The sequence below is a fragment of the Hydrogenimonas cancrithermarum genome (assembly GCF_030296055.1).
Classification (GTDB): domain Bacteria; phylum Campylobacterota; class Campylobacteria; order Campylobacterales; family Hydrogenimonadaceae; genus Hydrogenimonas; species Hydrogenimonas cancrithermarum.
On sequence record NZ_AP027370.1, the window covers coordinates 1,978,829 to 2,036,499 of the forward strand.

Annotated in this window: 49 protein-coding genes (2 of these 49 running past the window's edge); 33 read left to right on the plus strand and 16 right to left on the minus strand. The window is 53.1% G+C overall.

The features are described 5' to 3' along the window. Positions 1 to 402, plus strand: the 3' end of a protein-coding gene (locus QUD54_RS10200) for a hypothetical protein (protein ID WP_286336628.1). The gene continues 795 nt to the left of window position 1, outside the view; the window shows 402 of its 1,197 coding nt (coding positions 796-1,197); its start codon lies beyond the left edge, outside the window; the stop codon is at positions 400 to 402. Here the strand turns inward: QUD54_RS10200 and sfsA are convergent, their stop codons facing one another. Genes sfsA through QUD54_RS10220 form a run of 4 tightly spaced genes read right to left on the minus strand, consistent with a single transcriptional unit; the run spans position 403 to position 3,733 of the window. Continuing rightward, the gene (gene sfsA / locus QUD54_RS10205; RefSeq protein WP_286336629.1) at positions 403 to 1,119 is read right to left on the minus strand and encodes a DNA/RNA nuclease SfsA; all 717 of its coding nucleotides are present in this window, start codon (positions 1,117 to 1,119) and stop codon (positions 403 to 405) included. A gap of 7 nt (positions 1,120 to 1,126) precedes the next feature. Next, entirely contained in the window at positions 1,127 to 1,546 is a 420-nt protein-coding gene (locus tag QUD54_RS10210; protein WP_286336630.1) for a hypothetical protein, read from the minus strand. A gap of 59 nt (positions 1,547 to 1,605) precedes the next feature. Then, positions 1,606 to 3,051 carry an FAD-dependent oxidoreductase gene (locus QUD54_RS10215; RefSeq protein WP_286336631.1) on the minus strand — a complete coding sequence of 482 codons (1,446 nt, stop codon included), beginning with the start codon at positions 3,049 to 3,051 and terminating at the stop codon, positions 1,606 to 1,608. Continuing rightward, positions 3,041 to 3,733, minus strand: coding sequence for a phosphoglycolate phosphatase (locus QUD54_RS10220; protein WP_286336632.1), 693 nt, complete (start codon positions 3,731 to 3,733; stop codon positions 3,041 to 3,043). The genes QUD54_RS10215 and QUD54_RS10220 overlap by 11 nt, the downstream gene beginning before the upstream one ends. A gap of 60 nt (positions 3,734 to 3,793) precedes the next feature. Here QUD54_RS10220 and QUD54_RS10225 point away from each other — a divergent pair, with 60 nt between their 5' ends. Together QUD54_RS10225 and QUD54_RS10230 are read left to right on the plus strand one after the other, a co-directional pair. Continuing rightward, positions 3,794 to 4,030 carry a hypothetical protein gene (locus QUD54_RS10225; protein WP_286336633.1) on the plus strand — a complete coding sequence of 79 codons (237 nt, stop codon included), beginning with the start codon at positions 3,794 to 3,796 and terminating at the stop codon, positions 4,028 to 4,030. A 154-nt stretch (positions 4,031 to 4,184) separates the two neighbouring features. After that, the gene (locus QUD54_RS10230; RefSeq protein WP_286336634.1) at positions 4,185 to 4,670 is read left to right on the plus strand and encodes a coiled-coil domain-containing protein; all 486 of its coding nucleotides are present in this window, start codon (positions 4,185 to 4,187) and stop codon (positions 4,668 to 4,670) included. A 36-nt stretch (positions 4,671 to 4,706) separates the two neighbouring features. Here QUD54_RS10230 and QUD54_RS10235 read toward each other — a convergent pair whose 3' ends face one another. Together QUD54_RS10235 and QUD54_RS10240 are read right to left on the minus strand one after the other, a co-directional pair. Then, positions 4,707 to 5,609, minus strand: a complete 903-nt coding sequence (locus QUD54_RS10235) for a DMT family transporter (RefSeq protein WP_286336635.1) — start codon at positions 5,607 to 5,609, stop codon at positions 4,707 to 4,709. A gap of 31 nt (positions 5,610 to 5,640) precedes the next feature. Beyond that, a complete protein-coding gene (locus QUD54_RS10240; RefSeq protein ID WP_286336636.1) occupies positions 5,641 to 7,938 on the minus strand; it encodes a bifunctional diguanylate cyclase/phosphodiesterase in 2,298 nt (765 codons plus the stop codon). A gap of 174 nt (positions 7,939 to 8,112) precedes the next feature. Between QUD54_RS10240 and QUD54_RS10245 the strand changes: the two genes are divergently transcribed. From QUD54_RS10245 to QUD54_RS10265, 5 genes are read left to right on the plus strand one after another with little or no spacing between them, the layout of a single operon-like run. Continuing rightward, positions 8,113 to 8,463, plus strand: coding sequence for a NifU family protein (locus QUD54_RS10245; RefSeq protein WP_286336637.1), 351 nt, complete (start codon positions 8,113 to 8,115; stop codon positions 8,461 to 8,463). Between the two features lie 25 nt (positions 8,464 to 8,488). Beyond that, positions 8,489 to 9,346: a hypothetical protein gene (locus QUD54_RS10250; protein ID WP_286336638.1), complete on the plus strand. Its 858-nt coding sequence runs from the start codon at positions 8,489 to 8,491 to the stop codon at positions 9,344 to 9,346. A gap of 48 nt (positions 9,347 to 9,394) precedes the next feature. Further along, positions 9,395 to 10,903 (plus strand): DUF1538 domain-containing protein, encoded by a 1,509-nt coding sequence (locus tag QUD54_RS10255; protein ID WP_454771250.1) that lies wholly within the window; start codon positions 9,395 to 9,397, stop codon positions 10,901 to 10,903. Then, positions 10,900 to 11,250, plus strand: a complete 351-nt coding sequence (locus QUD54_RS10260) for a transcriptional regulator (protein ID WP_286336640.1) — start codon at positions 10,900 to 10,902, stop codon at positions 11,248 to 11,250. Before QUD54_RS10255 ends, QUD54_RS10260 begins: the two co-directional genes overlap by 4 nt. A gap of 11 nt (positions 11,251 to 11,261) precedes the next feature. Further along, on the plus strand, positions 11,262 to 11,660 hold the full coding sequence (locus QUD54_RS10265) for a CBS domain-containing protein (RefSeq protein ID WP_286336641.1): 399 nt from the start codon (positions 11,262 to 11,264) through the stop codon (positions 11,658 to 11,660). A 5-nt stretch (positions 11,661 to 11,665) separates the two neighbouring features. Here QUD54_RS10265 and QUD54_RS10270 read toward each other — a convergent pair whose 3' ends face one another. Then, positions 11,666 to 12,115: a hypothetical protein gene (locus tag QUD54_RS10270; protein ID WP_286336642.1), complete on the minus strand. Its 450-nt coding sequence runs from the start codon at positions 12,113 to 12,115 to the stop codon at positions 11,666 to 11,668. Positions 12,116 to 12,212: 97 nt separating this feature from the next. On the opposite strand from QUD54_RS10270, the gene QUD54_RS10275 reads away from it, so the two are divergent. The 6 genes from QUD54_RS10275 (at position 12,213) to QUD54_RS10300 (ending at position 21,520) form a co-directional block, all read left to right on the plus strand. After that, the gene (locus QUD54_RS10275; RefSeq protein WP_286336643.1) at positions 12,213 to 12,971 is read left to right on the plus strand and encodes a TIGR01458 family HAD-type hydrolase; all 759 of its coding nucleotides are present in this window, start codon (positions 12,213 to 12,215) and stop codon (positions 12,969 to 12,971) included. Between the two features lie 48 nt (positions 12,972 to 13,019). Further along, positions 13,020 to 13,523, plus strand: coding sequence for an asparaginase domain-containing protein (locus QUD54_RS10280; protein WP_286336644.1), 504 nt, complete (start codon positions 13,020 to 13,022; stop codon positions 13,521 to 13,523). After that, positions 13,520 to 15,802: a PD-(D/E)XK nuclease family protein gene (locus tag QUD54_RS10285; RefSeq protein WP_286336645.1), complete on the plus strand. Its 2,283-nt coding sequence runs from the start codon at positions 13,520 to 13,522 to the stop codon at positions 15,800 to 15,802. Before QUD54_RS10280 ends, QUD54_RS10285 begins: the two co-directional genes overlap by 4 nt. Next, positions 15,802 to 18,447 carry a RecB-like helicase gene (locus tag QUD54_RS10290; protein WP_286336646.1) on the plus strand — a complete coding sequence of 882 codons (2,646 nt, stop codon included), beginning with the start codon at positions 15,802 to 15,804 and terminating at the stop codon, positions 18,445 to 18,447. Before QUD54_RS10285 ends, QUD54_RS10290 begins: the two co-directional genes overlap by 1 nt. 145 nt (positions 18,448 to 18,592) lie before the next feature. Beyond that, positions 18,593 to 19,618: an AmmeMemoRadiSam system radical SAM enzyme gene (gene amrS / locus QUD54_RS10295; protein ID WP_286336647.1), complete on the plus strand. Its 1,026-nt coding sequence runs from the start codon at positions 18,593 to 18,595 to the stop codon at positions 19,616 to 19,618. Between the two features lie 102 nt (positions 19,619 to 19,720). Further along, the gene (locus QUD54_RS10300; RefSeq protein ID WP_286336648.1) at positions 19,721 to 21,520 is read left to right on the plus strand and encodes a response regulator; all 1,800 of its coding nucleotides are present in this window, start codon (positions 19,721 to 19,723) and stop codon (positions 21,518 to 21,520) included. Positions 21,521 to 21,528: 8 nt separating this feature from the next. Here the strand turns inward: QUD54_RS10300 and QUD54_RS10305 are convergent, their stop codons facing one another. Further along, the gene (locus QUD54_RS10305; RefSeq protein WP_286336649.1) at positions 21,529 to 23,307 is read right to left on the minus strand and encodes a diguanylate cyclase; all 1,779 of its coding nucleotides are present in this window, start codon (positions 23,305 to 23,307) and stop codon (positions 21,529 to 21,531) included. Between the two features lie 183 nt (positions 23,308 to 23,490). Between QUD54_RS10305 and QUD54_RS10310 the strand changes: the two genes are divergently transcribed. From QUD54_RS10310 to fumC, 6 genes are all read left to right on the plus strand, one after another. Continuing rightward, the gene (locus QUD54_RS10310; protein ID WP_286336650.1) at positions 23,491 to 24,618 is read left to right on the plus strand and encodes an SO_0444 family Cu/Zn efflux transporter; all 1,128 of its coding nucleotides are present in this window, start codon (positions 23,491 to 23,493) and stop codon (positions 24,616 to 24,618) included. 110 nt (positions 24,619 to 24,728) lie between these two features. Next, positions 24,729 to 26,552 carry a DNA helicase RecQ gene (gene recQ / locus QUD54_RS10315; RefSeq protein WP_286336651.1) on the plus strand — a complete coding sequence of 608 codons (1,824 nt, stop codon included), beginning with the start codon at positions 24,729 to 24,731 and terminating at the stop codon, positions 26,550 to 26,552. Between the two features lie 38 nt (positions 26,553 to 26,590). Further along, on the plus strand, positions 26,591 to 26,866 hold the full coding sequence (locus QUD54_RS10320) for a hypothetical protein (protein WP_286336652.1): 276 nt from the start codon (positions 26,591 to 26,593) through the stop codon (positions 26,864 to 26,866). After that, positions 26,859 to 27,104, plus strand: coding sequence for a hypothetical protein (locus QUD54_RS10325; protein WP_286336653.1), 246 nt, complete (start codon positions 26,859 to 26,861; stop codon positions 27,102 to 27,104). The genes QUD54_RS10320 and QUD54_RS10325 overlap by 8 nt, the downstream gene beginning before the upstream one ends. Positions 27,105 to 27,128: 24 nt before the next feature. Then, the gene (locus QUD54_RS10330; RefSeq protein ID WP_286336654.1) at positions 27,129 to 27,428 is read left to right on the plus strand and encodes a chorismate mutase; all 300 of its coding nucleotides are present in this window, start codon (positions 27,129 to 27,131) and stop codon (positions 27,426 to 27,428) included. A gap of 120 nt (positions 27,429 to 27,548) precedes the next feature. Further along, the gene (gene fumC, locus QUD54_RS10335; protein ID WP_286336655.1) at positions 27,549 to 28,946 is read left to right on the plus strand and encodes a class II fumarate hydratase; all 1,398 of its coding nucleotides are present in this window, start codon (positions 27,549 to 27,551) and stop codon (positions 28,944 to 28,946) included. 9 nt (positions 28,947 to 28,955) lie between these two features. Here the strand turns inward: fumC and QUD54_RS10340 are convergent, their stop codons facing one another. Together QUD54_RS10340 and QUD54_RS10345 are read right to left on the minus strand one after the other, a co-directional pair. Continuing rightward, positions 28,956 to 30,116 carry a sensor histidine kinase gene (locus QUD54_RS10340; protein ID WP_286336656.1) on the minus strand — a complete coding sequence of 387 codons (1,161 nt, stop codon included), beginning with the start codon at positions 30,114 to 30,116 and terminating at the stop codon, positions 28,956 to 28,958. Beyond that, positions 30,097 to 30,753: a response regulator transcription factor gene (locus QUD54_RS10345; protein WP_286336657.1), complete on the minus strand. Its 657-nt coding sequence runs from the start codon at positions 30,751 to 30,753 to the stop codon at positions 30,097 to 30,099. Before QUD54_RS10345 ends, QUD54_RS10340 begins: the two co-directional genes overlap by 20 nt. A 97-nt stretch (positions 30,754 to 30,850) precedes the next feature. Here QUD54_RS10345 and QUD54_RS10350 point away from each other — a divergent pair, with 97 nt between their 5' ends. Both QUD54_RS10350 and QUD54_RS10355 read left to right on the plus strand, forming a co-directional pair. Further along, complete coding sequence (locus QUD54_RS10350; RefSeq protein ID WP_286336658.1) at positions 30,851 to 32,185, plus strand: hypothetical protein; 1,335 nt, start codon at positions 30,851 to 30,853, stop codon at positions 32,183 to 32,185. Next, positions 32,182 to 34,050 (plus strand): RND transporter family protein, encoded by a 1,869-nt coding sequence (locus QUD54_RS10355; protein ID WP_286336659.1) that lies wholly within the window; start codon positions 32,182 to 32,184, stop codon positions 34,048 to 34,050. The genes QUD54_RS10350 and QUD54_RS10355 overlap by 4 nt, the downstream gene beginning before the upstream one ends. Here QUD54_RS10355 and QUD54_RS10360 read toward each other — a convergent pair. Together QUD54_RS10360 and QUD54_RS10365 are read right to left on the minus strand one after the other, a co-directional pair. Beyond that, on the minus strand, positions 34,031 to 34,753 hold the full coding sequence (locus QUD54_RS10360) for an outer membrane lipoprotein-sorting protein (RefSeq protein WP_286336660.1): 723 nt from the start codon (positions 34,751 to 34,753) through the stop codon (positions 34,031 to 34,033). The genes QUD54_RS10355 and QUD54_RS10360 overlap by 20 nt on opposite strands. Then, on the minus strand, positions 34,750 to 36,795 hold the full coding sequence (locus QUD54_RS10365; protein WP_286336661.1) for a hypothetical protein: 2,046 nt from the start codon (positions 36,793 to 36,795) through the stop codon (positions 34,750 to 34,752). Before QUD54_RS10365 ends, QUD54_RS10360 begins: the two co-directional genes overlap by 4 nt. Before the next feature lie 208 nt (positions 36,796 to 37,003). Here QUD54_RS10365 and QUD54_RS10370 point away from each other — a divergent pair, with 208 nt between their 5' ends. The 10 genes from QUD54_RS10370 (at position 37,004) to polX (ending at position 52,441) form a co-directional block, all read left to right on the plus strand. Next, positions 37,004 to 37,387: a FixH family protein gene (locus QUD54_RS10370; protein WP_286336662.1), complete on the plus strand. Its 384-nt coding sequence runs from the start codon at positions 37,004 to 37,006 to the stop codon at positions 37,385 to 37,387. A gap of 9 nt (positions 37,388 to 37,396) precedes the next feature. Next, complete coding sequence (locus tag QUD54_RS10375) at positions 37,397 to 38,596, plus strand: TolC family protein (RefSeq protein ID WP_286336663.1); 1,200 nt, start codon at positions 37,397 to 37,399, stop codon at positions 38,594 to 38,596. Further along, entirely contained in the window at positions 38,597 to 39,589 is a 993-nt protein-coding gene (locus QUD54_RS10380; RefSeq protein ID WP_286336664.1) for an efflux RND transporter periplasmic adaptor subunit, read from the plus strand. Positions 39,590 to 39,597: 8 nt separating this feature from the next. Further along, on the plus strand, positions 39,598 to 42,705 hold the full coding sequence (locus tag QUD54_RS10385; protein WP_286336665.1) for an efflux RND transporter permease subunit: 3,108 nt from the start codon (positions 39,598 to 39,600) through the stop codon (positions 42,703 to 42,705). Between the two features lie 93 nt (positions 42,706 to 42,798). Next, the gene (locus QUD54_RS10390; RefSeq protein ID WP_286336666.1) at positions 42,799 to 43,104 is read left to right on the plus strand and encodes a hypothetical protein; all 306 of its coding nucleotides are present in this window, start codon (positions 42,799 to 42,801) and stop codon (positions 43,102 to 43,104) included. A 73-nt stretch (positions 43,105 to 43,177) separates the two neighbouring features. Then, on the plus strand, positions 43,178 to 44,350 hold the full coding sequence (locus tag QUD54_RS10395) for a TolC family protein (protein WP_286336667.1): 1,173 nt from the start codon (positions 43,178 to 43,180) through the stop codon (positions 44,348 to 44,350). Continuing rightward, the gene (locus QUD54_RS10400) at positions 44,347 to 45,471 is read left to right on the plus strand and encodes an efflux RND transporter periplasmic adaptor subunit (RefSeq protein WP_286336668.1); all 1,125 of its coding nucleotides are present in this window, start codon (positions 44,347 to 44,349) and stop codon (positions 45,469 to 45,471) included. Before QUD54_RS10395 ends, QUD54_RS10400 begins: the two co-directional genes overlap by 4 nt. Positions 45,472 to 45,481: 10 nt before the next feature. Next, positions 45,482 to 48,550 (plus strand): efflux RND transporter permease subunit, encoded by a 3,069-nt coding sequence (locus QUD54_RS10405; RefSeq protein WP_286336669.1) that lies wholly within the window; start codon positions 45,482 to 45,484, stop codon positions 48,548 to 48,550. A gap of 68 nt (positions 48,551 to 48,618) precedes the next feature. Further along, the gene (locus tag QUD54_RS10410; RefSeq protein WP_286336670.1) at positions 48,619 to 50,739 is read left to right on the plus strand and encodes a sensor domain-containing protein; all 2,121 of its coding nucleotides are present in this window, start codon (positions 48,619 to 48,621) and stop codon (positions 50,737 to 50,739) included. Next, entirely contained in the window at positions 50,699 to 52,441 is a 1,743-nt protein-coding gene (polX, locus tag QUD54_RS10415) for a DNA polymerase/3'-5' exonuclease PolX (protein WP_286336671.1), read from the plus strand. Before QUD54_RS10410 ends, polX begins: the two co-directional genes overlap by 41 nt. On the opposite strand, the gene QUD54_RS10420 is transcribed toward polX, so the two are convergent. Beyond that, on the minus strand, positions 52,438 to 52,914 hold the full coding sequence (locus QUD54_RS10420) for a DsrE family protein (protein ID WP_286336672.1): 477 nt from the start codon (positions 52,912 to 52,914) through the stop codon (positions 52,438 to 52,440). The two genes, polX and QUD54_RS10420, sit on opposite strands and share 4 nt — an antisense overlap. Before the next feature lie 95 nt (positions 52,915 to 53,009). Here QUD54_RS10420 and QUD54_RS10425 point away from each other — a divergent pair, with 95 nt between their 5' ends. Beyond that, positions 53,010 to 55,010: a copper-translocating P-type ATPase gene (locus tag QUD54_RS10425; RefSeq protein ID WP_286336673.1), complete on the plus strand. Its 2,001-nt coding sequence runs from the start codon at positions 53,010 to 53,012 to the stop codon at positions 55,008 to 55,010. A 33-nt stretch (positions 55,011 to 55,043) separates the two neighbouring features. Here QUD54_RS10425 and QUD54_RS10430 read toward each other — a convergent pair whose 3' ends face one another. The 3 genes from QUD54_RS10430 to QUD54_RS10440 all read right to left on the minus strand — a co-directional run. After that, positions 55,044 to 55,724: a copper resistance protein B gene (locus tag QUD54_RS10430; protein WP_286336674.1), complete on the minus strand. Its 681-nt coding sequence runs from the start codon at positions 55,722 to 55,724 to the stop codon at positions 55,044 to 55,046. Further along, entirely contained in the window at positions 55,724 to 57,454 is a 1,731-nt protein-coding gene (locus tag QUD54_RS10435; protein ID WP_286336675.1) for a copper resistance system multicopper oxidase, read from the minus strand. Before QUD54_RS10435 ends, QUD54_RS10430 begins: the two co-directional genes overlap by 1 nt. Before the next feature lie 68 nt (positions 57,455 to 57,522). After that, positions 57,523 to 57,671, minus strand: partial view of a sensor domain-containing diguanylate cyclase gene (locus QUD54_RS10440; protein WP_286336676.1) — the 3' portion only. The gene runs 1,879 nt beyond the window's last position; 149 of the gene's 2,028 nt are visible here — the last part of the coding sequence; the start codon falls outside the window, past its right edge; it ends in the stop codon at positions 57,523 to 57,525.

Here is a 57,671-nt window from a genome sequence, read left to right on the forward strand (position 1 = left end):
CGAAAAATGATCAATGTCACCCTCGGAGAAAAAGAGGTGGCCCTCTTCTCCCAATGTAGAAAGCAGAACCGGTATGTGAGAATTTGCGATACGATGGAAATCAAAAAGAGCCTCTACCAGCCCAATGGTTTGAAAAACTTCAACCACTACTATTGGAACATTCACTGGTTCAAAGGAAAGAAAAACATTTTCTCGATTACCAAGGAGAGCAACAACAGGGTGGTGCTTGTGAGCGACCTGGAGCATAATCGTTCGGTGGAAGTGGCTTCCCGCGTCACCGGATTTCCCGAATATGTTGCAAAACAGAGTAGAGATGGTGTGGTCAAGGTGCATGTAGAAGGGGGATTGTTGCCTTCTGTAGATATCGACGATGCCGAAGCGGTTTTGGACGAAAGTATCTGATTAAACAGGGATAGGGCGATCCGTTTCGCATTGCCTCAGTTCACCGTCGTAAAGCAGTTGCCTGTTTTCGATCCGAACGAAAAATCCACGAAACTCCACGCCGTTTTCGAGCGCTTCGTAAAAGGTGTGCCGAAATGCTTCGTCCCGCTCGGGATGGGGCTCGAAGCAGTCGCAGGGGCGCAGCGCCATGATGAGCAGTATCGCGCCGTGGCCCGCCGCTTTGGCGGCCATGAGCTCTCGCAGATGCCTGACGCCCCGGGTGGTAGGGGCGTTGGGGAAGCGGCAGTGGCTTCGCTGCACCAAAGAGCACCCTTTGAGCTCCACGAAGGTATCGTCGGCCAGGTAGTCGAAGCGGCTGTCGCCGAAGCGCACCTCGTTGCGCACCGTATGGGGGACGAACCCCAATACCCCCAGTTCGATGGCCCGACGGGCGACAGGTGCGTGCAGGCGCGTGTTTACGAGTACCCATCCCTCTTCCATCCGCGCCGCCAGCAGGGTGTAGGCGGTCTTCATGCCGGGACGGTTCTTCAGCAGCCACAACGTTCTGCCGGGGGTAAGGATCTCTTCGAGCCGGCCCGTGTCGGCCACGTGGACCCGTACTTTTTCACCCGCCACCTCCGCCAGGGCGACGAAGCGGTTGAGTCTGTGCGAAAATTGTCCCGTTACCGGTTCGCCCAGGGTCGAAAGGTCGTATAAAATGTCGCCGATTTCGGGCATGGCCGGATCAGAACGCCCACATGATCTGGGATAGGATGATGATGAGCACCACTACCCCGAAGGGGAAGTAGTGGCTTTTGAAGAGCCAGGGGTTGATTTTGAAGATCTTCTGGTTGAAGCCGCGGATGCCGAGCCAGAGGCCGAAAAATGCCTTGACGAGCAAAATGGTCTGCATCGTCGTCAGCCCATCGGGCCCCACCTTGCCGAAGACGGTGGGAAACATGACGATGCCGGTACCCACGACGACGAAGAGGGCGTAGGGCACCACCTTGCGTACGTGGACCATGATCGCTTCGCGGCAGGCGGCCCCTTCCTCGGCGGGGAGGCCCTTTTGCATTTTCTGAATGAAGAGGATGTCGGTGAAAAGGAAGCCCCCGTAGACGAAGGCGGCGAGCAGATGGATCGTGTGGATCAGGGTGAAGAACATGGGACCCCTTTTTTGCACGCGATTATACTCAACCGTATCTCAAAAAAGGTTGTCCGAAGTCAATTGCCGGCCGGATGGGAGGAGACGGTACGTTTTGCGAGGTCGGCCGGGTAGCCTCTGTCGATTCCGAAGCGTTGGGCAAGGGAGGCGATTTGCGTTTCTGGCGGAGGTGCGGTCTCTTCCACTGCCCGGTTCCGGTGGTATGAGCGTTCCAAAAGCCTCTCTTCCCACATCTTCTTTACGATCGTTTCAGCCATATCCAATGCCGAAGAGACCTTGACGATTTCGCAACGGGCGTAGCGCGGCAGCGGAAAGTCGACCTCGGCGACGCGCCGCGTGATATCGGTGCCGGGGATCTGCTGGGCGCCGAAGAGCGGCACGGGTGTGGGTTCGGCGGCGGTGAAGCCGGGAATGAAACGTGCCAGGTGGGCGATGGCGGCGCGGGTGCGGGAGAGCGCCACATCCTCGGGCCAGCCTCTGTCGATCTTTTCGATGAAACGGCTGTCGAGCCTTGGCTGGGCGTAGCCCGATGGGGCGACGGCGAGGCCGCCCTCGAAGAGGGTGATGGTTTTGGTCATGCCGTGAAGCTGGAAGTGGCCGCCGGGGTAGGGGGTGAACTGCCCCATGCCCCGGGGGGTGCCCCGCTCGCCGTGGAAGATGATTTCGGGCCACGTTTCGCCGGTCTCCCACTTCGTGACGTAAGCTGCCTTGAACTCCACCATCCGGGGGCTCGTCACGCCGACCATCTCGTCGATCTCGCCTGTTTTGAAGCCCGCGGCATTGACGAGGTAGTCGAACCGTTCGCTTCGCGTCCCCGTTTCGTCGGTGTACGTGACGCGCCACCCCTCTTTCTCCTTTTCGATCCGCGCCACCGCGGTTCGGGTGCGCAGGCGGACGTAGGGCATCGCCTGCAATCTCAAGGTCGCTCCCGCTCCCAGCCTGAAGAGGTTCAGGCCGTACTCCTGTACCAGGATCAGGGGAAATTTGACGCGCGAAAAATCGAGATGCTTCGCCACAGGTACCATCCACTCGTCGACCGTTCTCGGCTTTTTTGGGGAAGGGCGTGCTTTCAGCGCTTCGAGCGTTTTACGGCCGTAGATCTTGAAGTACTCTTCGGGCGCACCCAGCAAGGCGTTTTCGGGATCTTTCGCGACAAGTTCTCCGTACACTTTTTGTAACATCTCCAGGCGCGACAGCAGGTCGGCGGGCTCGCCCGGGTCTTCGAGGGGGATGGCGATGACGGTGGGGCGGTAGTCGACGCTGCAGGGGTAGAAGCGCGCGAAGTCGATCGACTGTTTCAGGAGCGCCACGCACTGCGCGTCGGAAATTTCACGGTAGAGGTTGCCTCCGGCATGGAGGTGGCAGAAGGGCGGGCCGCTGACGAGACTCTCGCGTTTTTCCAGAAGCGTCACATCGGCTCCTGCGCCGCCCAGCTTCAGCGCCGCCGTCACCCCCGCCACGCCGCCGCCGATGACGGCGACTCTCACCGCGTTCTCATGCGCCATCGTTTCCCCCTTTTTCGAGGTAGCCGAGGATCTCTTCGAACCGCTCCGCGACGGCGTCGGGGGCGTGCAGGGCGATATCTTCGCCGTAGTTGTAGCCGTAGGTCACTCCCACGACCTCGATGCCCGCCGCTTTGGCGGCGAGGATGTCGTTTTTGGAGTCGCCCACCATCAGGGTGTGCGCAGGCGGTACGTCAAGAAGCCCGCACAGATGCAGCAGCGGCATCGGGTCGGGCTTCTTTTTCGGCAGGGAGTCGCCTCCCAGGATCGCATCGAAAAACGTTTCCAGCGCCAGCGTTTCCAGAATCGGTGAAACGAAGACGTGGGGTTTGTTGGTGGCGATGGCCAGTCGATGGCCGCGCGTATGGAGTCTTTCCAGCGTTTCTCGCACACCGGGGTAGAGGCGGGTGCGGCGGCAGAGATTTTGGGCGTAGCGGCCCAGGAAAATCTCCAGCGCTTCCTCGAACAGGGCGTCGTCGAGCTTTTCGTCGATCGCGGTGGAGCCGCTGAGGGCCCGCTTGACGAGCGTCCGGGCACCGTTGCCGACCCAGCCGCGGATCGTCGTTTCGTCGAAGGGTGCGTGGCCGAGCGTTTCGAGCGTACGGTTCACCGCGTCGGCCAGGTCGGGCGCGCTGTCGATCAGCGTGCCGTCGAGGTCGAAGATGATCAGTTCTTTTTTTCTCATAAGCATCGTGGATTTTCCGCTTTTTTTGGCGGATTATAGCGAGCACGATATAATACCGCCATGAATGAAGAGCGAACGATCAAGCCTTTAAGGCTCAGACCCGAAACCGTAGAAAACCTGCACCTCTTTTCCGAAATTCTGAAAAAGCCGCCCGAGCGGATCGTCGAAGAGGCACTGGAGGCATACTTCGATATCGTCCAGAAAGAGCTGATGGAGAAGAACCTGATGGACGAGAACGCCCAGACCAACCTCAGTTACGACGAATTCTGGGAAGGAGTGGAGCTGGACGAGTCATAGCCTCATCGATACGAAGTAGCGCATTGGAGATGATCGAATCGATCGAGAGCGAAGAGTCAAATATCGGACTCCAATCGGACGTTTTGATACTTCGGTCGCAGAGGTTCGCGGCGCTTTACGCTACAATGGCGGCAAAAACCAAAAAGGAAAAAAAATGAAAAAAGAGCTCAAACGGACCAAAAAGGCTATCGAAGAACTGTTGAAGGTGCTGGGAGATACCGAAGAGAGTCTCGACGACATCAACCAGGCGATCGTCAAAACCCATGAAAAGGTGACGAAACTGGAAGAGGAGGTGATGCAGCTGGTCACAAAAATGCAGCGCCTCGAACGCAAGATCCACAAGAAGCTCAACAAAATCGCCAAAGTGAAGCGGCTCATTCTCAAAGCCGATACCGACCGGAAGCTCAAGATGTACGAGAAAGATTACGATCGGCTCGTCGAAGAGCTCCAGACGCTGGAGAAGAAGTATAAGAGATTCCATGAAAAGTACGAAACGCTGGTGCTCAAAGAGGAGAAGGCGGTGGAGAAGGAGATGGCCCTCGAAGAGGAAGCGGCCCGCATTTCCGAAGAGCGGTACCATGCCATCGCGGCGGTTCAGGAGTCGATGGGCCGTCTTTCCGGCAAACTCAACCGCTACTAAACCCCTTCCGGGCTCTCGGGCCCGCCCCCTTCAAACTCAACTCTTTTTCAGCAGCACCCCCGCCGAGACGATCAGCCCGATGCCGAGCCAGACCCATATGTCGGGAAATGGATCGCCAAGCATCCAGCCGAAGCCGATGGCGAATGGGATGTTGGTGTAGCTGACGACACCGACGATGCCGGCGCGGCCGAGACTGTATGCTTTGGTGAGTAGCCACTGCGAGAGGGTGGAGATGATTGCCATAAAGGCGATGAGCGCCCAGGTCGTGTTCGATGCGGGCAGGGTAAACTCCGGAAAGAGAAATGCCAGTGTCTCGGGGGCGTCGACGAATGGGGCAACAAGAAAGAGCAGCAGCGGCAACACGGTACCGAGTCCGACGAATGAAAGGACGATGACGCGGGCGTCGTAAATGTCGCGGATGCGCTTGATCGTGGCGTAGGCACAGGCAGCGAAAAAGCCGCCGAGAAGCCCAAGAAAATGGTCGTAGCTCATCGAAAAACCGGCCGGTTTCGTAATGAAGAGCACACCCGAAAAGCCGACGACGAGTGCGAGGATGGCGTAGGTGTTCAGCCGCTCTTTCATTAGAAAAAAGGCGAGGATCGCGACGAAGAGTGGGGAGGTTTTGTTGAGCGTGATCGCTTCACCAAGCGGAATCGTGGTGATCGTATAGAAAAAGAGGATCATCGCACTGAAACCGAAGAACCCGCGCATCAGGAGCAGATGGAGCCTGCCTCCGGGCAGAGCAGCCGGTGTATGACGAAGCGTAGCTAGGATGATGAGCACGCCGATCATATTGCGGAAAAAGACGATCTCCATGGCGCTCATCCCATCTCCAAGAACTTTGGCTACGGCACCGTTCATGGCGGATATGAGGGCGCTCGCGAGCATAAAGAGGATGCCCCTGTCGATTGTATTGAGTCTGTGGACTGTCTCTCTCATCTTCATTGCACTCCAGAAATTTGAAGCGGCATTATAGCAGGTTGGATGTGGTGGAAGTGCTCTTTTCGATAAATTTCATCAATTTGTCTATGCGCATCGGTTTTGCGAAAAGGTACCCCTGGTAGAGATCGCACCCTTTTTCAACGAGCCAGGTGTATTGTCGACGCTCTTCGACACCTTCCGCGACGATGTCGAATCCGAGATTTTTACCGAGTGTGATAATCGCGTTGACCATCGCTTCCGACTCTTTTTCGGTAAGAAGCGTGTCGATAAAACTTTTATCGATTTTCAGTTCATCGATCGGGAGTTTTTTGAGCAGACTCAAGGATGAGTAACCGGTACCGAAATCATCGAGTGCAATACGCACCCCTTTTGTCTTGATCTCCTGAAGCAGTCGGACAATCTGTTCCAGCTCCTCGATAAAGAGCGATTCTGTGATCTCAATGACGATGCGGGATGGATCGAAACCGGTTTCTTGAATCTCTTCGAGGAGCTTTCCAGTGAAATCGTTCTCATGGAATTGACGAATCGATACATTGATCGAAACGAAGAAGTTTATATCACACTGTTTTTGAAGGTTTCCGATCTCTTCCAATGATTTTTTCAGAACGAAATGGCCGATTTTCGGCATCAGGCCGCTCTCTTCCGCGATTTGAACAAACCGGTCCGGCGGAACGTTTCCAAGTTTTTTACTTTCCCAACGGATCAGTGCTTCCACGCCGTGCAGATCTCCGTTTCGATCGATTTGAGGTTGGTAGACCACATAAAATTCCTCTTTTTCGAGAGCGCTTCGGAGCTCTTGTTCGATGATGCTGTTTCTGTCACGAAGTGCTTTGAATTCCGTGCTAAAGAAGGCGAAACTGTTTTTTCTCTTTTTTGCCGTGTACATTGCGATATCGGCGGCACTGAGCAGTTCGAAAAGCTCTTCTCCATTATCCGGATAGCAACTGATGCCGATGCTGACACCGAGAGTGAAAACCGTCTTGCCGATCTGCATCGGTTTTGAAACCGACTCGATGATTTCGCCGGCTATTTTCGCGAGGGATTCCTGCCGACATTCCGGGAGGAGCAAAATGAATTCATCCCCTCCATGGCGGATGAGCAGCGTATTTTTCGAGAGTGTCGATTTCAACCGTTTTGCCACCTCGACCAGGATGAGGTCACCGTAGTGATGGCCCATCCTGTCATTGATGTTTTTGAAATTGTCGAGATCGATAAAGCAGATGGCGAAAGGTGGCGCATCGGGATAGATCCAGTTGCGTATGGCACGCTGTAGGAAGATACGGTTGGGCAGATCTGTCAGTCTGTCGTGAAGCGCCTGATGCAGAAGCTCTCTTGTGCGTTTTTTTTCGATGGTATCGATTGTTCTGAAAAGATAGAAGACGATAGCCAAAACAATAAAATAGAGTATGAGAATATTGCGCCAGGCGGGGAGCAGTTCGCTGACCACGTGACGGAATGGAAGATGGTAGTGGATCCAGAGCCGATAGCGGGGAAGATAGTACCATGAAATAAGCTCTTTTTCATGCAAAAACGAAGGAAATGTGATGAGAGCACATCGGTCCGATTTTCGCAGATCTTCCAGATGCATGCCGTTTTCTCTGAAAAGAGCTTCTTCTATTTTATCGATTCGCTCGGTATCGAGAGGACGATTATAAAACCGAGGGTATCGCGATGCCGGTTTGTCGCTTTGATAGATACGGTACCAGCTTTTGTCGAGAACGATACTGAGTATGGTGTTGGATTTGACCTGTTCTTTCCAGATTGTAATGGCGTCGTCGAGTTTCAGCCCGATAGAGATGACGGCGAGTACTTTTCCATCTTGCGTGCGGATGGCCTTTCTCAAAGGTAAAATCCAAGTGTCTATCGCGTTGAGGTAATAGACTCTTCCGGGAACCATATATTGACTGTCAAGTGCCTCCAAGAATGTTTGTCTGCTTTCGGGCTGCTGTTTGAGATTGGGAATTTTTTCAGGATCGTTGTTGCTGCTGACGATATAGACGTTTCCATCGGGATCACTGATGGCAAATCCTGCAATTGCAGGATTGATTTTCATGAGACGGTCGAAAAGTGCTTGAAGGTGTTCTCTTCGAACAGTCCGTCCGCTTCTTGTAATCTCGGACCCCAGCAGGTCGAGCAGCATCTCCTGCTGCATGAGATAGTGAAGTGTCGTACTCTGTGCAGCTTTGCTGAGATATACCAACTCCGTACGAAATTTTTCGAGACTGTTCCTGTATTGGGCATATCCGATGAGCAACAAAAGAAAAAATCCGATAATCGCGAGCGTATTGAAAAGTGTCCATAGATTTTTTTTGAACAGATATTTCAACAAGCGGATCCTATGAAAATTTATGGCGCTATTATAACCTGAATGTATTACGTATTTGTTAATTCGACGCTCTGAATAAATATCGATCGGAATCCGCTCTTTTTTGCACCATTTATAGTGATTGTAATACTTTTTAAGCTACCATCCGAAAAATTATCTTGTAAAGGGTCGGAAATGATGCCATTTTCAGATGAAGATATCTATACTGCCGTCAAAAATCATCTGCCATCCGTCAGCGAGTATGTCAAATCCCATGGCGGAGGGATCAAGCTTATGGGTGTCAAAGATGGAAAAGTCTATATTCAGCTTACAGGAACCTGCCACGGCTGTTCGATGAGTCTCATGACAACGAAAATGGTTGTTGAAAAAAGGCTTAGAGAGCTGATTCACCCGAATCTTGAAGTGGTGAATGTGGAGATAGGACAAGAGGGCTCTCTCCCTGAAGACCTCGTATCCGACACCGAAGGGGATGAGTCCGAAGTGAAAAAAGAGAGTTTGGTCCAAAAGATAAAAAAAATATTTTAACGCCAGTTCTGAAAAAGGAGAAGGTGTGCGGCGTATATGGATTTTTGCAGTGGTCGCGTGCATGGCTTTCGGCGGAGAGATTCGATACGGTGACGGCACGTTCGAGATGGAAGGCGGGTTTTTGGGGCTCACTGTGTCGAGATCTACAGATATAGAGAGTTATTCTCTGGTGGAACAGCACAAAAATATTTCAGATTCGGTGTGGTACTATGCCTACAATCTCACATGGTTTGATTCGAAAAGACTCCAACAGGCCAGCCAGTCGTTGGTGACGGGGGGCGAGCCGTATGCGACGTCCGTCATAGAGATGCCATCGCTCGATTACCGTTTCGAAGGGTTCGATGCAGAGGGTGTTGTCGGATACGACTTTTATCATGATTCGGAGAGGACGTATGCGGGTGCAGGGTTGATGTTCGGTCTCTCTACGCCATGGATCGATTCGCAAAAGAGTGGCGACAGCAGCACGGATCCGGCGTATGACGACCTTTACGAAAAGAGTAAAACGGAGATTTTGACATTTCGGGTAGGACCAAGCATACAGGTGTCGAAAGCGCTGGGAAGTATCTTTTCGATTTACGGTTCCGCGACGATCGGCTATCAGTTCGGTTCCGTGAAAAACGATTATGCCCGTACCGACTCGAATGTGCAGGGTTGGTTCGATGCCGTGGATATAGGGCTTCGGCTTCAGGCTCTCTCGTATGACAAAGATATGGGGTGGTTTACATTGAGTCCGAGACTCTATGCGACGGCAGGGTTTCGTTACACATATTGGCAGCTGAAGGATCTCGCTGTCGATACCAGTGGAAGCGGTATCGCGTTTGGCGAAAGCGATTTGAAAATGTCGACTTCCACCGTGTATGCGGCTATCGGCTACGCTTTTTGAGAAAAAGTGAGACTGATAAAAGTGACGAAAAAGGGTAACGGGTAGAAAATGGTTGCGGCATCGGTGAAAATTTTTCTGTATGATCTGAAGAATTCGTTCAAAGACCTCGTTCCGATCATCGCCGTCGTTACCTTCTTTCAGGCCGCCATCGTCCAGGCCATGCCTGAAAACCTCTTTTCCATCGTTGTCGGTCTGTTTATCGTCGCCGTCGGATTGGCACTCTTTATCCGGGGCCTTGAACTCGGGATTTTCCCGATCGGTGAAAATCTGGCGATCGACTTCGCCAAAAAAGGGTCGCTTTTCTGGCTGCTGCTCTTCGCGTTCACCATCGGCTTTTCGACGACGGTGGCCGAGCCGGCACTGATCGCCATCGCCGATAAGGCGGCGGCGATCAGTGCCGGCAAGATCGATGCCTTTTTTCTGCGCATGACCGTCGCCTTTTCAGTCGGTTTCGCCATCGCACTCGGAGTCTTTCGCATTCTGACCGGCCATCCGATCCATTACTATATCATTACGGGCTACGTTCTTGTCGTCGGAATCACCTTCTTCGCCCCAAAAGAGATCATCGGTCTGGCTTACGACAGTGGCGGGGTGACCACATCGACGGTGACGGTACCGCTCGTCGCGGCACTCGGTATCGGCCTGGCCTCTTCGATCAAGGGGCGGAATCCTGCCATCGACGGCTTCGGGCTCATCGCCTTCGCTTCGCTCACTCCCATGATCTTCGTACAGCTTTACGGCATCATCGTCTACGCGTTTGCACCTGAAAGTGCGGAAACCGCATTTGCCGTCATGGAAGAAGCGGTAAAAGCGACAGTCGAAGCGAAAGAGCATTTCGACCCGTGGGACATTCTTTGGGACCTGGTCGCCGTGGTCAAAGATGTGCTTCCGATTTTGGCTGTCATCTTCTTCTTTCAGTATGCCATCATCAAGAAAGCGGTAGCTCACCTGCACAAAATCGTCGTCGGTATCGTACTTGTCATCCTCGGTCTTTACGCTTTCATTCTCGGCCTCGAAATGGGACTCTTCCCGATCGGAGAGACGATAGCCTTTCAGCTGACGGGGATGAAGAACGATCTGCTCATCTATCTCTTCGGTTTTCTGATCGGCTTTTCGACGACGATGGCGGAGCCGGCGCTTCTGGCCATCGCCATCAAAGCAGAAGAGGTGAGCGAGGGGCGAATCAACCAAAAAATTCTGAGGATCGCGGTCGCGACCGGAGTCGCGATCGGCATCGCGTTGGGAGCCTACCGTATCGTCACAGGAGATCCCATTCACTACTATATCATCGTCGGATATCTGCTCGTTATCGCGATGACCTACTACGCCCCCCGCTACATCATTCCGATCGCTTATGACAGCGGCGGGGTGACCACATCGACGGTGACTGTACCGCTTGTGGCCGCTCTGGGGCTTGGGCTCGCCGAAAATATCGAAGGGCGTAATCCGTTGATCGACGGCTTCGGGCTCATCGCGTTCGCGTCGCTTTTTCCGATGATTACAGTGATGGGTTACGGTATCTACGCCCATTATCTTGCCAAAAAGGAGGCATCATGAAATTTGTTGCGCTGGTGGCCATCGTGCCTGAAGAGAGAGAAGAGGAAGCGGTGGGGCTCGCCAAGAACGCCGGAGCGGGTGCCGTGACGATTCTTCGTGGACGCAACCTCGGCCTCAAGGAGAAGAAGATCTTTTTCGGTTTGACGCTCGAAGAGAATGTATCGCTGCTTCTGTTCGTTCTTCCACGAAGAATTTCGATGCGCGTACTGAAGGCACTCGTGAACGAGATGGATATGCAAAACGACGAAAACAGTTCGTTGGCTTTCACTGTGCCGGTTGGACATGTGGCGGGTTTGAATATCGAAGTGCTTCACAAATTCGAAGACGAAATAAAAAATTTGCTTTAAGCAGGAGGTTTATGATGCTGGTAGAAGAGGTAATGACACCCAAAGAGAGATTGGTGATCGTATCCCCGATGGCGCCTGTACGCGAAGCGTTGCTACTGATGAAAAAACATCAAGTCAAAGCGGTGATCGTGGAGAAGAGTTCTGAACATGGTGCCTACGGGCTGGTGACATTCAAAAACATTTTACAGTCGATCGTAGCGGAGGATGGTGACATCGACCTTCTCAACGTCTACGACATCGCTTCCACACCCTCCGTCTCGGTCTCGAGAAAACTCGATATGAAGTATGCCGCACGGATGATGGTCAAAAACAGTATAAAACGGCTGCTCGTGATCGACGAGAATGAGATCTACGGCATTTTGACAATGAGCGATATCATCGGGGTGCTATTGAATGAAGTGGAAGATTAGTGGTTTCAGTAGAGGATTTTCGAAGCATCGACCAGAACGGTTTTCTCATCGGTGCCCGCTTCGTGCAGTGCGATGATGAGACGTTCAATGATCTCTTCCGGTGTCGTTTCCGTCTCGCCGAGCTCCATAATGGCCGCGCGCACTTCTCCTTCGTGAATCTCTTTGGCGAAGAGGCGGAGAATCTTTCTGAAAGCGATTTTCCCTTTATCGATGGGTGTGTTTTGATAGATGACGAAAAAGAGGTTTTGGTCGAGGGCCATCACCATATCGGTTTTCCGTGTATACCGCTCCAGTGTCAACAGCATTTTCAAAGGTGCCTGGACGAGCACGGTGCTTGAACTCAGCCCGTAACGTTCGTAATCGTACTGCGCCATGTCGATATAGTTGGTGATCAGCGGTTTGACCTGCCGCAGCATGATTTTCAGACGCGGATTTTTTCGGATAATTTCATTCATAGCATTATTGTACCATTCCTAATTAAATATATCGTCATTTGGTGTTCAAATGTTATGTTATAATAAATTATTATAGCTTGACCAGGGAGGTATCGTCGTGGCTGGAATCAAAGCGCTTTTACTGGATATCGACGGGGTTTTGTACGAAGGCGAAAACGTGGTCGAGGGAGCACTGGATGCGGTACGGATTTTGAGCGGGCGCTTTCCCGTCCGATTCATCACAAATACGACACGAAAGACCCATGCGATGGTCCATGAAAAACTGCGAAGCATGGGTTTCGACGTAGAGAGCGGTTCCATTTTTACCGCACTCGATGCCGCCAAGTCGTACCTCGAACAAAAAGATGCGACCGCCTATCTCCTACTCTATCGCAACGTGGCTGGCGAATTTGCAGAGTACCTCGGTGAACACCCCGACTATGTTGTCGTAGCAGATGCCTACATCGACTTCACTTATGAAAATCTCAACACGGCTTTCCGTCATTTGATGGATGGGTCGAAACTGCTCGCCATCGCGAAAAACCGCTATTTCAAAGACAAAGACGGTGCTCTCAGTCTCGACGCCGGCGGGTTCGTGGCGCTGCTCGAGTTCGCGGCACAGAAAGAAGCGACGATTCTGGGAAAACCGAGCCGCAACTTTTTTCATCTTGCCGCCGCATCGATGGGAGTGGAGCCTTCCGAAGTTCTCATGGTTGGCGACGATATCGAAAGCGACGTTCTCGGAGCGCAAAGAGCCGGTATGAAAGCGTGTCAGGTCAAAACGGGAAAATTTCGGCCCGAAGATCTTCAACGAGGTATCGAACCCGATTGTCTTCTCGATTCAATTGCCGATTTGCCGGGGATGCTGCTCGAATGAGCGCTTAATCGGTTTGGCGATATAATAGCCGTTAAAAAACAGGACAAAATGATTCGAGTTATAAATACGGGCGGGACCTTCAACAAACGCTATGATCCGGTCAACGGTTCGCTTTTCGTTCCTGCGGACGATGAAGCGGTGGAGGCGGCGGCCGCTTCTTTGCGGCACGGGTGTGAAATGAAGATCAGCGGGACGATCTACAAAGACAGTCTCGAGATGGACGACGCCGACCGGGATCTTCTGTGTGAGATCGTGGCGAAAGTAGAGGAGAAGGCGATCGTCGTCGTGCACGGGACCGACACGATGGACCGAAGCGCGAAGGCGCTGGATAGATGGCTTGGCCGCTCACACGACAAACGGGTGGTACTGACGGGGGCGATGGTGCCCTTTTCCATCGATCCCGTGGAGGCGACGGCCAACCTGGCGATGGCGGTGACGGCGGTTCGGTTTCTGGAACCGGGGGTCTACATCGCGATGCATGGCCTGGTGTTGCCATACGAAAAGATCCGGAAGAATCGGGAAGTTGGCATTTTCGAGGCGGTCGTGCCGTGAAGTGTCTCGTTTTCTCGACCCACCGGCAGATCCGCGACTACGTGGCCGAACACGACAACACCATCTTGCCGAAACTCTACACGATCGACGAGTTCCTGAAGCGCTGCGTCGTCGTGCCCGAGCGTGTGTTCGTGGACGAGGCGACCCGGGTGCTCTATCTCTACCGGGCGATCGAAGGGGTCGATATCGGGAAACTGGGATTTGAAAAGAGTTTTTTGAGTTTCGTGCAAAACAGCACCTTCATCTTCCGTTTTTTCGAGGAGCTCTTTGCGGAGCGGGTGACGCTCGACGCGATCCGTATGGCGGACACCTATGCAGATTTCGAGGACCATTTGAGGCTTCTGGAAGAGATCTACAGCCGCTACAGGGCGCTGCTGGAAAGCGAAGGGATGGCCGACCGGATAACGATCGGCGACTATCGGCTGGGTGAGCGTTTTCTGGAGCAGTTCGAGCGCATCGACCTTTACGTGGAGGGGTACCTGAGCCGTTTCGAGATCGGTGTGCTCGAAAAGATCACGACGCCGCTGCGGCTGCATTTCGTTTCGACCCCCTTCAACGCGAAGCTGATCGACCGGCTGGGGATTGAAGAGCGGCTGCCGGTCGATTACCGGTTCGAGCTCGACTGGCAGAGGCGGAAGATCGCAAACCGTGCACCGCTGCCGAGGCTGAAACGCGAGCGTATCGACGTGGCGGCTTTCGAGGAGCGGATCAACCAGGCGGCGTTCGTGCTCAAACAGGTGGACCGTTTCATCGAGGATGGGGCCGTTCCGGACCGGGTGGCGGTCATCGTCCCGGACGAGGGTTTCGCGGAGTATCTGAAGCTCTTCGATGTGGCGAAAAATTTCAACTACGCGATGGGGACCCCATTCGTGCAGAGCGGCTACTACCGGAAACTGGCCGACCTCTACGATGCGCTGACCGATGCGAAAGCGAGTGCCAAGGCGAAGATGGCCGGCAGTGTAATCGCCGAAAAGTTCGCCAAAGTCGACGGATTCGATAGTTTTCTGGAGTTTTTGCAGACGGTTCCTGCGACGCCCAGGGAGATGGAGGCGATCGACGAGGCGATGTTCATGTTCAAACGGTTCGCGCCGCTGCTGCGGCATGAAAAGCCGCTCCATCTGCTCCACAGCTGGCTGCAGCGCATCGAAGGGTTGCAGATCGACGACGTCGGCGGGGGGCGGGTGACGGTGATGGGGGTGCTCGAGAGCCGCGGCAAACGGTTCGACGGGGTTGTCATCGTCGATTTCAACGAAGAGGTGGTTCCGAAAGTGAGCGAAAAGGATCTCTTTCTCAACTCCGCCATCCGAAAACATGCCGGGATGCCGACGCGAAAAGAGAAAGAGAATCTTCAGAAAAACTACTACTACCGCCTGCTGCAAAACAGCGAGCGCGCGGCGATCTGCTATGTCAAAAACGAAGAGAAGCTGCCGAGCCGCTTTCTGCTGGAGCTTGGGCTCGAAGAGGCCGAAACAGAGGATGTACGCTACCGGAGCATCATCGCACCGCAGAGCGAACCTCCCGTCCGCTACGACGCTGCGATCAGAGCCGAGAACCTCTTTCTTTCAAGGCCGAAGCTGACACCATCGCGCCTCAAAGACTACCTCGTCTGCCCCCGCCGTTTCTACTACAAATATCTTCAGGGTATCAAAGTGGAAGCGGAAGAGGAGGAACCCAACATCGGTACGCTGATCCACGAGGCCCTGGAAAAGGGTGCCAGAGAAAAAGAGAGGTTCGACAGCTGGCAAAGCTACCACGCCTTCGTGATGGACGCACTCTACAAAAGGGCCGCCTCGCCGCTTCAGAGGTTCGAGATTTCACTCGAGTGGGAGCCTAAACTTCGCGCCTTCTGCGAAGCCGATTTCGAAGCGCTCAAAGGGTTCGAGCAGGTTCGCCTCGAAGCGTGGTGTCCCGTCACATATGGTGGATTCGAACTGAGCAGCAGAATCGACCGGGTCGACCTGGGGGAGAGGGTTGTGCGGCTTATCGACTACAAAACGACATGCTCCATCGACAAGACGGTGGAGGACGAGAACGATTTTCAGCTCCTTTTTTACAGGCTCTGGGCCGAGTCTGTCTATCCAAACAGGCGCATCGAGACACTCTACTGGGATATTTGCGGCAGCAAGGTCGTGACGGTCGACACGGCACCGCAAAAAGAGCGGTTGGAAGAGATTTTGACAGCGATGAAGCAGGAGAATCGTATAGAGTACGCGATGACCGATGAGGTGAAGGCATGCCGTTATTGTGACTACAAAACTGCCTGCGGGAGGGATGGATAATGCAACGGCTCTATGCACTCAGCGCCAGTGCGGGCAGCGGCAAGACCTTCGCACTGGTGGCGCGTTACCTCGCGCTTCTGTTTACGGGGGCGAAGCCCTCCGAAATTCTGGCCATCACCTTTACCAACAAAGCAGCGGGCGAGATGCGCGAACGGCTGTTGGGCTCCCTGCGGGATATGCCCGAGGCTATGGCGCAGGAGGTGGCGAAGATGAGCGAGCTGACTCCCGAAGCCATCGAGGCGAAGCGGCCGGAGATTTTCCGTGCCTTTTTGCAGAGCGACCTGAAGGTGATGACGATCGACAAGTTTGTCCATCAGGTGCTGAGAAAGTTCTGCTGGTATGCGGGGCTTCAGAGTGACTTTACCGTGGAGGCACAGCCAAGAGATGCCTTTTTCGAGCGCTTTTTGGAGGAGCTGGACGAGGGGCGCTACCGCGACCTGATCGATTTCGCCCGTTTCGAGGCGCAGAAACGGCAAAACATCGCCGATTTTTTCGAGCTTCTATACGAAAAAGAGAAAGAGCTGCCGCCCACGGCGTTTCGTGTGGAGCCCTACGACGAAGAGGCGGCGATGCGGTGGGCGTTCAAGATCAAGGAGTTCGTCCTGAGCGGCAACTTCAGTGCGACTGCCAAAGGGATGATGCAGTTCGAGAATCTTCGCGAGGTGGTCGAAAAGGGGTGGTTCGGCAGAGAATCGCTCAACTACCGCACCTTCTCCAGGGGGTTTGTGGAGGAGATGGATGTATGGCTCCACAACCTCTACCGCGAAACGGCCTGCTATTACGAAAGAAAAGAGCAGTTCTTTCTGGCACGTATGTTTGGCCTCTACGACGCCTACCGCCGGAGCAAACAGAACCACCTCAAGCGCACCGGCAAACTCCACTTCAAAGATATCGAGCATCTGGTCTACGAACTGCTGCGCCAGAGAGCGTTTACCGACTTTCTCTATTTCCGCCTCGATGCGCGGATCGGGCACATCCTCTTCGACGAGTTTCAGGACACTTCGGTGACGCAGTATCGGATCTTCGAGCCGATCATCGAAGAGATCGCCGCGAGCGAGAACGGCCGCACCTTCTTCTACGTCGGCGACACGAAGCAGTCGATCTACCGCTTTCGCGGCGGGCAGAAGGCGCTTTTCCACCATGTCGCCGAGCGGTTCGGCATACCGGTCGGATACCTCGAGACCAACTACCGCTCCAAAGCGACGATCGTCGATTTCGTCAACCGCACTTTCCCCTATGTACAGCCGCCACAGAAAGCCCACAAAGCGGGGGGCTACGTGGAGGTGGCCGAAGCGGCCGAGGTGCTCGAGAGTATGGGAGATGCGCTACAGCGGCTCTTCGACGCGGGTGCGGCGGACGAGCAGATCGCCGTGCTGGTGCACGACAACAAAGAGATCCTGCAGGTGGGCGACGCTATCGCCGAGCGTTTCGGCAAGCCCATCGCCACCCACAAGCGGGCCAAAGTGGCCCAGCAGCCGAGTGCCAAGGCGCTCATCGAGCTGATGCGGCTTATCTACGCGAAGCAGAAAGGAATGGAAGGGGCGCTGCACCGTCTCAACTTCCTCTCGCTCATCGGCCGCCCCTACGACGAAACCTTCAGCCCCGATATCCCATTGCAGCGCCCCGCCGCGATGATCAAAGCGGCGATGGAGCGCTACAAGCTCTTCGACGAGGCGGCGATGAAACTGCTGGAGTTTGCGATACCGCTGCACGACCTGAACGAATTCGTCTACGAGATCGGGAACTACGAAGAGGAGCTGCCGCCCAAAGAGGTTGCGGGCATCAACGTCCTGACGATTCACAAATCCAAAGGGCTCGAGTTCGAACATCTCATCGTCCTCGACCGCCTGGGGCGCAGCCGTAACGATACGTCGCCTGTTATTTTCGACTACGAGGGGATCGAACTCAAGGCGGTGCGGATGAAGTTCAAGAAGCGTGAACTGATCGACGAAACCTTCAAAACCGTTGCCGACAAAGAGAAGCGGCTGGCTGCAGAAGACAGCATGAACAAAATCTATGTCGCCTTCACCCGTGCCAAAAACAGCCTCTTCGTCATCAAAAAACCCAAAAATTCCGTTTTCGACTTCCTGGAACTTCCTCCACAAACCATCGGCCGACTCGAAACCGAAACTATGCATCATCTACCCTCCATCCACCAGACTCCCTTGACGCTGAATGTCAGAGATTACGGCCGTCAGGAGGTCGCACCACCGCTCGAAACCTACAAAGCGAACGACTTCGAGGCGATCTTTCTGGGGCTCGGTGTCCACTACCTCTTCGAAACCGGAGACGAAGAGGCCTTTTTGAACCGCTACGGAGCGCTGTGCGACAAATCCAAAGCACTGGCACTGGCCGAAGCGGGTGAGGCGAACCTGGAGTATAGGATGCTCACCGAAGGCAAAAAGATCCATGAACTCCCCTATGTCTACCAAGGCAAGCCGGGGATCGTCGATCTTTTTGTCGACCAGGGGGATCGCGGCGTCATCATCGATTACAAAACCACGACGCCGCACGATATGCAAAATTATATGCAACAGCTGCGGCGCTACAAAGAGGCACTGCAACGTTTGATGCCTAAATTCAAGGAGATCGAGGCCTATCTCTACTTCCTCGACAGGCTGGAGTTGGTGAGGTTAGAAGGTTAGAAGGTTGGAACCGAGTTTTCAATACTGAATAGCTTGTTGCTTCTTACCCATTCACCTTCCCACCAGGCTCTCGAAGGCGCGTCTCACCATATTTTAATATCTCCTGTATTATGCTGTAGAAAACAGTATGTAAAAGGAGGTTGAGATGGTAGCCGATGCATGGCTTTCGAAAGAGTTGAAAGATCAAAAAGTTCTCTGTCTGGCGTGTGGCCACGCCTGTAAACTCGAACCGGGTGAATACGGCAAATGCGGTGTCCGGGTCAATGAAAATGGAAAGCTCAAATCGACGGTCTATGGTTTGGCGGCTGCGGTGCATGTCGATCCGGTCGAAAAGAAACCGCTTTTTCATTTCCTGCCAAGTTCCGATGTATTCTCGATCGGGACGGTCGGATGCAACTTCTGCTGCAAGTTCTGCCAGAACTGGGAGATCAGCCAGCATCCGCAGACGCACAATCACGAGGTTTTCGGCCGTGAACTTCTTCCAGAAAAGATTGTCGAACTCGCCATCGAGAGCGGTTCGAAGTCGGTCGCCTATACCTACAACGAACCGATCGTCTATTTCGAGTACACTTACGATACGGCGAAACTCGCCAAAGAGAAGGGGCTGAAAAATATCTACGTCACCAGCGGTTTCGAGACACGAAAAGCGATCGACGAACTCGCCCCCTATATCGATGCGATGAATATCGACATAAAATTCTACGACGACGAGAGTTATCAGAAGATCAGCTGTGCCCGCCTCAAGCCGGTGCTGGAGGCGATCAAATACGCCCATGAAAAAGGGATCTGGATCGAAACGACGACCCTGGTCATCCCCGGTGTCAACGACAGCGACGAAGAGCTGCGGGCCATCGCGAAGTTCCAGGCCGAACTCGACCCGGATATGCCATGGCACATCTCCCGATTCCACCCCGACTACAAGATGCTCGATGTTCCTCCAACACCCATAGAGACGCTGGTCCGCGCCTACGAGATCGGAAAGGAAGAGGGACTCAACTATATCTATGTCGGGAACTATCCCGATGCCGACAGGGAGTCGACCTACTGTCCAAAATGCGGATTCAAAGTGATCGAGCGGCAGGGGTATATCGGTGAACGCGTCGTCAACCATCTGGACGAAGAGGGAACGTGTCCCAAGTGCGGTCACCACATCGCGGGCGTCTGGAAATAGCGGACGGTTCCGAAGCCGAAAGAGGGAAACTTTTTCCGGAAGAGGAAAATTGGAAAGGTTTTTGCTTTAGAGTGACGAACAACGCAAAAACAAAGGCTGTATGTGGAGCTTGACCATCCGCTGGAATCCTGCACGCTGCTATATGTCGAGAACGATAAGGAAGCACGCAGGTTTTTCATACCTTTTTTGGCTCCACGTGTCAAAACACTTTGGGTGGCACACAATGCGAAAGCGGCGCTCGATCTTTATGAAAGACATCGTCCCGATATCGTTTTGACCGATTTGAAGATGCCGAAAATGGACGGTGTCGAACTCGCGAAAATCATACGGCGGGAGGCGCGTGAGACTCCCATCGTTTTGATGGCCGCTTTCAGCGAACAACACCACCTGTTCGCCGCCATCGAAGCGAGAATCGATGCCTTTGTTCCCAAACCGGTCAAAGTGAACGAACTGCTCCGTACGCTCGAGGATATTGCAAAAAAAATCGTTTATGACCGGGTACAGTCGCAGGTACAGGCCAAAATGGCGCAGCACTATCTGGCGATCGAAGAGGAGGCGCTGCTTATCTATATCGATAAAGATGGCCGGATCAAACAGGTGAATGAATCGATGGCGCTTCGGCTCAACTATCCGCTCGATATTCTGATCGGGGAACCTTTCGAAAGTCTTGTTTTCAAAGATGACCACTTCAACCGATATTATCCGCTCTTCGAGGCAATCAGGAATGGGGATAGCTGGCACGGTGAGCTACATCTTGTCACGCAGCTCGATCATGAGTTGATTTTCAAGGCCACCTTGGTGCCGATCTACGAGATCAACAGTACCTCTTTTCAACTCATGCTTCTGCTCGAAGATATTACGGAGCTCGTCAATTACAGAAAAATCCTGAAAAACGAATTGGACGAAACGCAAAATACACTGCAGGAGAAGATCCATTTTCTCGAACAGTATCAAAATGCGATTAACGAAGGGACCGCTATCTGCCGCTTTCTGGAGGACGGAACGATACTCAAAACCGACAGCCGTTTCGATGAGATTTTCGGATACGAGAAACGTGAGCTGGTGCGTCGCTCTTTTTACCAACTCTGTCCCAATATAGAAAAGAAACTTCGTCTAAAAATCAAGGAAACGGTCCAAAAGCGTACTGTATTGAGAAGCAGGATTCGCTGCCAGGATAAAGAGAACATCATCCATGTGGCCGATTCTGTTTTTATTCCGATTTATAAAGTCAATGGGAAAATCGAGGAGATTATAAGTATACACAACGATATCACCGATATTATAAAGCTCAACGAAGAGATCAAAAATACGCAAAAAGAGCTTCTTTATATTCTCGGAGAGGTGGCGGAAAGCCGATCACAGGAGACGGGGTATCATGTCAAGAGGGTTGCGGAATACAGCCGGATATTGGGACGGCTCGCCGGTTTGAGCGATGAAGAGGTCGACCTGTTGGGGATCGTCGCTCCGATGCACGATGTCGGCAAGATCGCGATTCCGGATGCGATACTGCTCAAACCCGGAAAACTGGATGCCGAAGAGCGTGCCATCATGCAGACACATGCATCGATCGGCGGTGAACTCTTTGGCCATTCGGAACGCCCTTTTATGAAGGCGGCGCGTATCGTCGCGCTGGAACATCATGAAAATTACGACGGCAGCGGGTACCCAATGGGGAAGAAGGGGCGAGAGATCCACATTTTTGGCCGAATCGTGGCGATAGCGGATGTATTTGATGCCTTGAGTATGGACCGTGTCTATAAAAAAGGGTGGCCGATCGAAGAGATAGTCGCTTTTTTGAAAGAGGAGAGGGGGAGAAAGTTCGATCCCCATCTGATCGACCTCTTTTTGAAACATCTGGAGCTCTTTCTTGCAGTACGCGACAAACAGAAGGATATTTTTTGAGAAGGGTTCTAATAGGCGATACGGTTTCGACCCAGCCTTTTGGCTTCGTACATTTTGGAATCGGCTTTCGAGATGAGTGTATCGAGCGTTAGCGCGGACTCCCATTCCGCAGCACCGAAACTTGCGGTGATGGGAACGGGAATGTTGCCGTTTCTGCTTTCGATCTGTTCCCGAAGTTTTCGGGCGATTTGGATGGTATCTGAGAGCGGTGTCTCCGGCAGGATAATCAGAAACTCTTCACCTCCCCATCGAATGATGGAATCGGTCGATCGAAGAGAGTTTTTGATGGCTTTTACAGCTTTGATCAAAACGTTGTCCCCGATCGTATGACCATAGGTATCGTTGATTCGCTTGAAATGGTCTATATCGAAAAAGATGACGGAAAAGGTGTGGCCGTAGCGTTTGGCCCGGGCGATCTCGTGCTCGAGAATCTCGATACCTCTGTGGCGGTTGAGGCTTCCGGTCAGTTTATCGGTATGTGCAAGCCTGTCGAGTTTCATGATCAGTGCATCGCGTTCGAGTTTCGCCTGGATCGATTCCATGCCGAAGGTGACGGTATCGGTGACGCTCTGCCATAGATCCAGCTCCTCTTTGTCGAATGTGTGGTATCGGCTGAACAGAAGAGACAAGACACCCGCTGCTTGCTTTTTCGATTGGATTTTCATCGGTATGGAGATGACGGTGACGATACTCTCTTTTGAGAGTATCTCTTTGAGCGGCGATTGCGCCAGATGGGAGATATCGTCAATGAAAACTATCTGATTGTGTTTTGCGCAAAGAAAAAAGGGAAGGTAGCGGAACTCGTTCCCTTTTTTTGCAAGATCGATAGGCTCGGGTATCAGCCTTTCGAAATCGATTGAAGTTCCTGTAGGAAAAAAACCTGGCTCCAGCCAAGAGGCTTTTTGAATCGTGATGAAACTGGCGACCTCCGGATCGATCTCACCGAGCCTGTTGACAACATCTTGCAAAAACTCTTCGATACTGCGTGAAGAGATGATTTTCTGACTGATTTCCGCATGAAATTTCATCAGAGATTTTATGTAAAATTCTTTTTCGAGCCTCTCCCTGATCTGTTTGTTGGAACGGATAATACAATCGATCGGGTGCCATTGTGTGATGAACTTTTTGCCATGTTCCGGATCTGTTGCACTGGTGGTAGAACCGTTCATGACGATTTCCGATCCATCTTTCTTTCTAAAAATGGCATGAATATGTTCGTTTCCGTTCGCTTGAGACAGCCGTTTGAGCAAAAGAGAATGATCGGTGTCGTGCAGAGGGTTGAACACTCTCTCTATCGGTCGGGAAAGCAACTCATCTTTATGGAACCCGAGGAGTTTTGCAAAAGTGTCGCTTATGGAGAGAATAGTGCCTTCTTCCGAAAACTCCAATGTCAAAAATGTATGATACATACTTTTGAAAAAGTCCCGGATCGTTTCGACGAGCTTGTCCGGTTCAGAGCTTTTGGAGATATATTGGGTGATTCCGAGTTTGATGGCATCGGTGAGATAGAGTGTGTCATCGAACGCTGTCGTGACGAAAATCGGTGTTTCGGGCTTTTTCGTTTTGATCTTTTTGATCATTTCGAGACCGTTCATGTTGGGCATCATGAAATCGGTCACGATCGCATCGGGGTCGTTTTCCAGAAAGAGTCGAAGACCCTCTTCTCCATCGCGAGCCGTATAGAGTATGTCGACATGTTTCTGGAGGTGGGAAGAGATCTTTCGACGGATGATCTCATCATCTTCGACATAGACCACTTTGATAGGTAGCTTTTGAAATTCCTGCAAAAACCGTTCCCTTTTTGCGTAATACGATACAGCAAATCATATTTTGATAAATAATAACATACTTATGTTTCTTTAAACTTAAATTAGAGTAATTTGTACTTTTTTGCATTAAATTAGATAGAATCACCACGGTAGTATGATTAAAATATTTGATAATAGCTCATCTAACCGGAAAGGTTGGGAATGGATCTTTTTTTCGCTTTTTCGATGGCGCTTTGGGAATTGACGGGTGCCATGGCACCCTTTATACTCTTCGGACTCTTTTTCGCAGGCCTGTTGCATGAACTGGTCCCCGGCGATTTCGTTCAAAAACATTTGGGGCGTGACAATGTCGTATCCGTCATCAAGTCGACGTTTTTCGGGATTCCTCTGCCTGTCTGCTCGTGCGGGGTCATACCGCTGGCGGCGGCAATTAAAAAAGAGGGGGCGAGCCGGGGTTCGGTGCTCAGTTTTCTTATCTCGACACCGATTACCGGGGTCGATTCGATTTTGGCGACATTCGGAATGTTCGGCTGGATTTTTACACTATATCGGGTCGTTACATCGGTCGTCATTGCCTTCGTTGCCGGAATTTTGACCAATTTTTACGGGGAAAAAGAGGAGAAAGCAGTGGCAAAACCTCTCTTTTCGGAAGCTGCACCTGAAGCATTGCAGGGGGCTGCTTTTGTCGCGATCCAACCGCAAGAAAGCGGCTCATGCGGCTGTGATGATGTGTGTGCCGAAAGGAAAACGAAGCGCTTTTCGATGAAAGAGGCGATGCGCTACGGTTTTGTGACTCTGATGGGCGATATCGCCAAGCCACTCCTGTGGGGGCTTCTGATCGGTGCGGCGATTACCGTGGCGATTCCGGAAAACTTTGGAGAGTGGCTTGCGGACTATAGTTGGCTGGGATATTTTATCGTTATTCTCATCGCCGTACCGATGTATGTGTGTGCTACCGCGAGCCTTCCCATTGCCGCTTCGTTGGTACTTGGCGGTGTAAGTCTTGGAGCGGCCTTCGTCTTTTTGAGTGCTGGGCCGGCGACCAACACCGTGACGATGGGAGTGGTCAAAAAGATGCTTGGCCCCCGTTCACTCGCGATCTATCTTGCGACAATCATCATCGGGTCGCTGCTGTTCGGCCTCGGGCTCGATCTCTTTTTCGATTCGTTTCAGATCGATCCGCGTTCTGTCGTCCATCTTGAAGAGGAGGGCGGCTGGGTGGCGATCTCCTCTTCGCTTGTGCTGTGGGCATTGATCGTCTGGTTCGTTGCGCAACCGCTGTTTCGTAAACAGAGCTGTTGCAGCCAAGGGAGTTGTTGTGAAAAATAGATCTGGCGTTGTGCGATACGCTCCGTTATACGCCTCGTTTCCAAAATGCATCACATTTGGAAGTGGCGATTTTTGGGTAGAATTGTCCCATCTGAATGTGAGGAGCCGAATTGTCGAATAAAACGGTTGACGTGTTAAAAGAGATTTTCGGACATACCGGGTTTCGGCCTCTGCAGAAAGAGGCGGTCGATACGACGCTGCAAAACCGAGATCTGCTGATGATCCTTCCCACTGGCGGCGGCAAGTCGCTCTGCTATCAGCTTCCCGCACTTCTCAAGAAGGGGGTGACAGTGGTCGTCTCTCCGCTTCTGGCACTGATGCACGACCAGGTGCGTGCATTGAAAATGCAAGGCATCGCTGCGGAGATGATCGGCTCGATGCAGACGCCGCAAGAGATCGGCGAGATCGTCACACGACTTCGTAACGGTGAACTGAAACTTCTCTACGTGGCGCCCGAGCGTTTTTCGGCCTACGGGTTTCTGGATCTTCTCAAATCGATCCCCATCGCGTCGTTTGTCATCGACGAAGCGCACTGTGTGAGTGAGTGGGGTCACGAATTTCGCGAAGATTACCGGCGTCTGCATCTGCTCAAGGAGCAGTTCCCGAACGTTCCCGTCTCCGCATTCACCGCGACGGCGACATCTCAGGTAGAGGCGGACATCGTCCGCCAGCTCGGGCTGAAGAGTCCCGTGCGGCTTCGCGGATCGGTCTACCGGGAGAATCTTCTGGTGCGTGCCGAACCGCGCATTGGCGATGGGAAGCGTCAGCTGTCGGAGTTTCTGGAGCGTTTTGAAGGTGAAAGCGGCATTGTCTACACCTTTACCCGCAACAGTGCCGAAACAGTGGCGGCCTATCTTCAAAAAAGCGGCATCAAAGCGATGGCCTACCATGCAGGTTTGCCAAAAGAGGAGCGTCAGGCGGCGTATCGTGCCTTTGTCCACGACGAAGCCGCCGTCATCGTGGCGACTGTGGCATTTGGCATGGGAATCGACAAATCGAATATCCGTTACGTCGTCCATATGAGTATGCCCAAGACGCTTGAAAACTACTACCAGGAGATCGGCCGGGCGGGGCGTGACGGACTGCCGAGCGAAACACTATTGCTCTATAGCGCCGCCGATGCCGCGCAGCGCGCCTCGTTGATCGAAGGACTGGAAGAGGGAGGCTACAGGCAGAGCGCTTTCGATAAACTCGAAAAGATGGTCGGCTACTGCCGCAGCGAGTCGTGCCGTCACCTGCAGCTGGCCGATTATTTCGGCGAATCGATGGATGCGTGTGGTACGAAGTGCGACAACTGTACGGCACCAACGCACGAACAGCGCGACATCACGATCGAAGCGCGTAAACTTCTTTCCGCGATCTACCGGACTTCCCAGCGGTTTGGGAAAAACCACATCATAGAGCTGCTGCGCGGGAGCGAAAACCGGAAGATACTTCAATTCGGGCACGAGCGCCTTTCTGTCTATGGGATCGGCAAGGAGCTGACGAAGGCGCAATGGGAGGTCGTGACGGAGCGGCTTCAGGAGCTTGGTGCGCTTGCACGGGGCGAACACCGAAACTTCACGATCACCGAAATCGGGGCAGAGATTCTCAAGGGGGGCGCATCGGTTTCGATCAAGGCGTCGCGTTTGGACGTGCAGGAGAAGAGAAAACGGACGCAAAAGGCGGATATGGGGGAAACGGGCGATTTCGATCGTGAAATTTTCGATGAATTGCGCAGAGTACGCAAAGCGATCGCAGACGAGAACCAGGTGCCCGCCTATATCGTCTTTGGCGATAAAACGCTTAAAGAGATGGCAGCAAAGCTCCCGCGAACGAAAGAACAGATGTTGGAGATAAGCGGTATCGGAGAGGTGAAGTTTTCCCGTTTCGGAGAGCCATTTTTGGAGCGTTGCCGCGAACTTGCCGAGCGGGTGCCCGTGCAGGAAGCGTAAGGTATCGGTATAATAGATTATTTCAAAGGAGAGTGACGATGGCAAAGTGTGAAGAGCTGAAAGAGCTGCTTGAGATCGAGGTGATTCCCGATATCGAAGAGGTGATCGACGCGTTGTTCGAGCAGATTGCCGAAGCCAAAAAGGCGGACGATGCAACGAAAGAGGAATATGCCCAGCTGCAGGAGCTGCGCGCTGCCTTTCTGGAGCTGCTTCACGACCTCGAAGCTGCAGATGTGAGCGAAGAGGAGTGTGCCGAAATCTTTTCTGAACTCGAAGAGATGATCGAAGTGTCACAGGAGGATGAGAGTGTGTGAGAGGTTTCAGGAACTGATTGAAAAGGATTTGATACCGTATATCACAGCCGCCAGAGACGAGTTCGCGCGCGAGGATGACGACGAGCGTGTCGAAGAGATGGAGGATCTGATCCGTACATTCGTCGAGATCATCGACGATATCCAAAACGATATCATGGACGAATGGGAGTGTGGGGAACTTTACGAATCGTTCAAGCGTTCTCGTGAAAGCGGCGAGTTTTTGGATAAAATAAGTTGAAACAACCTGAAAAAGGGAATGGAGATGGAAATCAAAACGTGTGATACATTGGAAGAACTGCGCACAGAGGTCGATAAAGTCGATGAGAAGATCGTCGAGTTGATCGCCGTGCGTAACCACTACATCAAGCAGGCAGCGAAGTTCAAGCATACGGTCGACGAGATCAAGGCGGACGAGCGGATCGAGGATATTTTAAACCATGTGCGTCATAAGGCATTGACACTCGGCGTCTCTCCCAACATGGTCGCCGATCTGTACAGACAGATGATCGATGCGATGGTCGAAACGGAGATCGCCGAATTTCGCAACAAAGGCTCTTTTTAAACCACTGAACCTCCATCTGGGCACTCTATAATGCTCTCTCATAAGGGAGAGCTCTTCTTTGTAAGTACTGCACACTACTTGCACAATCAGATACTATTATCCGTTAAAAGGAGTTCTACCGTGAAATTCCGTATAGAAAAAGATACGATGGGAGAGGTCCGTGTTCCCGATGACAGATATTGGGGTGCCCAAACCCAGCGGAGTCTCGAAAACTTTCCCGTCGGGCGTGAAACGATGCCCTTGGAGATCATCCATGCCTACGGTTTTCTGAAAAAGGCGTGTGCCGAGGTCAACCATGAATTGGACACACTGGATGAAAAAAAGGCCGATGCGATAGCCAAAGCGTGCGACGAGTTGATTGCGGGAGTTCTCGACGACCATTTTCCTCTCAAAGTGTGGCAGACGGGAAGCGGAACGCAGAGCCATATGAACGTGAACGAAGTGATCGCCAATCGGGCGACGGAGATTCTCGGTGGCGATTTCAGAAAAGAGAAACTGGTCCATCCAAACGATGATGTCAATATGGCGCAAAGCTCCAACGACACCTTTCCGACCGCCATGCGCATTGCCGTGCTTTCCTCTTTGAAACTCGTTTTGCTTCCGGCGCTCGAACAGCTCGGGGAAGCGCTGGAAGAGAAGGTACGGGCGTTCGATAATATTGTCAAAATAGGGCGTACCCATCTGCAAGATGCCACACCATTGACGCTTGGACAGGAGTTTTCCGGCTATGTGGCGATGATGGATGCGGCGAAAATGCAGATTGAAGAGGCGATGGGATGGTGTGCCCAGCTTCCGATCGGAGGCACGGCCGTCGGAACCGGGATCAATGCACCGAAAGATTTCGATAAAAGGGTGGTCGAAAGAGTCAACAGTTATTTTAACGGCACCTTGACGTTTGCGGTGCAGCCGAACAAGTTTCACGGCTTGACCTCTCATGATGCGGAAACCGTGACAAGTGGTGTCCTCAAAGCGCTGGCGGCCAATCTCATGAAGATCGCCAACGACATCCGCTGGATGGCATCGGGGCCGCGCTGTGGCATCGGGGAGATCACGATACCGGCGAACGAGCCTGGAAGCTCCATTATGCCCGGCAAGGTCAATCCGACGCAGGTGGAGATGGTAACGATGGTCGCCGTGCAGGTAATGGGCAACGATGCGGCGATCGGGTTTGCGGCGAGTCAGGGAAACTTCGAACTCAACGTATTCAAACCGGTCATCGCCTCCAACCTTCTGCATTCGATCCGGCTTCTCGGCGATGCGATGCGGAGTTTCGCGACCCGCTGCGTCGAGGGCATCGAACCCAACCGTGAGAAGATCGAAGCCCATCTTCACAACTCTTTAATGCTCGTCACGGCACTCAACGAGCATATCGGGTACGAAAAGGCGGCGCAGATCGCGAAAAAGGCGTATGAAGAGAATTTGACGCTCAAAGAGGCTGTCCTTGCACTCGGCTATCTGAGTGCGGAGGCGTTCGATCGGTGGGTCGATCCTTTGAAAATGGTAGGCAAAGTGGTATAAAGGCGATTCTCACGTCTGTTTGAAGGTAATGGTAAAGGTGCTTCCTTCACCCTCTTCGGAGTGAACCTCCACTTTGTACCCATAAAGCTTGCAGATGCTCTCGACGATGTTGAGTCCGATGCCAAATCCCCCCTCCACACTGTTTTCTCTATGAAAGCGTTCGAAAATTATTTTGAGTTTCTCTTTGGGTATGCCGATACCCGTGTCGGAAACGGTCAGTACACACTTTTTCAATGTTACGTCGATACGCCCTCCGGGACGGGTATATTTGATCGCATTGTCGAGAAGATTTTTGATGAGCAGTTCGATATGATGGGCATCCGCTTCGACTTGATACGGTTCGATGGAGGTTTTGACATCGACTCTTTTCTGTTCCGCGAGGATCGAGAAGAAATCGATGCTCTCCATCACTTTTTTATCGATCGCGACTCGGGTGAGATGTTCGGGTTCCGGCGACTCCTGTTTAAGCAGCAGAAAACTCAAATCTTCGTAAACCCTCGCTATGAGCCGGCCACTCATCTGAAGCGCTTTGAGATAGATCGGTTTGCACTCCTTTTTTTCTATTTTCTGCAGGGCCAGAAGCATCGTCGTCACGGGCGTATTGAGCTCATGGGTGCTGTCTTTGATAAACCGGTCCATCGTTTCGATCTTTTCCCGCATCGGTTCGAGGAAAAGGCGTCCGAGGTACCATCCGACAAAGACAAGAAAACCATACGCCATCACGGCCATCATCGTTACGTTGCGACTGCACCGGAGCATCTGTCGGTGTAACGAGCAGTCCCGTACGACGATCGCGTCGATTCCCATATGCCCACGTACGCTCCTGTCGATATAGTAGGCACACCCATCTTCGACATACCGGTCACGGCTCAGATCGACCGATTCGGCGATACATCCGCCAATGGCACGGCCGTCGTGACCTATCAGCCGATACTCGCACCCCACACTTTGGGGAATTTCGAAAGGGGTGCCGCGCATCTGTGCATCGACGGCGGAGGCGGAAATCTGCATCGCTTCCATGCGAAGGTGGCTGAATACACGCTCTTTTATCGATTTGGAGTCGATCTGGTAAAAGAGAATCGAAAAAGCGGTGACGACCAGAAAACTCGCCCCCAGATAGATCGCCATAAAACGGAAGAGCGAGCGCTTCTCATAGGGACTCAAAGCCATAGCCGACGCCCCTTTCCGTCACGATGTTGGGCACGAATTTCCGTAAAACTTTGATATAGCTTCGCAAGGTCGCATCGGTGGGTTGCTCTTCGTAACTCCAGATATTTTGCAAGAGCTCTTCTCGCGAAACGATTCGGCCGCGGTTTTTGTAGAGGTAATGGAGGATTTCGGCGGCTTTGGGGGTGAGTAATTCGTTCTTCCCCTCGATTTTCAGTGTATGGGTGGGTATGTCGAAGTAGAGGTTTTCGGCCAGTTGGATCGGTTCTTTTTGGTCGATGCCGTACACACGTACGATATGCTCGATGCGGGCGTCGAGTTCTTCGAATTCGAACGGTTTTTTGATGTAGTCGTCGCATCCCAGGTCAAATCCCTCTTTGAGGTCTTTGCTGCTGTTGCGTGAGGTGATCATGATGGCAGGGGTCATGTCTTTGCGTTCGCGCATGGCATGCAGAAGCTCGAAACCGTCGATGCCGGGTACGTTCACATCAAGAAGAAGCAGATCGAATTTTCCACGCAAAAGTGCATCTTCCGCTTTCTCTCCATCGATGAAGTGTTCGACACTGTGACCACTCTCCTCCAGATGTTCGACCACGAGTTCGGCCAACATCGAATCATCTTCAAGCAATAATATTTTCATGATTCGATTTTAGCATAAACCCTGGTGTTAACTTTGTTTTAATCGCCACCGTAATAATATATTGTTATATTCATACAAAAATTCCACTGGGGTGCCGATGCGGTCTGTTCTTTCTCTCTCTTTTTTTATTTTCACTCTGACGGCAGTGTGGGCCGATTCGTTGTTTCAAAGAGAGAACAGTGCCGTAACCCAACTGTTCCGGACCGATTTCGGAACGTTGCGGGGCTCCTCTTTTCCCTCTGCCCTGTTGCTTTTCGAATCGCAGGCCCAAACCGGGGAGTGGCAGACCGAAGCATCTTTGATCTTTCAGGGAAACGGCGATTTTACCGATACCGGGTTCGATTTCAACCAGCTTTCCATGACCCGCTATCTGGAGGAGGATGAGATAAAGATCGGAAAATTCGTCACCTCCGTAGGGGTATTGGACTATCTCTCTCTCGCCAACGTTCTAAACCCTGTCAGGGCACAGTTTTTCGACGATGCAAATCCAAATATCCGCCGTATTCCCCTCTGGATGGTTCAGGGTACTCTCTCTCCTGCGGACGAAACGACGTTCCGTTTTTTCATCGAGCCTTTCGACAGTCGTTACCAAGATTACACCAGTACCTACCTTTCGATCGCGCTCGACCGCCTTTTGCCGCAATATTTCTCTTCCTACAATCTCGACGACGAGACGCTGGAAGTGATACGAAATGAAATTTTCCTTCCGGCCTATACCCAGGGCATCGCACCCTCCATCAAAAGAAAAGTGGGCAACTACTACAGTTTCGACAACTTTACGCTTGACAAAACAATGATCGGCTTCGATTATACCCATGCGGATTTCGATACCATGGTGGGTGTCAACTGGTTCAACAAATATTCGGAAGTTCCCTTTATCGAAGTCGATCCGGATCTGATCGCACTGATTCAGAACGAAGGGGATGCTGCCGAACATATCAAAGAGTATCTGGATCAAAATGACCTTTCGGTCGTCAAATCGGTCGAAGGGTTTCGTTACAATCAGGTCTCCATCTATGGAGAGGGGGCGTTTTCCGAGTATGGCATGCGTTTCGAGGCTACGTATCGTGATAAAATTCCGTTGATAGACGATTTTTCCGCACTCTTCATGGTCGGGGCGGGTATCGATCACAGCGGCGCTTCCTCATATAACGATTTCGAACTCCAATGGATCTATCTCGACGAGAGTGGACAAAACATATTTGCGACGATCTGGGTCTACAAATATCCTCCATTTTTTTTGAACGGAATTTCCATTCGTCCGGAAAACTATACGATGTACGGCGCTACGGAGGGTGCACATCAAATCAGTTTTCTCCCCAATCTCACATTCGACTATCGGGAACATCTGCAGCTTCGTATTCAGTACCTCTTCTATCCGGACGATGCCTATTACAACACCTTTATGGCCACGTTGGGAGTAAGGTTTTGAGGCTTTCCGGCAAAGTCGCGCTTCTCATCCTCGTCTGGGCCATGCTTTTCTCTCTTGTCGGTAGACTCAACTTCGTTCAGATAGACTGGGAGAGTTTTTTCCCGCAACGTTCCCATGCCGCGATCGAAAAGAGTTGGTTCGCTCCCACTGTTCAATATCTTTTCGTCGAACTTCCGAACGCTGAAGTGCTTGAAGCTTTGAAAAGCCGGGGGGTTGTACGCTCCTTCTATCCCGTTGTGACGGGGCATACCACCCTTTTTCTCATTCTGTTTGAACGTAGGTTGCAACAAGAGGTTCTACGAAGCGTTCGCGATTTTCCCCATGCCGGTACGGTCATGGCTTCGACGATGCTTCTTGAAAATTTCTATGGGGCGCTTCGTAGCTATCTCGGTATCGTGGTCCCTCTGCTTTTGGCCTTCAGCTTTCTCGTTTTTCCTTTGCGCTATTGGATCTCCGTTTTGCTGGAGCTTTCGATCTATCTTCTTTTCAATATGGGGGTACTCTTTCTTTTTCGGATTCCCGTCAGCCCTATATCGATGCTTGCATGGCTCTTTCTTTTTATCTACGCTTTGACGCTGCTCAACTATATGCATCTTGGAGAGATGAATCGCGGAAAACTGGCATTGGGTATCGGCGTTTCCATTGTCACGACATTGATCAGTGCCATCTATCTCAATTTCTCCGATTTCGGTCTCATTCACGAATTCGGAGAGAGTTTGACGCTCGGGCTTCTATTGCTGGGCCTCTTTCTCGTTGTGCGGATGTTTGGAATACGCCACACCCAATTCGTCTCCGTGTGGGTCGAAAGAGTACGTAAAAAGCTTGAGGGGTTTCGTGTTCATCGCCTGTTGTCACTTTTTTACATAGGTGTTCTTGGGCTGCTTCCGTTTTTCGGCAATGCACTCACCATCGATCTCAACCCTTTCAACATTTTTGGAAACGACTCACGGGTACGGGAGGGGATCGCATCGTTCGAAAAGGAACATGTACCGGCTCTCCCTTTTGTGGTTTCGCTTCGATTTGATAATGTCGACGCCGATTTTTACCGCTTCGAAGATGCGAAAAGGTTATCGAAGGCGATCGGAGAGATTGAAAAGAACATTTCAGCAGTGCCTCTCGTGACACTGCACACGCTTTACGAATCGTTCGCCGGACAACCTTTTTCCAAAGCCACAGACGCGAGCTATGCACAATTTCTTCTGGCACTCGAAATGCTGGAAGAGCCTCTTCCCATCTTCACTACGGATGGAAAAACGGCATATCTTACCTATTCGCTTTCGTTGACGACACCCTCCGAAAAGATTCGGGCGCTCGTCGGAAAAATCCGGGAGTTGAACGCGTCTTTCCCGAATGTCACACTTCGGGTGATGGGGAAAGTGGCAGATTTCGAGTTTATGTCGAAACGATTCTTGAACGAAGCGGCCGTCGGATTTGGAATGTCGTTTATTTTCATTCTGGCTTTTTTTCTCTTTTACTGCAAAACATGGCGTATCGTACCGGCCATTGTCGTCAGTGCCTGCTTTCCGCTCGTCATGTTCATCGCTTTTCATATGGCATTCGGTATGCCGTTTACACTGATTTCCATGATCGCCCTTATTCTCTATGCCGGGTTGTACGCCGACTCTTTCATCCACATATTCATCTGTTATGCACAAGAGAAAGGGCGTTGCCTTTCAGCGGTGCTTCGCCCCATCGTCATCTCCAATCTGACGATGATCGCAGCACTTGCGGGAATGGTGTTTTCCGGCTCGATACTCGGCGGTTTCGGCATCGAAATGACGCTGCTACTCTTTTCCAATCTGATCGGGGTTTTCGTTCTGCTTCCTGCACTCCTGATAAGGTGGGTCAGGAACTGCAACGTTTGAGGCGGTTCTTTTTGAAAAGTGTGGCCGAGATGTCGGATGTGATCGTCGATTTGTCGACGCGAAATCTAAGAATACGCTTTTTATCGTGATCGACGATATGCCATGCGAGCACCATCGCCTCTTCACCGATATTTCCGATGTCGTCGATCACGATCTCTTTTTTGAGCCGGCCGTTTTCATAGGTTTCGATTTTTTTCAGCCGTTTCGAGTTTTTTTCGACCAGATAGACGGTAATACATCCCGGCCTCTTCCTCTTCGTGATTTTGTAAAGTTCCCCCGTTTCGGTTTCGATCGTCTCGATGGGGAGAAATGTACCGCTCATGTCGTGCAGTTCGGCATATGAGATTCCCAGCCCCACCGCTTCTTTGTTTTCCTTGTTTTTGGGGATGATCCGAACTCTGCCGAGAGAGGGGAAGTAGACATAGGTCTGTGTCATGGTACCGCTTTTGCGTGTCAGAATCGTTGTACATCGAAGCGTGGATGGAGCCAGGAATCGTATCAAAAGATCGCTGTTGCGGGCATCGTTTTTCTTTGCCACGACAAAGGAGCGTTTTTGAACCCCATTCTCTCTTTCCACTGTCGAGTGCACGAGAAAACGGATGTTTTTATGGGAGAAAAGACGAACGCTTCGTTCGAGTATCTCTTTAGGACTTTCGGCAGAAAGCAGGATGGGTAGTAAAACGAGAATCACATATTTTTTCATGCGGCAGGTGTGCTCCCATCGGTGGTGTTGGTGTCATCCTCTCCCTGCATCGCCTCCATCGCGAGAATCCAGTCGAGCGCATCGAGCGTCACTTCCCTCAAACTCTTCTGATTTTCCAGAACGGCCAGCGCATACTCCTGCATGTTTTCCATCATCTGCTCCGTATTCTTGCCGATCAGCGTCACGATCTGGTCTTTGGTTTGCGGTTTGTACCACTTCCGATCGAGAATCAGTGCAATGCCTGTTAGAATGAGGTTGACGATCAATTTCATGCCCCCGTAGATCAACAGGCCGAAATCGAGGATCAACATCTCTGTATAGACGATCAGCTGTTCGGTATAGACGATACGATCCGACATTTCTCCAATGCGGTCGGCCATCTGCCCGATCTGAACCGCCATCCATAAAACACGATCCGCCATGATGCCGACCTCTTCACCGCGTGATGCGAAGAGGTATCCCCACTCCATGCCCTGCAGTGCGAAGTTGTAGGCGTCATCTTCGATCTTCATCGTAAAACCGTATGCAAGATCGGCCATATGGGTGGCGAAGTCGTAAGCATCCGACTCGGTCTGTGCCGTGAAGGTGTAAGAGAGGTTCGCCATCAGCGATGCGAAATTGTAGGCATCGGTTTCGGTCTGTGTCGTGAAATCGAAAGCGTCCCCTTCCGTAGTCACCGCAAAATTGTACGCCTGTGTCGAAAGTGTATCGATGAGCTCCGTGATGGTCGTCGCCACATCGCCGCTTTCGTCCCCTGTCGTGATGGATGCGATCAGATCGTGAAGATAGCTGTTGAACGTTTCATCGTACGGATTGATCTGTGATCCGAAAAGAAATTCGAAACTCTGCGCTTCCGATCCTTCGGCAAAACCTGCACTCTCTTCCAGGACCGCCTGGAAACCGTTTTGGGCCAGCAGGTTGAAAAGCGATTTGAGTGCCAGAGCGAAGACGGCCATTATTTTGGAGCGTCTTTTCAAATTGTCGACAAGCTCTTGGTCTTCGGGGCTTAGCGTATAACTGCTATCGGCGGAAAGAGCCTCCATGAGCCTTTTGGCTTTCGCCTGGGTATCAGCTGTAACATTCGTCATCACCTGGGTCAGGAACGCCAGAAGAACGGAGACGAGTTGGCTCTGGGTGACGACATTTTGTAAAAAACCGACAAGCTCCTGTTCCTCTTCCGCGCTCAAATCCCGTGTCGAAACGGCGGAAACCTGTGCCGAACCACCCTCCGCGAGTCTGTCCAGCGATATCAGCCCGAAGAGTGAAATCGCCGCGATGACCATCTTCCCGAGGCTTATGACGATATTGTCGTTATCGTCGAAATTGAGGTCGTTCAGACTCTTCTCTTTTACAATCTGGAGCAGTTGATCGATGGCGAGATAGGTCAGTACCGTATAGGCCAATCCTTTGACCTTGTCCTGGTCGAGCAAAAGTTCGAGCGTATTTTTCAACACTTCCATCGAAACCGTCAGGAGGTTGACGATCGTTTCGGAAAAATTCCCTTCCGCGAGTTGCTGAACAAGATCGTTGAAACCATCGAGTGCACCGGTGTCGGTTTCTCGAAGCTGCATCGCCGCAATCGATCGAATCTCCACCGAATCGAGTGCCGTTGCAGTCGTTTTGTCGACTTTGTAGCCGATAAGACGAAGCGAAGCGATCATTTTTTCGAACTGGTGGTTGTACTGCTGCCCGGCGATCTCGTGATAGGTCAGATAGTGTTCCCATACGCTTTTCCCACCGACGCTTCTCAGATAAGAAGCTTCCGGCTGTCGGGTTTTGAAAAACGTACTTGTATCCAGAGCCCCCAATGCACGTTGCATCAAACCTCCGGTGGTACCCGTACCGGTGACTGTCGAAGCCGCCGTTTGGTTGAACTCTCCGAGTGTCGTGTTCAGTCCGCTCTGCTTTCTCTTCAGTGCCGTCACCGAACTGTCGAGCTTTGAAAGCGTTGAAGAACCACCTCCACCACCACATCCGCTGAAAAAGACAGGTCCTGAAAGCGTAGAGGCCGCAGCTACACTGATAAAACTTCTCCTATCCATCGCCACTCCTTATTTATATAAATTTTACTAATCCATGATAACTGATGAATGATTAGTTCAATATTAAATTAACTTATATGTTTAACTTCTTTTTACCATTTCGAAAAATTATTTTACGGGTTTTTGGATGCATTTATTCGCCATTCCACACTTTTTCCACACTTCTTTTTTACAATCCCTCAACCAAACAACACAAAAGGAGAAAGCAATGAGACTATTGCCATTCGCAGCAACCATTCTGCTCGCATTTATATCCCTTCAGGCGGCCGCGTTCGAAAAGACGGCCAGGTATAGAAACCTGAAAGTCGAAATGGTTTCGGACAAACCGCTGACACCGGGCACGAATCGCCTCAAACTCAAAGTTCTCAAAGGGGGCATGCCGCTCGACGACGCCAAAGTGGCGCTCAAAATCTTCATGCCGGCGATGCCGGGCATGCCCTACATGGAATCCAAAACGGTAGCCAAGCCGCTTGGCGACGGCCTGTACGAAGCGACCTTCAATACGGCGATGGGCGGTACGTGGCAGGTGTACATCTTCGTAACGACCAAAGCGGGCAAAAAGTACCGCATCAAAACTTCATTGAACTTATAGGAACAAAAGATGCGACTTTGGCTTCTTTTCATCGTGTTTGTGGCATCTGTGCAAGCAACGACCTTGCAACAACTTATCGATTCGGCACTTGCGAACCATCCAAGTTTGGATGTTGCCAAATCACGCATTGCAGCGGCCGACTATGCCGTGCAGCGGGCGAAAAACTTCGACAATCCGGTACTGGGGCTCTCGGTCAACGACCTTCGGCTCGACGATTTCACAAACCGCTCACTCGAACCGATGCAGACCCAGGCCGTAACACTGTCGCAGAAAATCCCCTGGTTCGGCAAACGTGAGACCAAAAAAGCGATCGAAGAGGCCAAAAAGTCACTGCTTTTTGCTTCAATGAAGGAAGCCGAAGCGGAGCTCGTCGCACGCATCAGGCAAAACGGCTACCGCATTTGGGAGATCGAGCGCCTGATCGCCATTACACGCGACACGATCGCGCTGACTGAGCAGAACATTGAACTCTACGAAGCCTACACCGCTTCGAGCGAATCGGGCAACACCCATATGGGCATCATGTCCGCCGAACTGGTCAAGTCACGTCTGAAAACTTCGCTGAGCCGCTTTGAGGCACAAAAAGCCCAAACCCTCGCACTGCTCGAATATCTGAGCTTTCAAAGTATCGATCATCTGCAAGTCGATCTTCCTGCCGAGAAACTTCTGCCGCTGCAAAAGCTGAAAGAGAAAATTGTTCAAAGCCCTTCGCTTAAAAGCAAAATGGCGGGAAAAGATGTCGTGAAAGAGAAGCTCTCGCTTGCCAGAACGCAAACCAGTATCGATCCGGTGCTTCGTGTCGGCTACTACCAGCGGGCATCTTACGACGATTATATTTCGATCGGTGTCGGCTTCGCAATGCCGGTCTACGGTACTGAAAAGAGCAAAATCGAAGAGACACGGGCCAATCTTCTGGCACAACGAAGCAACGTTGCCGATACGAAAATGAGACTGACTGCCAAACTCGAAGAACTCTATGCGAGAGCGAAAAGCGAACGAGAAATCCTGCAGATCGTCAAAAACGAGAGCCTGCCGCAGATCGGCCATATGTTTGACCTGATCCGTGCCGACATCGCCGCAGGCGGGGATCTTTATAAATTCGTCGATCTTGTTGAACAAAAGTTGGCTCTGGAAGCTCAGGCGATCTTGGCGCGGGCGAATTTTCACAAAACAATGGCACAGATCGATGCCCTTTTAGGAGAATATTAAATGAAAAAACTCTGGATATGGCTGATCCCTTTGGGGCTCATGGCCGAACCGCCGAGCGTCGAGCAGCTCTTCAACGTGCAGACGGTGAAGGTGAAAAAAGTGACCACGGCTTACGAAAAAAGTTTTTACGGTCTGCTCAAAGCCGACGAACGGCGTATCGTCGACGTCGTACCGCGATTCGGCGGCTTCGTCGTCGAACTCTATGCCGACAGGATCTACACCCGCATCAAGAAGGGTGAAGCGTTGGCCAAAGTCTACTCGCCGGAAGTTTTCAAGGCCAAAGAGGAGTATCTCAACTCTCTGCGTTACGCAAAGAAACGGGGCAATAGGGGGATGGTCGAAAGTGCCAAGCGCAAGCTTCAGCTATTGGGCATCGATAATAATGAGATCGTACAATGCACAAAAACAGGCAGAGCCGACCCCTACACTCTCATCCGCGCCCCGCAAAGCGGATATCTTTTTGGAAAGGATCTTTTTAATGGGAGTGCGTTCAATGCCAAGTCACGCATCTTCCGTATTGTAGGATTGGAGAATATCTGGGTCGAAGCCAAAATCAGCGAACCCGACATTCCGCGCGTCATGGGGGCCAAAGCGTTTTCGGTGACGACCAAAGCGGTCAGCGGAACGTTTGAAGCCAAGCATCCGTTTCTCTATCCGTCCATCGATCCACAAAGCGCACTGGCAACACTGCGACTCGATGTCAAAAATGAAAATGGAAAACTGATGCCCGGCATGTTCGCCACGCTGCATGCCAAAAGCGCTCCCAAAGCGATGCTGGTCCTGCCGAGGAGGGCCGTCATACGCAAGATGAACCGCTGGTACGTCTTCAAAGCAGGCGAATTCGAAGGGGAGTACGAACCGGTGGAGGTCTCCATCAAACCGATCGACAACGAACGATATGCCATTCTTTCGGGGCTCTCGGAAGGCGATGAAGTGGTGAACAATGCCTTGTTCATGATCGACAGCGATGCGCAGATCAATGGATCGTTTTAGGTGCCGCCATGATTGAAAAGATCATCGATTTCAGCGTCAAAAACCGTTTCCTGGTCCTTATGGCGACGCTTTTCATTATCATGGGTTCGATCTGGGCCGTTCGCAACACACCGCTGGATGCCCTGCCTGACCTCTCGCCGCCGCAGGTGATCGTACAGGTCAAATGGAACGGTCAGAGCCCGAACATCATCGAAGACCAGGCGACCTATCCGCTCATTACAAAGTTTCTGGCCATCGCCGACATCGAAACGGTGCGCGGTTTTTCGACCTACGAAAATGCGCTCATCTACATCATCTTCAAGGACGGTACCGACTTCTACTGGGGCCGCAGCCGCGTCCTCGAGCAACTGGCAGCCATTCAAAGCAGACTGCCGCCGGGTGTGGAAGTGTCGCTGGGGCCCGACGCGTCGGGAGTCGGCTGGGTCTACGAGTACGCGTTGGTCTCCCAAACCAAAAACCTCGCCGAACTGCGTACCCTGCAGGATTACACCTTCAAATACGCCCTGATGGGCGTCGACGGCGTCAGTGACGTCGCGACCATCGGCGGCTTCGTGCCGACCTGGCAGGTGACGGTGAGCAACGATGCGCTGGTGCGCCACAATCTCTCCATCGGCGACGTGGCCCGCGTACTGAAAGCCAACAACAACGACACGGGCGGACGCATCGTCATCCAGAACGGCTACGAGTGGATGGTGCAGGCGCGCGGTTACATTCGAAACAGGGGCGACATCCGCAACCTCGTCATCGTGCAGCGTGACGGCGTGCCGGTCACCATCGGTGACATCGGACGCGTCGAAGTGGTGCCGGCACCTCGCCGCGGCATCGCCGATCTCAACGGTGAAGGGGAAGTGGTCGGTGGCATCGTGATGGTCCGCTACGGTGAAGACGCCTACCGCGTCATCGAGCATGTCAAAAAGAAGCTGAACGAGATCGAAGTCGAGGGTGTCGATATCGTCGAAACCTACGATCGCAGCGGGCTCATCGAAAAGGCGGTCGATACGCTCAAAAACACGCTCTTTGAAGAGAGCCTCATCGTCGTCGTTGTCATCGCCCTCTTTCTGGTGCATCTGCGCAGCTCCCTGATCGTGCTGATCATCCTGCCCCTGACGATCGGCATGACCTTTTTGCTGATGAAACTCTTCGGCATCGGCAGCAACATCATGAGCCTCGGCGGCATCGCCATCGCGATCGGCGCGATGGTCGACGCTTCGATCGTCATGATAGAAAACGCCCACAAGGCGATCCTCAAAATCGTCGAAGAGAAAGGTTCGATCACGAACGAAGAGCGTATCGCCGCCATCGTAAGCGCTTCCAAAACGGTCGGACGCCCCATCTTTTTCGCACTGGCACTCGTCGTGGTCTCATTTCTGCCCATCTTCGCGCTTTCGGGCCAGGAGGGACTGCTCTTCACCCCGTTGGCGTTTACCAAAACCTTCGCGATGACGGCAGGTGCACTGCTGGCGGTGACCCTGGTACCGGTGCTGATGGTCTGGTTCGTGCGCGGCAAGATCCCGAGTGAGAAAAAGAACCCGCTCAACCGTTTTTTCATCTGGCTCTACCACCCGCTGCTGATCGTGGGACTGAAATTCAAGTATCTCATCATCTTGGCCGCCGTCCTTTTGCTGGCGTGGATGGTGCCGGTGTACGAAAAGCTCAAGTGGGAATTCATGCCGCCTCTCAACGAACAGACCTTCATGTATATGCCGGTCACGCCGTACGGCATCAGCGTGGACCTCAGCAAAGCGCTGACGCAAAAGACCGACAAGATCATCAAGAGCTTCCCGGAAGTGGCCACGGTCTTCGGCAAGGGCGGCCGTGCCGACACGGCGACCGACCCGGCACCGCTGGGGATGCTGGAGACCATCATCACCTTCAAACCCAAAAGCGAGTGGCGGGAAGGGATGACTTACGAAAAACTGCAGCAAGAGTTCGAAGACGCCCTGCAGGTGCCGGGCCTCGTCAACTCCTGGACCTACCCTATCCGAGGGCGCATCGACATGCTGCTTAGCGGCATCCGGACGCCGCTTGGCATCAAGCTCTACGGCGATGACCCCAAAACGCTGCAAACCGTCGGAGTCGTGATCGAAGAGAAGCTGCGCGGCATGGGTGAGACGATGTCGGTCTTCGCCGACCAGTCGGATGCGGGCTACTACATCGACATCGACATCGACGAAACGGCGCTGGCGCGCTACGGTATCACGAAAAAGAGATTGCTCGAATATACCTCTTCGGGCATCGGCGGCATGAAAGTGAGTACGATGATCAAAGGGTTGGAGCGTTACCCCATTGCCGTGCGCTTCGAAGAGGAAGACCGCCGCACGATCGAGGCGATCCGCAACATTCAGGTCAAGACGCCGCTGGGATTCGTGCCGCTCTCTACGCTGGCGAATGTCCACTACAAAGAGAGCGCCTCGGTCATCAAGACCGAAATGGCCAAACCGGTCACCTTCATCTACATCACGCCGCGCAGCGGCATCAGCCCGGCCGAGTACAAAGAGAAGGCACAAGCCATGTTGCGCGACTTGAAGCTGCCGGCCGGTTATTACATCGAGTGGGCGGGGCAGTCGGAGTATCTGGAGAGCGCGATGCGAAAGATTTCCTGGATCGCCCCGACGGTGCTGCTGGTCATTCTGGTGCTGATCTACTTCGCACTTAAAAAGATCGTGCCGACACTCATCGTCTTTTTCACGCTGCCCTTCGCGCTGCTGGGCGGCCTGCTCTACATCGACTGGCTCGATTTCAACATGAGCGTCGCCGTCATCGTCGGTTTCCTGGCACTGCTGGGTGTCGCGGCCGAAACGGCGATCATCATGATCGTCTATCTGCAGGAGAGCGTGCATGAAGCGAAAGAGCGTTACGGAACGCTCGACAAGAAGCAGCTTCGAAAAGCGATCTTCGAAGGCGCCGTACAGCGGGTGCGACCGAAACTGATGACCGTCTTCGCGATCCTGGCCGGATTGCTGCCGATTATGGTCAGCCACGGCGTCGGCAGCGAAGTGATGCAGCGCATCGCCGCCCCGATGATCGGCGGCGTCGTCAGCTCGGCGGTGCTGAGCCTGTTGATCATTCCGATTTTGTACGAGATTTACGCGGCACGCAGGTATTTGTCGAACTGACATCAAAGGAGTATTCCATGTTAGCAGGCAATTTATTGACAACTATTCTCAAATAGGTTAGAATGAACCACTGATCTTACGAAAGGAGAGCACGTGGGCAAAAAAGCGATTCATCTGATGCTGCTGTTGTCGCTTTTTTTGAATATTGCGCATGCCACCGTCATCTCCTTGACTGAATCGTGCGACCATGAAACGGTTTGCGAATATGTGATCGAGCTCGATCACGGGAGTGATTGCGGGGATCTGTGCGATATGCACCATATGTTTCACCTCAGTGCCATACCCACCGCAACACTCCTCGTCATTCCCGGACTTTCGATCTCCGCAAGCGTCGATTACAGCCCGGGGCACTATCTGCCGCCCCATCTCGAACCCTCCTACCGCCCTCCTATCGTTTAATCTTTCTCCAAAACAACTGAATCACTCCTTATCTAATTTAAGGAGAACTCTACCCATTTTACAAGGATGAACGATGAAACTCTTTCTGACTATCTGTCTATGCGCCGCTGCAGGCTTTGCCGTCGACTTCAAGACATTTGAAACAATGGCGCTCCAAAATGCCCCGGCGATGCAGGCGGCCCGGCTCGAGAACAATGCTGCGAAACTTCAGGGGCGTATCGCACTGCGTTACGCCAACCCGTCGATCGAGGGGGAAGTGAGCGGCTTCGACGCCGATGCCGGAGGAAGCGATACCGGCTGGCGCACCGCGATTTCGCAGCCTGTTCGGGTTTTCGGACTGGGTCATGACCTGCAACGCTATGCCGACAGGCTGAACATTCTGGCGGAGAAAGGGTACGAAAAGGGCCGTGCCGGCTTTATGGTGCAGCTTCGCCACCGCTATGTCGATTATGTCAAGGCCGTACACGCCAAAGCGCTCCTGGAACAGAAGATCGCACTGGCCAAACGGCTCGAGACGATCGCGCAGGAGCGTTTCGAAAACGGTGCCGGCACCCGTGCCAAAGTGATGCAGGCGTCGCTACAGCGCATCGCGGCCGAAACGAAGTTGATCGAAGGGCAAAGAGAGATCGTTGCACGCTACTACGACCTGCTGGCAGATGCGGGGATGACAGAACAGGTGACACTCGATGCAGCCTTTCTCTACCCTGTCGAAGTCGACAACCACGCCGATACGGCATTGAAAAATCCCGAGCTCCAAGCCATGCAGGCTCTAAGCAACCTCTATGAGGCCGAAGCGAAGACCCACGACCGCTCCATCAAAGCCTACCAGCTGTTTGCGGAGTATGAAGAGGAACCCGACCAGTCGATTGCACGCTTCGGTGTCGGGATCGACCTTCCTCTTTTCAACCGGAACAAAGAAGAGTACCAGCTGGCCCGTATCCGTGTGCAGCAGGCTTCATTGCGAGTGGCACAGCTCAAAAGTGAGCAAAAAGCGCAACTCGAATCGCTGCAGCTACAGCTGGCGACACTCGGAAAACACTATGCGGCACTCAAACAGCGGCTCGAAAAAGAACAAGAACTTCTATCGCTTTTCGAAGAGGGGTACCGCGCAGCGCAGAGTTCGCTGCTCGATCTCATTCAGACTAAAAACGCCCTCATCGATACGAAGCGGCAGCTGCTCGAGACCGAGTATCTGGCCAATCTCTACCACATCCAAATCGATTATCTGAAAGGTAAATTGAAATGAAAAAAATATCACTTTTTATAGTTTTTACATTTGTTCTGCAGGCTTCCGACATCGTCATCGAAAAGGCGACGATGCAGAGCTTCGGCAAACAGCTGCGCGTCAACGCCAAGATCGTGCAACTCTCCAACCAGCGCCAGCAGATCGTTTCGCGTCTTGGCGGGCATCTGGAAACCTATTATGTCGAACCTGGACAAACGGTTAAAAGAGGGGGCAAAATCGCCAAGATCCAATCGCTCGAGCTTTCCAAAATGACGGCCGACTATCTTGCACTCGGCAAGAAGATCGAAGCAGTCCGGGAACGTCTTGCATCGACGAAAAAGCTCTATGAAAAAGGTTTGGCTTCCAAGCAGGATCTCAACCGGGAACAGATCGCGCTGGCAGGTGTGGAAGCCGATCGCAACGCACTCGCTTCACAGCTTCGATCGCTCGGGATCGACCCGGGGCGACTGAAAAGCGCAACCGATACGCTGATCATCCATGCCCATGCCGACGGTCTGGTGAGCCGCCTGCTGGTACCGCTGCACACCAATGTGAGCGCCGAAACGCCGATCGTCTCGCTGGTCCAGAAGAGCGGTTACTACGCCGTCGCCTATATCGGTGTCAAGGAGGCACTGAAGATGCCCGAAAAGGTCGAAGGGAGACTCTATATCGGTGACGAAAGCTTCAGTTGCCGCTACCTCTATCTCATGCCCAAAGTCGATGAAGAGACACAGCGCGCACAGATGCTTTTCTGGATCGAAAGCAGCGACAAGCCGCTGCTGCTGAATGCCTTCGCCGAAATGGATATCGATCTGCCGCCGTACGAAAAACGTGTCGCCGTGAAGCGGTCGGCACTGACGATGTTCGAAGGGGAGTGGGTCGTTTTCGTACCCAAAGCCGGAGAGGGGCATGAAAAGCATGAACATGAGGGGCATGAGGAACACGACGAACATGGCGAAGAGGATGAAGAGCATCACCATGAAGAGGTCCCTTTCGAAACACGTGTCGTCGAAATCATCGCGTCTTTTGGTGATTTCGCCGCGGTCAAAGGTATCGAGCCAGGCGTTGCCTACGTCGCTGATGGGGTTTACTTCGTCAAGTCGATGATGCTCAAGTCCGAACTCGGCGGGCATGGGCATTGAGGATGATCATATGAAACAGTTTTTTCAACTTTTAATACGTTACAAATTTCTCGTCATCGCCCTTTTTGTCGCGATTGCAGGGTTCGGGTACAAGGCGTATCAGGATATACCGGTTGACGCCTTTCCCGACATTACTCCCAAACAGGTAATGATCTATACCGAAAGCCCGGGCAACTCGGCTCAGGATATCGAGAAACTCATCACCTTTCCCGTAGAGTCGGCGATGGCGGGGCTGCCGGGAGTCAAGATGATCCTGAGCAACTCCATCTTCGGACTCTCTTATGTCTCGATCTTTTTCGAAGACGACTACGACACCTATTTTCTGCGCCAGCTGGTGACCGAGCGGCTGAACACCGTCGACATTCCCGAAGGATGGGGAAAACCGGCCATGGGGCCCAACACGACGGGACTGGGGCAGGTGTTTTGGTATCAGCTGGAAGACAAAAGCGGTAAACAGAGCCTCACACAGCTTAGAGAGCTGCAGGAATATGTCGTCGCGCCGATGCTCAAAGCGGTCGACGGCGTCGAAGAAGTGATCGGTTGGGGCGGATTTACGAAGCAATACGAAGTGCTGATCGACCCCAAACGATTGCAGGCGGTGGATGTGACCTACGACGAGATCGTCGAAGCGCTGCAAAAAGCCAACCGGAGTGCCGGCGGGCAGTATCTGGAGATGAACCGAGAGCAGTACCTGATCCGCGGCAGCGGTTTCTACCAGAGCCTCGACGATATCGAAAACACGGTCGTACGGGCCAAAGAGGCCCGAGCCGTCACGATCGGCGATATCGCCGAAGTCGTCGAAGGCAAAGCCCCCCGTTTCGGTGCCGTGACGATCGACGGCAAAGAGGCGATGTTCGGGATGGTTCTGCAAAGAAATGGCACCAATGCCGCCCGAGTGGTCGAACGCCTTAAAGAAAAACTTCCGCTCGTCAATGCCGCCCTGCCCGAAGGAGTGGAGATCGCTACGGTTTACGATCGTACCGAAATCACCGACAAAGCGGTGGGTACGATGACAAGTGCGCTGGCAAGCGGGGCGATTCTCGTGGCGATTGTGCTCTTTTTGTTTCTTTTCGAGCTGCGCAGCGCCTTTATCGTCATCCTCTCGCTGCCGCTTTCACTGCTCATCGCTTTTTTGCTGATGAAACAGTACGGCATCAGTGCCAACCTGATGAGCCTAAGCGGCCTTGCCATCGCGATCGGGATGATCGTCGACGGTACGATCGTCGTCGTCGAAAATGCCTTTCGGCTGCTGCACGACAAGCCGGAAGCGAGCAAGATCGACATCATCGCCGAAGCGACGGCCGGCGTGGCCAAGCCGGTCATCTTCGCGCTGCTCATCATCGCCGCCGTCTTCATTCCGCTGCTGAGCCTCACGGGTCTTGCCGGCAAACTCTACGCGCCGATGGCGATTGACATCGTCTTCGTGATGCTGGGGTCTCTGGCCGTAGCGATGCTGCTGGTGCCGGTGCTGAGCTACCTGCTGCTCAAACCCGCCAGACACGGTATCAGCCCCCTGATGCGAGCGATCAAAGCGGTCTATACGCCGGCGCTCGAGTTTTCGCTTCGCCATGCCAAAACGGTGACGATCGCCGCTTTCGTGCTTTTCGGAGCCGCGGCCTATCTGCTGAGTCAGCAGGGGCGTGAATTCATGCCGGAACTGAACGAGGAGTCGATCATGTACCGCGTCATCGCCATTCCCGGTACGGCGCTTTCACAGAGTGTCACAACGGCCAAGGCGATCGAAACCTACATCAAACAGAGCTACTCTTCTCAGGTCGAGAGTGTACTGAGCATGATCGGCCGGAGTGAAAAGGGGGAGACGGCGCAGGCCAACTATATGGAGGTACTGCTGACGCTGAAACCGGGCATCGAAAACCTGCCGGAACTGGCCAATCGGATGACACACGATCTGCAGGAAAGGTTTGGCTATGTGCAGTTCGTCCCGACCCAGCCGATCGCGATGCGGATCGAAGAGCTGCTTGAAGGGATCAAGGCGGAACTTGCCGTGAAGATTTTCGGCGAAGACCAGAAGGTGATGGATGCCATTGCCGCCCAGATTCAGCGTGCACTCGGCGGCGTCGAAGGGCTCGAGCGCACCGAAGTCGAAACGCAGTTGGGGCAGGCACAGATCACGATCCGCCCCGATTTCCTGGCACTCTCGAGGTTTGGCATCGGTGTGGACGAAGTGATGCGCGTGATTCGCCACGGCATCGGCGAGGAGCCTGTGACCGAAAAGATCGAAGGGGTGCGGCGATTCGGCATCGTGCCGAAAATCAAAGGTGCCAAAACCGACATCGAAGCACTGGGAGCGGTGATGTTGCGCAACCGAAGCGGCAAGATGGTGCGGTTGGATGAGGTGTGCGACATCTCCGTCGTACAGGGCCCGTCGTTCATTAAGCGCGAGGATCTGAGCCGCTATATGGTCATTTCGATGGAGGTCGAAAACCGCGACATCGCCTCGTTCGTCAAGGAAGCCGACGAAACCATCCGGCAAAACGTCACGATCCCCAAAGGGTACTACATCCGCTGGGCGGGCGATTTCAAAAACATGGAGGAGGCGACGAAAAAGCTGATGGTCATCATCCCGATCACGATCGCCATCATCGTCCTGCTGCTCTATACGGCGTTCAATTCGATCAAGAAATCGCTTCTGATTCTGCTGGGCGTGCCGCTGGGGCTCATCGGCGGCATCGCGGCGCTGGTGATGAGCGGCGAATACCTCAGCGTCTCGGCCATCGTCGGGTTCATCGCGATCTTCGCCATCGCGATCCTCAACGGCATCGTGCTGGTCAGTTTCATCGACGAACTGCGCGAAAGATTTCCCGACGTGGGGCTTGAGACACTGCTCAAAGACGCCGCATCGCTTCGCTTGCGCCCGGTGCTGATGACCGCCTTTACGACGCTGTTCGGCATTCTGCCGCTGCTCTACGCATCGGGGGTGGGCAGCGAGATCCAGTACCCGCTGGCGGTCGTCGTCACCGGCGGTATCGTCAGTTCGACACTGCTGACGCTGTTGGTGCTGCCGGCGCTCTACCTCCTTTTCTACGATGAAAATGGCGATCGGAGTGTGCGTGGATGAGGATTTCAGTACTTTCAAATATTATCAGGATATAATCTAAAGAAACAAAAGATCCGGGAGGAGTGGAGATGGATGTGTCGGCCGAAAGGGGGAACGGGAGTGCGAAACTTTTCGAGAACGGTCCTCTTCTGCTCTACAGCTTCGATATCAGCGATCCGGACTCCCCGAAGGCGGTATACGGCACGCCGAACGTCCATAGACATCTCGGTTACAGGCCCGAGGAGATCGTCGAAGGGAAAGTGACCCTTCGGCAGATACTCCATCCCGAAGACCACGAGATACTGCTCGAACGCATCCGCATGCTCGAGGAGAGGAGAGATATCGATTCTCTTTCACACGACTACAGGGTCATCAAAAAAAATGGGGAACTCTGCTACATGCGGGCCTATACCTCCGTGGAGCGGGACGAAACGGGGAAGGCGCGCTTCTATCACGGCTACCTGACCAACATACACGAAGAGGAGATCTACAAAAAACAGCTGGAAAACGTTATCGAAGGTTCCCGTCTCGGCTATTGGATATGGAATCTGAAGAGTGATTTCCACGAAGTGAACGATTTTTGGCTCGCAATGCTGGGCCTGACCCGCAGTGATATCCGAAACAGTATCGAGGATTGGAGAGAGCGGGTTCACCCGGAGGATCTGAGCCATATTCTGCCTCTGGTGGAGAGGTCGATAGAGGAGGAGACACTCTTCACGGCGGAGTTCAGGATGCGCCACAGTGACGGCTCCTGGATATGGGTCCAATCTTCGGGAGGGGTGGTGGAACGCTCTCCCGAAGACGGAAAACCCCTGTTGATGAGCGGAACGCACCAGGAGATCGGGCATCGCAAGCGGGCGGAGGAGAGGATCAGCCACATGGCGTTTCACGACACGTTGACGAATCTACCCAACCGTACACTTCTTTTCGACAGGATCGAACAGGCGGTACGCCATGCCGGGCGACACGGAAAAGTCGGCGCGCTTCTCTTTATCGATCTAGACAATTTCAAGCACATCAACGATACGCTCGGGCACAAAACGGGTGACAGGCTTCTGAAGCGAATCGCCGGTAGGCTCAGGAAATGCGTACGCTCCGAAGATACGGTGGCGAGATTCGGCGGTGACGAGTTCGTGGTGCTTTTGACCGATCTCGACCCCGGCCGTGCGGACGAATTCGCGCTCTTCGTGGCGGGAAAGATCGTCGAAAAGGTGTCGCGCCCCATCAAAGTCAAAAACTTTTCTCTCCATACCAATGCGAGTGTCGGCATCACGATCTTTCCCTATTCCGACAACCTTTCAAAAAGCGATCCCGCCGAAATCGTGAAACGGGCGGATGCGGCGATGTACCATGCGAAAAACGAAGGGAAAGGGACGATCCGTTTTTTCGATCGACTGCTCGACGAGAAGGCGCAGCGCAGGATGGCGCTTGACAGCGGCATGCGGAAGGCACTTGAAACGGGAGGATTCGAGCTCCATTACCAGCCGATCGTCGAGATCGACTCCGGCGAGGTGACGGGCCTCGAAGCACTGATTCGATGGAAATCGAACGGAGAGAGCCAGCGTCCAGCCGATTTCATTCCGGTCGCGGAAGAGAATTCTCTGATAGTCGAAATCAGCGAGTTCGTACTCGAGAGTGTCTGCCGCGATCTCGAAAACGGAGCCATTCTCCGCGCTTTCCCCAAACTCGAAAGTGTCTGCGTCAATCTCAGCATCAACCTCTTCAGGCTGGCGGAGTTCGAAGAGCGTGTGGTCCGCCTGATGCGAAAGCGGTCGGTCGACCCATCCTGGTTCACTTTCGAACTGACCGAGAAGGTTTTTATCCGGGATTTTCGGAACATCTCCGAAAAGATAGACGCCCTCAGGCGTCGGGGCATCAGGTTCGCCATCGACGATTTCGGAACGGGCTTCGCATCTCTGACATCTTTGAAGAGGCTCCCGGTCGATTACATCAAAATCGACAAATCCTTCATCCGCCGGGTCGATGAAGAGAGAGACAACGCCAAGATCATGGAAACGATCGTGAATCTCTCCGACCATTTTGGATTTCAGGTGGTCGCCGAAGGGGTCGAAACGGAAGGGGAATTCGGGTTTTTGAAAAAGATCTCCTGTCGATACGCGCAGGGCTACTTCATTTCGGAACCGGGATCGATCGAAACTTTTTTCAACGATGGATCGAAAGGGGGAACCGATGGCGCTCTCCAACAGTGAAATCGCCGATATTTTCAACCAGATGGCCGACATGCTGGAGATCAAAGGAGAGAATCCTTTCAAGGTACGGGCCTATCGAAACGCCGCCAGAACGGTGCAGAATCTCGGCAAGAGTCTCGACAGCCTGATGGAGGAGGGGATGGAGCTGACCAAGCTCCCGGGCATCGGGCACGACTTGGCCGAATCGATCGCCGAGATCATAGAGACTGGGAAATTCTCCAAACTCGAAGCGCTGAAAAAGGAGATGCCCGAAGGCCTGGACAAACTGCTTTCCATCGAGGGGTTGGGCCCCAAACGGATACGGCAGCTCTACGACACGTTCCATATCACCTCCCTCGAAGAGTTGGCCAAAGTGGCCGAAAGCGGCGAAATATACACTCTCAAAGGGTTCGGCCCCAAACTGGTCGAAAAGATTCTAAAAGGGGTGCGGCTGGCCAAGAAGGCGGGACACCGTTTCCGCTTCGATGTCGCCAAACCTTTCGCCGAAGAGCTGCGCAGTTACCTCGAAAATTTCGAAGGGGTGATCGACGTGGAGGTGGCAGGGAGTTATCGGCGGAAAAAGGAGACGGTGGGGGATCTGGACATTCTGGTCGTCGCGGAGAATTGGGAGAGGGTGGTCGACTGGTTCGTCGCATTCGAAAAGATCAAGGAGGTAGTTTCAAAAGGTCCGACCCGCTCCACCGTCATTTTGCGCAACGATCTGCAGGTCGATCTGAGAAGCGTGGCCAAAGAGAGTTACGGTTCCGCACTCCACTACTTCACCGGCTCCAAAGCCCACAACATCAAAATCCGGAAAATGGCGATCGAAAAGGGGTGGAAGATCAACGAATACGGCGTCTTCCAGGGTGAGCGTCGTATCGGAGGCGAAACGGAGGAGCAGATTTACCGGATGCTGGGGCTTCGCTATATCGAACCGGAACTGCGGGAGGACCGTGGGGAGGTCGAAGCCTCCCTCGAGGGTCGTCTTCCGAAGCTGGTCACGCTCGAAGAGGTCCGGGGCGATCTGCATGTGCATTCGAACTGGACCGACGGCCACGCCTCCATACGGGAGATGGCCGAAGCGGCGAAAGCGAAGGGGTATGACTACATCGCCATCACCGACCATTCGCGGCACCTCACCGTCGCCAAAGGACTCGACGAGAAGCGGTTGCGCGAACAGATGGAAGCGATCGACAAACTCAACGAAACACTGGATGGCATCACCGTTTTGAAAGGGATCGAGTGCGACATCCTCGAAGATGGTTCGCTGGATTTGCCCGACTCGGTTTTGAACGAACTCGACATCGTTTTGGGTGCCGTTCACTACAAATTCAACCTCTCCAAAAAAGAGCAGACCCGCCGTATCGTCAAGGCGATGCAGCATCCCTGCTTCAACGTTCTGGCCCATCCGACAGGCCGCATCATCGGCCATCGCAATGCCTACGAACTCGATATGGGCGAGATCTTCAAAGCGTGCAAAAACGAACAGGTGGCACTCGAAATCAACGCACAGCCCGAACGGCTCGATCTGAACGACATCTATGCCAAAGTCGCAAAAGAGGAGGGCATCAAACTTTCCGTCGCAACGGATGCGCACGATCCGATGAGCCTCGACTTTATGGAGTACGGTATCAACCAGGCACGCCGGGGGTGGCTCGAAAAAGAGGAGATCCTCAACACCCGAACGCTGAAGCAGCTCAAAGCCCTGTTGAAAAAAGGTTAAGGTACCGGAATGTAGGCGAAGCCGGCATTTTGCCGTTCGATCAGTTCGGTCAAAGAGCTGAAGACCGGCTGAATGAAGGGGTAGAGGTTTTGGGTATCGATCTTCCGCTTTTTCAGTCCGATGGAACATACTCTGAACTCGACCCCGTAATTTTCATGTAACGATCCAAGCCGTTTGCCCAGATCGGTGTGCACTTTCGAGAGGTTGGTATCATCGGCATAAGGGGAGTTTTTCAGATTTTTCAGAAAAAACCGGTAGGCTCCCCCATGAATCACCACCACACTCCGCAGCTCTTCGAGTTTTCCCTGGTAGTGGTCGTAATGGGCCACGATACCGCTGAGTATCTTTTTCTCAAACGTTGCGACATCGCCGGTCGTCACATCGAAAACCACCCGATGGACTGATGCTTCATCCGCTTCGACGAAGCCGGCAGAGAGTATGATCGTCATCAAAAATATTACGATATGTTTCATCGTTTTCCCTTTTGCAAATTTTCCATATCATAACATTTTCTTACACATCTTCTGCACACTATCTTTTTACAATATGAAAAATCGAGGAGTAGACGATGAAACACGATCATGAACACCACAACGGAGACGGAGATGCCAACATGCACGACCACACCACGATGGGGCACATCCACCACATGGAAGATATGAAACGCCGTTTCATCGTTTCGGTGATCGTCACGGTGCCGATTTTACTGCTCTCGCCGATGATCCAGGCGTGGTTCGGCTTCACACTCGACGTGCCTTACCGCGAAGCGGTCGTCTTTATCCTCTCGACTTTCATCTACCTCTACGGCGGCAAGCCGTTTCTGACGATGACGGTCGATGAGATCAAATCACGAAAACCGGGGATGATGACACTCATTTCCATGGCGATCAGTGTCGCCTACTTCTACTCGGCAATGACGCTCGTGATGCCGGACGGCAAGGCCTTTTTCTGGGAACTCGCCACGCTGATCGACATCATGCTCATCGGCCACTACATCGAAGCCAAAAGCGTGCTTGGAGCCGCCGATGCACTGCAGGATCTGGTGAAGATGATGCCGAAGACCGCCATGCGCGTAGCGAAAGACGGTACGCTCGAAGAGGTAACGGTCGATGCTCTCGAAAAGGGTGACACGATTCTCGTGCGTCCCGGGGAGAAAGTACCAGCCGATGGCGAAGTGCGTGAGGGCGAAAGCATGACGGACGAAGCCTTTTTGACGGGCGAGTCCAAGCCCATCTACAAAAAGCCCGGCAGCAGAGTCTACATGGGAAGCACCAATCTCGACGGCGCGCTTCGCATCACCATCACCAAAAGTGGCAAAGAGAGCTATCTCTCACAGGTCATCGCACTGGTCGAAGAGGCGCAGCGGAGCCGGTCGCACACGCAAGACCTCGCCAACCGCGCCGCGGGGTGGCTCTTTTACGCCGCGACAGGTGTCGGCGCCGTGACGTTTGCCGTCTGGTCGGCCATCGCCTCGCCGATGGATGCTGTGTTGCGAAGCGTCACGGTGCTCATCATCGCCTGTCCGCATGCGCTGGGTCTGGCCGTACCGCTGGTTGTGGCCATCACCACGTCGATGGCGGCAAAACGCGGTATCCTCATCCGTAACCGACAGGCGTTCGAGACGCTTAAAAGTGCGGGGGCTATCTGTTTCGATAAAACCGGCACCATCACCGAAGGAAAACTCGCTGTCCATGAGGTCGTCGCGCCCGAAAGTGAAGCGGCTCTGCTTCGCTACGCTGTCTCGATCGAGCAGAACTCCGAGCATATCATCGCCAAATCGATCATGGCGTATGCCAAATCCAAAGGCGTTGAACCGCAAAAGGCCAAAAACTTTACCGCCTATCCCGGCATTGGAGCCAAAGCGATCGTCGAAGGGCACACGGTGATGGTCGGCGGGCCGCAACTTCTGAACAAAGAGGCACTGCAACTTCCCGAAACGCTGAGGCAGTATGAGACGAGCGAATCAACCAAAGTATGGGTTGCCGTCGATGGGAAAGTCATCGGTGTCATTTTGCTGACCGACACGATCCGTGAGACCTCGGTCGAGGCCATTAAAGCGCTTCAGTCGCTTGGCATCGAGACTTGGATGCTCACCGGCGACAACGAAGCGGTCGCCAAAGAGGTGGCCAAAGCGTGTGGCATCGACCACTACCAGGCCGACCTGCTGCCAGACCAGAAACTGAACATCATCAAACAGATCCACGATGAAGGAAAGATCGTCGCGATGGTCGGCGACGGCATCAACGATGCGCCGTCACTTCTGACCGCCGATATTGGCATCGCGATCGGCGCAGGTACCGACATCGCGATCGAGAGTGCCGATATTATTCTCACAAAAAGCGATCTGATGAGTGTTGTTCACGCCATTCGCCTTAGCCGCGCCACCTATAAAAAAATGGTGCAGAACCTCTGGTGGGCGAGTGGCTACAATATCGTCGCCATCCCGCTGGCTGCCGGCGTCATGGCACCGTGGGGCATCGTCGTCGACCCGGCGGTCGGTGCCGTGTTGATGTCGGTCAGTACCGTTGTCGTGGCGCTCAACGCCCAACTGCTCAAGCGGGCGCCATAGAAGCGGGGTTTCGATTGGCGGGGGCGTCGCGCATCAAAACCAGAACCGAACCCCTGCTACGAAACGGGTCTCTTCCTCTTTCCCGTACAGATCTTTGGTGTCGCCGAAGGTATTGGCGTATTCGATGCCGATATAGAGAGCGAACTCCCTGACAAACTCGTAGCGCAGGCGCAAACCGGCATCGAGGGACGAGAGGCCGGAGCCCACACCGATTTCCGGGACATCGTCACTGTACGCCTCCATTTCGATGCGTGGCGTCAAAATCAGTTTCTGGGTGATCAGGGCTTCGTATTCGAAATCGAAATTGACGCCGACGGCGTCTTCGCCGACTTTCAGGCGTATGCGTGTGTCGATAAAGTAAGGCGCCAGCCCCTGCAGCGCCACGACGCCCCACATTTTACTTTCACTTCCGGTTTTGTCGTATTCGACACCGCCTTGTAGGTCCCAAAAGGGTGTAGCCGCCCGGCTGTAGAGCAGCTCGTTATGGCTTTCGGTCTCATCAGAGGTCGTGGAGCCTTCGCTGTAGAGGTAGAGTTTGTCCAGATCTTTGCCGATGTAGGCCGACATATCCCACGCGACGGGGGTATCGCTGACAGCTTGTACTTCGAGGCGGTCCATCAGCAGTGTCGCGCGCAGTGGATCGTCGTTCATCTCGGCAAACATGGTTTGCCCCAGCACTGCACAGAGCGGCAGAATCATCAGCACCTTTTTCATCACACCACCTCCACTTTTCTGAACATGCCGAGCATGTGGTAGAGCATGTGGCAATGGTAGGCCCACGCTCCCTTCGCGTCGACGGTGACACGGTAGCTGATCTTGCTGCCTGGCTGCACCAGCACCGTATGCTTGCGCACGAGACGGTTTTCATCGCCCGTCTCTAGATCGCTCCAAAGCCCATGCAGGTGCATCGGATGGTTCATCATCGTGTCGTTGATGAAGGTGATGCGCAGCCGCTCGCCATAGTGAAACTTCAAAGGTTCGGCATCGGCATATGTGATGCCGTTGATCGACCAGATGTAGCGCTCCATGTTACCGGTCAGATGAAGCACGATTTCGCGGTCCGGTTTCGGGTCGTTCGCCGTCGAATAGTAGTTTTTCAAATCGGCGTAGGTCAGCACCCTGCGGCCGTTGTTTCGCAAGCCCACGCCCGGATCGCCGAGCCGGTAGCGCGGGTCCATGGCGCGCATCGTCGTACCCACACCCCACTTGATCGGAAGTTGGGTGACTGGGTAGTCCGGCTCTTTTTTCGTCGGCATCTTCATCTTCGAATGGTCCATTTTCATGCCGCCGTGACCGCCATTCGGATTTTTCCAGTCGCCCATGCCCATATCCGCCATCGTCAGGGGCTGGGGCTTGTCTATTTTCGGACGCAGCACTTTCATCGAAGCGTCTGGCGCCAGCGTGCCAGCCGCGAAACCCGAGCGGTCGATGCTTTGTGCAAAGATGCAGTAGGCTTTTTCCTCGGGCTCGACGATGACGTCGTAGGTTTCGGCCACGGCGATGCGGAACTCATCCACTTCCACCGGTTGCACCGGGTTGCCATCGGCCGCGACCACGCGCATCTTGAGCCCGGGAATGCGGACATCGAAGATCGTCATCGCCGACTGGTTGATAAAGCGTAGCCGTACTTTGTCACCGCGTTTGAAGCGTGCACGCCAATCCTGCGTATCGGTCAGCCCGTTCATCAAAAAGGTGTAGGTGTGGCCCGTAATATCGGAAAGATCGCGGTCGCTCATGCGCATCTCGTTCCACATTTTTCGCGCTTTGAAAGCTTCGACAAAGCCAAACTTCTTCACCTCTTCGAAAAAGTCGCCGAGGGTACGCTGGTTGAAGTTGTAGTAGTCGCTTTGGATTTTCAGTTTACGGTAGATGTTTTCCGGTTTTTCATCGCTCCAATCCGAGAGCGAGACGACATAGTCACAGTCAAACGCAAACGGTTCGGGCACTTTGGGCTCGATTACGATCGCCCCGTGCATACCGGTCTGTTCCTGAAAACCGCTGTGGGAGTGGTACCAGAAGGTGCCGCTCTGGCGGACTTCGAAGCGGTAGGTGAAGGTTTCGCCCGGTGCGATGCCCGGGTAGCTGATATCCGGCACGCCATCCATCCGATAGGGCAGGATGATGCCGTGCCAGTGGATCGAACTGCTTACCGGGAGGTTGTTGGTGACATGAATCGTCACCTTTTCGCCCTCTTTCCACTTCAGCGTAGGGCCCGGCAGCATGCCGTTGATCGTCGTGGCGATTCTTTGTTTGCCCGTGATGTCGACCAGTGTCTCGTCGATCGTCAGATGGAACTCTTCGCCTTCGAGTACTTCAGCTGGTCTGCGTTTAACGAACGTGCGGCTCTCTTCGCCTGCAAAAAGCGTTTCTCTTCCACTCAACAATATCGCGGATGCCGCAATGCCCTGCACAAACTTTCTTCGCGAGAGGTAGCCGATATTCATGATACTCTTCCTTTACTTCTTTGAAACAAATATAGCGCGGCTATGTGGAAGAAATGTGTAAAAAATATCTACAGCATCGACTCTTTGAGCTCCTTGATAATTTCGAGCTGTCGGTGTGCGACGAAGGGGGTGAGGATCTCTTCGATAATTTTACATGGCTCCAATGTGATCACGAGTCTGATATTCAGCCCACTCTTTTTCATTTTGAAGATGTGTC

What these genes read in the sequence shown, in the direction of transcription:
- QUD54_RS10215 (WP_286336631.1), bottom strand. Translation starts at nt 3,051, where the DNA reads ATGGCGCATGAGAACGCGGTGAGAGTCGCCGTCATCGGCGGCGGCGTG.
- QUD54_RS10255 (WP_454771250.1), top strand. Translation starts at nt 9,395, where the DNA reads ATGGTTGCGGCATCGGTGAAAATTTTTCTGTATGATCTGAAGAATTCG.
- QUD54_RS10365 (WP_286336661.1), bottom strand. Translation starts at nt 36,795, where the DNA reads ATGGATAGGAGAAGTTTTATCAGTGTAGCTGCGGCCTCTACGCTTTCA.
- QUD54_RS10280 (WP_286336644.1), top strand. Translation starts at nt 13,020, where the DNA reads ATGATTCGAGTTATAAATACGGGCGGGACCTTCAACAAACGCTATGAT.
- QUD54_RS10225 (WP_286336633.1), top strand. Translation starts at nt 3,794, where the DNA reads ATGAATGAAGAGCGAACGATCAAGCCTTTAAGGCTCAGACCCGAAACC.
- QUD54_RS10405 (WP_286336669.1), top strand. Translation starts at nt 45,482, where the DNA reads ATGAAACAGTTTTTTCAACTTTTAATACGTTACAAATTTCTCGTCATC.
- QUD54_RS10270 (WP_286336642.1), bottom strand. Translation starts at nt 12,115, where the DNA reads ATGAATGAAATTATCCGAAAAAATCCGCGTCTGAAAATCATGCTGCGG.
- QUD54_RS10435 (WP_286336675.1), bottom strand. Translation starts at nt 57,454, where the DNA reads ATGAATATCGGCTACCTCTCGCGAAGAAAGTTTGTGCAGGGCATTGCG.
- sfsA (WP_286336629.1), bottom strand. Translation starts at nt 1,119, where the DNA reads ATGCCCGAAATCGGCGACATTTTATACGACCTTTCGACCCTGGGCGAA.
- polX (WP_286336671.1), top strand. Translation starts at nt 50,699, where the DNA reads ATGGATCGAAAGGGGGAACCGATGGCGCTCTCCAACAGTGAAATCGCC.
- QUD54_RS10360 (WP_286336660.1), bottom strand. Translation starts at nt 34,753, where the DNA reads ATGAAAAAATATGTGATTCTCGTTTTACTACCCATCCTGCTTTCTGCC.
- QUD54_RS10420 (WP_286336672.1), bottom strand. Translation starts at nt 52,914, where the DNA reads ATGAAACATATCGTAATATTTTTGATGACGATCATACTCTCTGCCGGC.
- QUD54_RS10290 (WP_286336646.1), top strand. Translation starts at nt 15,802, where the DNA reads ATGCAACGGCTCTATGCACTCAGCGCCAGTGCGGGCAGCGGCAAGACC.
- QUD54_RS10410 (WP_286336670.1), top strand. Translation starts at nt 48,619, where the DNA reads ATGGATGTGTCGGCCGAAAGGGGGAACGGGAGTGCGAAACTTTTCGAG.
- QUD54_RS10310 (WP_286336650.1), top strand. Translation starts at nt 23,491, where the DNA reads ATGGATCTTTTTTTCGCTTTTTCGATGGCGCTTTGGGAATTGACGGGT.
- QUD54_RS10380 (WP_286336664.1), top strand. Translation starts at nt 38,597, where the DNA reads ATGAAAAAACTCTGGATATGGCTGATCCCTTTGGGGCTCATGGCCGAA.
- QUD54_RS10340 (WP_286336656.1), bottom strand. Translation starts at nt 30,116, where the DNA reads ATGGCTTTGAGTCCCTATGAGAAGCGCTCGCTCTTCCGTTTTATGGCG.
- QUD54_RS10345 (WP_286336657.1), bottom strand. Translation starts at nt 30,753, where the DNA reads ATGAAAATATTATTGCTTGAAGATGATTCGATGTTGGCCGAACTCGTG.
- QUD54_RS10235 (WP_286336635.1), bottom strand. Translation starts at nt 5,609, where the DNA reads ATGAGAGAGACAGTCCACAGACTCAATACAATCGACAGGGGCATCCTC.
- amrS (WP_286336647.1), top strand. Translation starts at nt 18,593, where the DNA reads ATGGTAGCCGATGCATGGCTTTCGAAAGAGTTGAAAGATCAAAAAGTT.
- QUD54_RS10430 (WP_286336674.1), bottom strand. Translation starts at nt 55,724, where the DNA reads ATGAAAAAGGTGCTGATGATTCTGCCGCTCTGTGCAGTGCTGGGGCAA.
- QUD54_RS10245 (WP_286336637.1), top strand. Translation starts at nt 8,113, where the DNA reads ATGATGCCATTTTCAGATGAAGATATCTATACTGCCGTCAAAAATCAT.
- QUD54_RS10210 (WP_286336630.1), bottom strand. Translation starts at nt 1,546, where the DNA reads ATGTTCTTCACCCTGATCCACACGATCCATCTGCTCGCCGCCTTCGTC.
- QUD54_RS10320 (WP_286336652.1), top strand. Translation starts at nt 26,591, where the DNA reads ATGGCAAAGTGTGAAGAGCTGAAAGAGCTGCTTGAGATCGAGGTGATT.
- QUD54_RS10220 (WP_286336632.1), bottom strand. Translation starts at nt 3,733, where the DNA reads ATGAGAAAAAAAGAACTGATCATCTTCGACCTCGACGGCACGCTGATC.
- QUD54_RS10400 (WP_286336668.1), top strand. Translation starts at nt 44,347, where the DNA reads ATGAAAAAAATATCACTTTTTATAGTTTTTACATTTGTTCTGCAGGCT.
- QUD54_RS10230 (WP_286336634.1), top strand. Translation starts at nt 4,185, where the DNA reads ATGAAAAAAGAGCTCAAACGGACCAAAAAGGCTATCGAAGAACTGTTG.
- QUD54_RS10265 (WP_286336641.1), top strand. Translation starts at nt 11,262, where the DNA reads ATGATGCTGGTAGAAGAGGTAATGACACCCAAAGAGAGATTGGTGATC.
- QUD54_RS10350 (WP_286336658.1), top strand. Translation starts at nt 30,851, where the DNA reads ATGCGGTCTGTTCTTTCTCTCTCTTTTTTTATTTTCACTCTGACGGCA.
- QUD54_RS10260 (WP_286336640.1), top strand. Translation starts at nt 10,900, where the DNA reads ATGAAATTTGTTGCGCTGGTGGCCATCGTGCCTGAAGAGAGAGAAGAG.
- QUD54_RS10385 (WP_286336665.1), top strand. Translation starts at nt 39,598, where the DNA reads ATGATTGAAAAGATCATCGATTTCAGCGTCAAAAACCGTTTCCTGGTC.
- QUD54_RS10370 (WP_286336662.1), top strand. Translation starts at nt 37,004, where the DNA reads ATGAGACTATTGCCATTCGCAGCAACCATTCTGCTCGCATTTATATCC.
- QUD54_RS10395 (WP_286336667.1), top strand. Translation starts at nt 43,178, where the DNA reads ATGAAACTCTTTCTGACTATCTGTCTATGCGCCGCTGCAGGCTTTGCC.
- QUD54_RS10375 (WP_286336663.1), top strand. Translation starts at nt 37,397, where the DNA reads ATGCGACTTTGGCTTCTTTTCATCGTGTTTGTGGCATCTGTGCAAGCA.
- QUD54_RS10330 (WP_286336654.1), top strand. Translation starts at nt 27,129, where the DNA reads ATGGAAATCAAAACGTGTGATACATTGGAAGAACTGCGCACAGAGGTC.
- QUD54_RS10425 (WP_286336673.1), top strand. Translation starts at nt 53,010, where the DNA reads ATGAAACACGATCATGAACACCACAACGGAGACGGAGATGCCAACATG.